At 70.6% G+C, this 41,922-nt stretch carries 50 protein-coding genes and 1 pseudogene; 24 read left to right on the top strand and 27 right to left on the bottom strand.

The genetic code is table 11. From position 1 onward, the window contains the following. Positions 1 to 244: 244 nt before the first annotated feature. The 4 genes from GVL05_RS13445 to GVL05_RS13430 form a co-directional block, all read right to left on the bottom strand. A complete protein-coding gene (locus tag GVL05_RS13445; protein ID WP_159573430.1) occupies positions 245 to 892 on the bottom strand; it encodes a hypothetical protein in 648 nt (215 codons plus the stop codon). 5 nt (positions 893 to 897) lie between these two features. Continuing rightward, complete coding sequence (locus GVL05_RS13440; RefSeq protein WP_159573429.1) at positions 898 to 2,256, bottom strand: glycosyltransferase family 2 protein; 1,359 nt, start codon at positions 2,254 to 2,256, stop codon at positions 898 to 900. A gap of 89 nt (positions 2,257 to 2,345) precedes the next feature. Continuing rightward, positions 2,346 to 2,522: a hypothetical protein gene (locus GVL05_RS13435; RefSeq protein WP_159573428.1), complete on the bottom strand. Its 177-nt coding sequence runs from the start codon at positions 2,520 to 2,522 to the stop codon at positions 2,346 to 2,348. 91 nt (positions 2,523 to 2,613) lie between these two features. After that, positions 2,614 to 3,252 (bottom strand): GntR family transcriptional regulator, encoded by a 639-nt coding sequence (locus GVL05_RS13430; RefSeq protein WP_159573427.1) that lies wholly within the window; start codon positions 3,250 to 3,252, stop codon positions 2,614 to 2,616. A 132-nt stretch (positions 3,253 to 3,384) separates the two neighbouring features. On the opposite strand from GVL05_RS13430, the gene wecB reads away from it, so the two are divergent. Continuing rightward, complete coding sequence (gene wecB, locus GVL05_RS13425) at positions 3,385 to 4,500, top strand: non-hydrolyzing UDP-N-acetylglucosamine 2-epimerase (RefSeq protein ID WP_159573426.1); 1,116 nt, start codon at positions 3,385 to 3,387, stop codon at positions 4,498 to 4,500. A 49-nt stretch (positions 4,501 to 4,549) separates the two neighbouring features. Here wecB and GVL05_RS13420 read toward each other — a convergent pair whose 3' ends face one another. From GVL05_RS13420 to GVL05_RS13410, 3 genes are all read right to left on the bottom strand, one after another. Further along, positions 4,550 to 5,239: a GntR family transcriptional regulator gene (locus GVL05_RS13420; protein WP_159573425.1), complete on the bottom strand. Its 690-nt coding sequence runs from the start codon at positions 5,237 to 5,239 to the stop codon at positions 4,550 to 4,552. Continuing rightward, positions 5,239 to 5,865, bottom strand: a complete 627-nt coding sequence (locus tag GVL05_RS13415; RefSeq protein ID WP_159573424.1) for a GntR family transcriptional regulator — start codon at positions 5,863 to 5,865, stop codon at positions 5,239 to 5,241. Before GVL05_RS13415 ends, GVL05_RS13420 begins: the two co-directional genes overlap by 1 nt. 139 nt (positions 5,866 to 6,004) lie before the next feature. After that, entirely contained in the window at positions 6,005 to 6,883 is an 879-nt protein-coding gene (locus tag GVL05_RS13410; protein ID WP_159573423.1) for an Ig-like domain-containing protein, read from the bottom strand. 133 nt (positions 6,884 to 7,016) lie between these two features. Here GVL05_RS13410 and GVL05_RS13405 point away from each other — a divergent pair, with 133 nt between their 5' ends. Further along, complete coding sequence (locus GVL05_RS13405) at positions 7,017 to 7,607, top strand: hypothetical protein (protein ID WP_159573422.1); 591 nt, start codon at positions 7,017 to 7,019, stop codon at positions 7,605 to 7,607. Positions 7,608 to 7,756: 149 nt separating this feature from the next. On the opposite strand, the gene GVL05_RS13400 is transcribed toward GVL05_RS13405, so the two are convergent. Beyond that, complete coding sequence (locus GVL05_RS13400) at positions 7,757 to 8,185, bottom strand: hypothetical protein (RefSeq protein ID WP_159573421.1); 429 nt, start codon at positions 8,183 to 8,185, stop codon at positions 7,757 to 7,759. Between the two features lie 17 nt (positions 8,186 to 8,202). Next, entirely contained in the window at positions 8,203 to 8,409 is a 207-nt protein-coding gene (locus GVL05_RS13395; RefSeq protein ID WP_235035980.1) for a glutaredoxin domain-containing protein, read from the bottom strand. 13 nt (positions 8,410 to 8,422) lie between these two features. Between GVL05_RS13395 and GVL05_RS13390 the strand changes: the two are divergent. Together GVL05_RS13390 and GVL05_RS13385 are read left to right on the top strand one after the other, a co-directional pair. Further along, positions 8,423 to 8,569 (top strand): annotated as a pseudogene (locus GVL05_RS13390) (helix-turn-helix domain-containing protein); the annotation flags it as partial. Between the two features lie 143 nt (positions 8,570 to 8,712). Continuing rightward, a complete protein-coding gene (locus GVL05_RS13385; RefSeq protein WP_159573418.1) occupies positions 8,713 to 9,219 on the top strand; it encodes a hypothetical protein in 507 nt (168 codons plus the stop codon). Positions 9,220 to 9,399: 180 nt separating this feature from the next. Here GVL05_RS13385 and GVL05_RS13380 read toward each other — a convergent pair whose 3' ends face one another. Then, positions 9,400 to 9,702 (bottom strand): hypothetical protein, encoded by a 303-nt coding sequence (locus tag GVL05_RS13380; RefSeq protein ID WP_159573417.1) that lies wholly within the window; start codon positions 9,700 to 9,702, stop codon positions 9,400 to 9,402. Further along, complete coding sequence (locus GVL05_RS13375; RefSeq protein WP_159573416.1) at positions 9,702 to 10,079, bottom strand: hypothetical protein; 378 nt, start codon at positions 10,077 to 10,079, stop codon at positions 9,702 to 9,704. The genes GVL05_RS13380 and GVL05_RS13375 overlap by 1 nt, the downstream gene beginning before the upstream one ends. Here GVL05_RS13375 and GVL05_RS13370 point away from each other — a divergent pair. Beyond that, a complete protein-coding gene (locus GVL05_RS13370; protein ID WP_159573415.1) occupies positions 10,053 to 10,631 on the top strand; it encodes a hypothetical protein in 579 nt (192 codons plus the stop codon). The genes GVL05_RS13375 and GVL05_RS13370 overlap by 27 nt on opposite strands. A gap of 59 nt (positions 10,632 to 10,690) precedes the next feature. Here GVL05_RS13370 and GVL05_RS13365 read toward each other — a convergent pair whose 3' ends face one another. The 5 genes from GVL05_RS13365 to GVL05_RS13345 form a co-directional block, all read right to left on the bottom strand. Continuing rightward, a complete protein-coding gene (locus GVL05_RS13365; RefSeq protein ID WP_159573414.1) occupies positions 10,691 to 11,653 on the bottom strand; it encodes an IS481 family transposase in 963 nt (320 codons plus the stop codon). Positions 11,654 to 11,755: 102 nt separating this feature from the next. Next, the gene (locus GVL05_RS13360; protein ID WP_159573413.1) at positions 11,756 to 13,213 is read right to left on the bottom strand and encodes a sugar porter family MFS transporter; all 1,458 of its coding nucleotides are present in this window, start codon (positions 13,211 to 13,213) and stop codon (positions 11,756 to 11,758) included. A 158-nt stretch (positions 13,214 to 13,371) separates the two neighbouring features. Further along, positions 13,372 to 13,905 (bottom strand): hypothetical protein, encoded by a 534-nt coding sequence (locus GVL05_RS13355; protein ID WP_159573412.1) that lies wholly within the window; start codon positions 13,903 to 13,905, stop codon positions 13,372 to 13,374. Positions 13,906 to 13,945: 40 nt separating this feature from the next. Beyond that, on the bottom strand, positions 13,946 to 14,749 hold the full coding sequence (locus tag GVL05_RS13350; protein WP_159573411.1) for a zeta toxin family protein: 804 nt from the start codon (positions 14,747 to 14,749) through the stop codon (positions 13,946 to 13,948). Further along, positions 14,746 to 15,231, bottom strand: coding sequence for a hypothetical protein (locus GVL05_RS13345; RefSeq protein WP_159573410.1), 486 nt, complete (start codon positions 15,229 to 15,231; stop codon positions 14,746 to 14,748). The genes GVL05_RS13350 and GVL05_RS13345 overlap by 4 nt, the downstream gene beginning before the upstream one ends. Positions 15,232 to 15,440: 209 nt before the next feature. Between GVL05_RS13345 and GVL05_RS13340 the strand changes: the two genes are divergently transcribed. After that, entirely contained in the window at positions 15,441 to 16,343 is a 903-nt protein-coding gene (locus GVL05_RS13340; RefSeq protein ID WP_159573409.1) for a LysM domain-containing protein, read from the top strand. A 188-nt stretch (positions 16,344 to 16,531) separates the two neighbouring features. Here the strand turns inward: GVL05_RS13340 and pgi are convergent, their stop codons facing one another. The 4 genes from pgi to GVL05_RS13320 all read right to left on the bottom strand — a co-directional run bounded on the left by pgi (position 16,532) and on the right by GVL05_RS13320 (position 21,208). After that, positions 16,532 to 18,253, bottom strand: a complete 1,722-nt coding sequence (pgi, locus tag GVL05_RS13335; protein ID WP_123938439.1) for a glucose-6-phosphate isomerase — start codon at positions 18,251 to 18,253, stop codon at positions 16,532 to 16,534. A 167-nt stretch (positions 18,254 to 18,420) separates the two neighbouring features. Beyond that, on the bottom strand, positions 18,421 to 20,667 hold the full coding sequence (locus tag GVL05_RS13330) for a cation-translocating P-type ATPase (protein WP_159573408.1): 2,247 nt from the start codon (positions 20,665 to 20,667) through the stop codon (positions 18,421 to 18,423). Beyond that, entirely contained in the window at positions 20,664 to 20,852 is a 189-nt protein-coding gene (locus tag GVL05_RS13325) for a heavy-metal-associated domain-containing protein (protein ID WP_123292282.1), read from the bottom strand. The genes GVL05_RS13330 and GVL05_RS13325 overlap by 4 nt, the downstream gene beginning before the upstream one ends. Before the next feature lie 65 nt (positions 20,853 to 20,917). Further along, on the bottom strand, positions 20,918 to 21,208 hold the full coding sequence (locus tag GVL05_RS13320) for a metal-sensitive transcriptional regulator (protein WP_111084793.1): 291 nt from the start codon (positions 21,206 to 21,208) through the stop codon (positions 20,918 to 20,920). Between the two features lie 114 nt (positions 21,209 to 21,322). On the opposite strand from GVL05_RS13320, the gene GVL05_RS13315 reads away from it, so the two are divergent. The 11 genes from GVL05_RS13315 (at position 21,323) to GVL05_RS20190 (ending at position 27,606) form a co-directional block, all read left to right on the top strand. Then, positions 21,323 to 22,531, top strand: a complete 1,209-nt coding sequence (locus GVL05_RS13315; protein WP_159573407.1) for a helix-turn-helix domain-containing protein — start codon at positions 21,323 to 21,325, stop codon at positions 22,529 to 22,531. 162 nt (positions 22,532 to 22,693) lie between these two features. Next, positions 22,694 to 23,161 carry an Asp23/Gls24 family envelope stress response protein gene (locus tag GVL05_RS13310; RefSeq protein WP_159573406.1) on the top strand — a complete coding sequence of 156 codons (468 nt, stop codon included), beginning with the start codon at positions 22,694 to 22,696 and terminating at the stop codon, positions 23,159 to 23,161. Next, positions 23,158 to 23,349, top strand: a complete 192-nt coding sequence (locus GVL05_RS13305) for a DUF2273 domain-containing protein (RefSeq protein WP_123291766.1) — start codon at positions 23,158 to 23,160, stop codon at positions 23,347 to 23,349. Before GVL05_RS13310 ends, GVL05_RS13305 begins: the two co-directional genes overlap by 4 nt. Next, positions 23,346 to 23,663 (top strand): hypothetical protein, encoded by a 318-nt coding sequence (locus GVL05_RS13300; RefSeq protein ID WP_123291765.1) that lies wholly within the window; start codon positions 23,346 to 23,348, stop codon positions 23,661 to 23,663. Before GVL05_RS13305 ends, GVL05_RS13300 begins: the two co-directional genes overlap by 4 nt. Before the next feature lie 9 nt (positions 23,664 to 23,672). Then, positions 23,673 to 24,248 carry a DUF6286 domain-containing protein gene (locus GVL05_RS13295; RefSeq protein ID WP_123673696.1) on the top strand — a complete coding sequence of 192 codons (576 nt, stop codon included), beginning with the start codon at positions 23,673 to 23,675 and terminating at the stop codon, positions 24,246 to 24,248. Continuing rightward, positions 24,245 to 24,808, top strand: coding sequence for a hypothetical protein (locus GVL05_RS13290; RefSeq protein ID WP_123291763.1), 564 nt, complete (start codon positions 24,245 to 24,247; stop codon positions 24,806 to 24,808). Before GVL05_RS13295 ends, GVL05_RS13290 begins: the two co-directional genes overlap by 4 nt. A 98-nt stretch (positions 24,809 to 24,906) precedes the next feature. Next, a complete protein-coding gene (locus GVL05_RS13285; RefSeq protein WP_123291762.1) occupies positions 24,907 to 25,080 on the top strand; it encodes a CsbD family protein in 174 nt (57 codons plus the stop codon). 76 nt (positions 25,081 to 25,156) lie between these two features. After that, complete coding sequence (locus GVL05_RS13280) at positions 25,157 to 26,239, top strand: Asp23/Gls24 family envelope stress response protein (protein WP_159573405.1); 1,083 nt, start codon at positions 25,157 to 25,159, stop codon at positions 26,237 to 26,239. After that, positions 26,236 to 26,652 carry an MFS transporter permease gene (locus GVL05_RS13275; protein ID WP_159573404.1) on the top strand — a complete coding sequence of 139 codons (417 nt, stop codon included), beginning with the start codon at positions 26,236 to 26,238 and terminating at the stop codon, positions 26,650 to 26,652. Before GVL05_RS13280 ends, GVL05_RS13275 begins: the two co-directional genes overlap by 4 nt. A gap of 38 nt (positions 26,653 to 26,690) precedes the next feature. Then, positions 26,691 to 26,882 (top strand): hypothetical protein, encoded by a 192-nt coding sequence (locus tag GVL05_RS13270; RefSeq protein ID WP_111084762.1) that lies wholly within the window; start codon positions 26,691 to 26,693, stop codon positions 26,880 to 26,882. Positions 26,883 to 26,955: 73 nt separating this feature from the next. After that, a complete protein-coding gene (locus tag GVL05_RS20190) occupies positions 26,956 to 27,606 on the top strand; it encodes a gamma-glutamylcyclotransferase family protein (RefSeq protein WP_235035979.1) in 651 nt (216 codons plus the stop codon). A gap of 82 nt (positions 27,607 to 27,688) precedes the next feature. On the opposite strand, the gene GVL05_RS13260 is transcribed toward GVL05_RS20190, so the two are convergent. Genes GVL05_RS13260 through rimK form a run of 4 tightly spaced genes read right to left on the bottom strand, consistent with a single transcriptional unit; the run spans position 27,689 to position 33,742 of the window. Further along, a complete protein-coding gene (locus GVL05_RS13260; protein WP_159573403.1) occupies positions 27,689 to 28,684 on the bottom strand; it encodes an NAD(P)-dependent oxidoreductase in 996 nt (331 codons plus the stop codon). Beyond that, the gene (locus GVL05_RS13255; RefSeq protein WP_235035978.1) at positions 28,681 to 31,407 is read right to left on the bottom strand and encodes an alpha/beta fold hydrolase; all 2,727 of its coding nucleotides are present in this window, start codon (positions 31,405 to 31,407) and stop codon (positions 28,681 to 28,683) included. The genes GVL05_RS13260 and GVL05_RS13255 overlap by 4 nt, the downstream gene beginning before the upstream one ends. Next, on the bottom strand, positions 31,404 to 32,510 hold the full coding sequence (locus tag GVL05_RS13250) for a 3-oxoacyl-ACP synthase III (RefSeq protein ID WP_111084764.1): 1,107 nt from the start codon (positions 32,508 to 32,510) through the stop codon (positions 31,404 to 31,406). The genes GVL05_RS13255 and GVL05_RS13250 overlap by 4 nt, the downstream gene beginning before the upstream one ends. Positions 32,511 to 32,563: 53 nt before the next feature. Beyond that, on the bottom strand, positions 32,564 to 33,742 hold the full coding sequence (gene rimK, locus GVL05_RS13245; protein WP_123291758.1) for a 30S ribosomal protein S6--L-glutamate ligase: 1,179 nt from the start codon (positions 33,740 to 33,742) through the stop codon (positions 32,564 to 32,566). A 347-nt stretch (positions 33,743 to 34,089) separates the two neighbouring features. On the opposite strand from rimK, the gene GVL05_RS13240 reads away from it, so the two are divergent. Genes GVL05_RS13240 through GVL05_RS13230 form a run of 3 tightly spaced genes read left to right on the top strand, consistent with a single transcriptional unit; the run spans position 34,090 to position 35,711 of the window. After that, positions 34,090 to 34,566, top strand: coding sequence for a hypothetical protein (locus tag GVL05_RS13240; RefSeq protein ID WP_159573402.1), 477 nt, complete (start codon positions 34,090 to 34,092; stop codon positions 34,564 to 34,566). After that, positions 34,563 to 35,195, top strand: coding sequence for an RES family NAD+ phosphorylase (locus tag GVL05_RS13235; protein WP_159573401.1), 633 nt, complete (start codon positions 34,563 to 34,565; stop codon positions 35,193 to 35,195). Before GVL05_RS13240 ends, GVL05_RS13235 begins: the two co-directional genes overlap by 4 nt. A gap of 33 nt (positions 35,196 to 35,228) precedes the next feature. Further along, positions 35,229 to 35,711: a RimK/LysX family protein gene (locus tag GVL05_RS13230; protein WP_159573400.1), complete on the top strand. Its 483-nt coding sequence runs from the start codon at positions 35,229 to 35,231 to the stop codon at positions 35,709 to 35,711. Positions 35,712 to 35,829: 118 nt separating this feature from the next. Here GVL05_RS13230 and GVL05_RS13225 read toward each other — a convergent pair whose 3' ends face one another. Next, positions 35,830 to 36,723, bottom strand: coding sequence for an alpha/beta hydrolase family protein (locus tag GVL05_RS13225; RefSeq protein ID WP_200849229.1), 894 nt, complete (start codon positions 36,721 to 36,723; stop codon positions 35,830 to 35,832). A 119-nt stretch (positions 36,724 to 36,842) separates the two neighbouring features. Continuing rightward, entirely contained in the window at positions 36,843 to 37,403 is a 561-nt protein-coding gene (locus GVL05_RS13220; protein WP_159573399.1) for a TetR/AcrR family transcriptional regulator, read from the bottom strand. 23 nt (positions 37,404 to 37,426) lie between these two features. Here GVL05_RS13220 and GVL05_RS13215 point away from each other — a divergent pair, with 23 nt between their 5' ends. After that, on the top strand, positions 37,427 to 38,683 hold the full coding sequence (locus GVL05_RS13215; protein WP_159573398.1) for an MFS transporter: 1,257 nt from the start codon (positions 37,427 to 37,429) through the stop codon (positions 38,681 to 38,683). On the opposite strand, the gene GVL05_RS13210 is transcribed toward GVL05_RS13215, so the two are convergent. Further along, positions 38,589 to 38,927, bottom strand: coding sequence for a YciI family protein (locus tag GVL05_RS13210; protein ID WP_159573397.1), 339 nt, complete (start codon positions 38,925 to 38,927; stop codon positions 38,589 to 38,591). The genes GVL05_RS13215 and GVL05_RS13210 overlap by 95 nt on opposite strands. Before the next feature lie 147 nt (positions 38,928 to 39,074). Between GVL05_RS13210 and GVL05_RS13205 the strand changes: the two genes are divergently transcribed. The 3 genes from GVL05_RS13205 to GVL05_RS13195 are packed head-to-tail and all read left to right on the top strand — an operon-like array spanning position 39,075 to position 41,720. After that, on the top strand, positions 39,075 to 39,749 hold the full coding sequence (locus GVL05_RS13205) for a peroxiredoxin-like family protein (RefSeq protein ID WP_159573396.1): 675 nt from the start codon (positions 39,075 to 39,077) through the stop codon (positions 39,747 to 39,749). A gap of 10 nt (positions 39,750 to 39,759) precedes the next feature. Beyond that, positions 39,760 to 41,034 (top strand): sensor histidine kinase, encoded by a 1,275-nt coding sequence (locus tag GVL05_RS13200; protein ID WP_235035977.1) that lies wholly within the window; start codon positions 39,760 to 39,762, stop codon positions 41,032 to 41,034. Next, entirely contained in the window at positions 41,016 to 41,720 is a 705-nt protein-coding gene (locus GVL05_RS13195) for a response regulator transcription factor (protein ID WP_123291748.1), read from the top strand. The genes GVL05_RS13200 and GVL05_RS13195 overlap by 19 nt, the downstream gene beginning before the upstream one ends. Positions 41,721 to 41,922: the final 202 nt, after the last annotated feature.

Here is a 41,922-nt window from a genome sequence, read left to right as displayed (position 1 = left end):
CACCTTGTCCGCTCGATGCAGCCGACGGATCTCTGCCCACGTGTCCACTGTGATCACCCTCCTAGCGTCAACCAGGGGGTCCATCCCAGTTCGGCGTCAGGGGGTCCGTTCTACTTCGGCATCAACAACATGAGCAGGACGATGCGATACCGCGCCGTCCCGACCGCTGTCACGGCCGCGAGTGCGGCCGCGCCGAGTGCGCCAGGCGCCGGTTAGACAGGCCGCATCGCTGGTCTGTCAGCCCTCATGGCGTGGAATCTTGCGCGCTGCGGGATGTGTTCTCTGTTTGTTTCCGCGCGGTGAGCAGGAGCCGCAGTGCGAGGGTGACTCCGATGACGGCGGCGTCGAACAGGATGAGGAAGTTCACCATGCCCGGGTCCCAACGGTGGATGGAGTGTGCGAGGGCCAAAGTGGCGACGGCTGCTGTCAGGGAAATCAGACGCCAGGTTTCGAGGGTGAAAAACCGCTCGAGGATCTGCTGCTCGGGTCGATCCGCCGGCGACCGGTTACGTCCAGTGGTCACGTCTGCGAGGAGTTGCAGGACGACTGTCACGACGAGGAAGATTGCTGCGAACGTGAGCTGCCACCCCCAGTAGTACTGGCCGGAGACACCCCACGAGATCGCTGCGCCGATGATGAGCACGATGTGCGCGATCGCCACCGGGAGCTCAATCGTGATGGCGCGTACATCGCGTTCGAGGACGGTGGTGCGCCCGACAAGCACATGGCGAAGTGTGAGCGCGGCGATCAGCGCGAGCGCCAGAACGAATTGGATCATGACGGAGCCGGTGGTCGCGGTAGTGCCGCCGCTGTGCCAGAGGGCACAGGCGCCCCCGACGGCTGCTGAGGTGTCGAGGATGATGATGCCGATGATGCGGGTGAGGGTGTTCATGCGGTTCAGCTCTCGACGGCGACGGAGCCATTGAGGACGACGTGTGCTTCGCCATTGCGGCGCGTTTTGGCCCAGCCGTTTCGCCGGCGTGCAATGCGGGAGAAGGCGCGCGCGATGCAGATGTACATGTAGTAGACGTACAGCCACATGCCGAGGCCGTAGAGCAGCGCGGCGCCCCAGCTGGTGCCGGGTTCGCAGCGGCGCTTGTACACGGGCCCCCACACGGCGAACGGCCCGATCGCGAAGACGACGTTGAGGGCGATCAGCCAGGGCAGGTTGTTCAGCTGTGCGGCGCGAGATGCCGGGTCGGTGACGAGCTGGTACCCGAGGAACGCGGAGATGATCAGGAAGGAGATCGCGCCGAGCATCTGCAGGAACGGCAGCACCAGGTAGTAGCAGGTCTCCAGCACGCCGGCGGCGTCGAAGTGCCGCGACTTGACGATCTCAGGGATGTACCGGACGCACTGGATGTTGCCCTGCGCCCAGCGGGTGCGCTGGGTGAGGAGGCGACGAACAGACGGGAGGGCTTCTTGGGACACGTGGGTGTCGTAGACGTGCTTGATCTTGGAGCCAGCGAGCAGCACGTGCACACCCAGCTCGTAGTCCTCGAGGAGGGCGCCGTGCCACGGATCTCCGTAGAGCGCCGCGATCGCGTCCAGCGTGGACAGGCGCGTGAACTGGCCGTTGCCGCCGAGACCGACCGTTCCCGTCCGGGCTCGGAGGGACTGCATGCCGGCGATGACGGTCCGGAACTCGAGGTCCTGCATGCGGAGCATCCAGCGGGCGGTGAGGTTGGCGAGGACGCCACGTTCGGGGAACGGTTTCTTGTCGTCCCGGTTCTTCATCCAGACCGCGATCTGTGCTGCCCCCACCTCGGGATCACCGAACACGTCGTCGGCGGCGCAGACGTCCAGAGCGTTCGGCGCCATCTCTCCGTCGGCGTCGACGACCGTGACGATGACCCGGGTCCGGTCGACATCGGCGGGCAACCACGCGTTCAACTGCGCGAAGGCGGCGTTCAGCGCATCACCCTTCCCGGTTCGCGCGTCGGGACGGCGACGCTGGACGACGTGCACGTGCTCGTCTCGGGCAGCGTAGGAGTTCGCGATCTCGGACGTTCGGTCTTCGCTGTCGTCGTCGATCACCCAGACGTGGGCGCCGGGGAAGTCGCCGCGGGCGCGTTCGATCGTGGTCGCGACGACCACTTCCTCGTCGCGGCAGGGGATGAAGAAGTGGTACTCGAAGTCGGCTGCGGTCCCGGGGTTCACCTTCGGGTACCGCAGGAACGGGACGAGGATGAAGAAGATGTACGCGATGAACATCACACCCATCACCGTGGTGAAGGCGTTCATGATCTGGAGCAAGACGGATCCTTCGGGAGATCGGAACTTCAGGGATGAGAGTGACGGTGGTGTCGGGCGCCGCCGCGGTCAGCGGCAGCGCCCGTGGTGCGTCAGGCGGGAACGTCTCGGCTGAGCCAGCGCTTGCGCGCCAGGAGCGCGATCCCGAGTGCCAGGGCCAGCCCGGTGACCACCAGCGGGAGCAGCATCGAGCCAGTCCCGGTGTAGGCCAGTGCGCTCACGCCGAGGCCACCCGCGGTGGGCCCGAGGCCGTTGCCTCCTCCGTACATGTCTTCCTTTCTGACAGTCCGACCATCGAACCATCTAAAATATTCTATGATCTATGGTTGCATGCTTGAAGCGAAGGGGCAACCCTGCCTGTCAGACGGGCGCTTCGGCCGCTCGGAGGGCAGCCGCGAGCAGTTCCGTGTAGGCGTTCACCGCGATGCCGACCGCCTGTCGATCACCGCTGGCACATCCCGCCCGCATCGCGCGGAGCGCCTCTTCGCGTTCGCCGGCGCTTGCCCGGCAGGTGATCCCGTGCGCGGACTCGAGGACGTCGAAGTACATGCGCAGCGGCACCACGTGGTCAGCGACCGCATGAGCAGCCACACGGTTCGACGCCCGGCCGACCAGGTACTCGATGGCACCGAGGTACGCATCGACGTCCTCGGCCCCCTCCACGGCCGCCCCGAGCTCGTCGAGCGGGAGCTCCGGATCCGCCGCCATCAGTGCGGCGAGACGGCCGACGACGATGAGCCGGTGCCGCATGTCCTCCGCCGTCCACTCGGCGACCATCGTGCGTGCGTTGCGCTCGACGGAGGCGAAGCGCATCCAGGAGAGCTTGGTGACCGCCTCCCGCACCGGCGTGCGGGAGATGCGGAGCTCCTCCGCGATCGCATCGACGTTGATCCGCTCACCGGGCGCCATCTCTCCGCGGACCACGCGGCGCAGGAGCACGTCGTAGGCCTGGTCGGACAGGAGTCGCCGATCCATCAGTTGCGCGCCGTACCGCGGCATGTCAATCTCCAACCTCCGCCAGAGCGGATCTGAAATTTTCTGTAGTCAGATATTCACACATCTTGCAACTGAACACAAGAGCATCTAATATTTGATCGTCCGATGGTCGGACTCAGCACAGGAGGAACACAGATGGCACAGCCGAAGTCGATCGCCGTCGTCATGGGGACGCGGCCGGAGATCATCAAGCTCGCCGGGATCGTGCGGGAACTCGGCGACGCCGCGCGGGTCATCCACACGGGCCAGCACTACGACGAGACCATGTCGGGCCAGTTCCTCGACCAGCTCGGTATCGGGACGCCCGACGTGGTCCTCACAGGGATCGGGGGGAAGGGACGCGGGACACAGATCGCATCCGCGATCGCTGCGCTCACCGCGGAGTTCGAGCAGAACCGCCCCGCCGCCGTGATCGTTCAGGGCGACACGAACGCAGTGTCGGCGGGTGCACAGGCTGCCAGCTACCTCGGGATCCCGCTCGTGCACGTCGAGGCCGGTCTTCGTTCGTACGACCGAGCGATGCCGGAAGAACTGAACCGTCTCGTGGTCGGCGCCCTCGCCGACGTGCACTGCGCTGCGACCGAGGTGAACCGGCGGAACCTCGAAGGAGAGGGCGTCGACCCCGCCCGCATCGTCGTCACCGGGAACACGGTCGTCGAGGCGACGTTGGACTCGCTCGCCCGCGCCGAGTCAGATCCAACCGCTGCGGTACCGGGCGTGCCGGACACGTTCGTCCTCGCGACCATCCACCGCCCCGAGAACACCGACTCGGAGCCTGCGCTCCGCCGGGTGCTCGAGGGGCTGCGCGGCACCGGGCTGCCGGTGGTACTCCCCCTGCACCCGCGCACCCGCAGCGCAATCACCCGCTTCGGCCTGTCGGACCTGCTGGAGGGCATGACCGTCACCGCGCCGGTCGGTCACGCATCGTTCTTGTGGCTAGCGTCCCGCTGCCGACTGATCGTCGCCGACTCCGGCGGAGTGCAGGAGGAGTGCACGGTCCTGAAGAAGCCACTCCTAGTCATCCGCCGATCGACCGAGCGCCCCGAAGCGGTCGACTCCGGCTTCGCCCGTCTCGTCACACCCGAGCAAGACATCGCCGCGGCAGCACGGGCGTTTCTCGACGAGTCCGACAACACGTCGCTCGATGGAACCCCGTCCCCGTACGGCGACGGGAGCGCCAGCTGGCGGATCGCACAGATCGCGCTCGAGCTCGGTACCGCGACACCGATGCCCGCGGTCCGCGCCGCTTGAGCTGAACCCCGATGGGCGCCCGGTCGACACGACCGGGCGCCCATCGTCGTCAGTCGGCCGGGAGGACGACCCGGCCGCGCTCCAAGAACACTGACCTGGTCGGTTCATACAACGCTGCAACCGCAGCACCTGCCGCGGCCGCATCGCGCTGCTGCACGGCAACGTTCACGGCGTCGATGCCAGCGTGCATAACCGCTGGGTCCACACGTGACGCTCCTGGCCGCATAAACCGTGCCAGCTGCTGAGAGAGCCGATCGACCTGCCAACGAAGGACCTCGTTCCCGGTCGCGTCGGTGAAGACGCGGAAGAAATCAGCCACCGCCCGCTCGATGGCGAACCAGTCCTCGGCCGCGATGTGGTCGCGGAGAGATCCGATCGCTTCGGCCGCGGCAAGTCGCTGCGCATCGGTAAGAGTTGCGGTCGTAGCACGCACCGCCCACTCGTTGATCATGCCGGACAGCAGCAGCGAACGATTGGTGCGATCCGGGTCGAGGGCGCTCACCCGCGTGGGTCGCCCGACTCCCATGTCGACGAGTCCAGCGTCTCGGAGACGCAGCAACGCGTGCCGCACCGGGTTCTTCGACATCCCCAGCCAGGCGAGCAGTGCCTCATCGGCAAGGACCTCACCTGGTTCGAGTGTGCCGTCCTGGATTGCTGCGTAGAGACGCTCGAACGCGATGTCCTTCAGCAGCGGCCTGCTGGGCGCGTCGGCGCCGCTTCCGAGAGGAGGCAACGGCATCAGCTGATCCCTTCTCTCGAGGCGACGCGTTGGAACCATGCTGACAGGACCGCGCTGGCACGGTCTGCGTCTGCATCTGCGATCGCCGTCCGCAACGCGTCGATGTCCTCCTGCTCGAAGGCCGGCGCATCGTCTGGCACGAGGTTCCAGTGCCGCCGCACGAATGGAGCGAGATCGTCCCACGTCCGAGTGACGCGGTCGTTCCCAACCAGTCTGACGAGCTCGGCGAGCATCCCATCTGCGACGAACAGTGCCCTGCCGTTGGGTATGAGCAAGCTCGCAAGTCTCGTCCGCTCTGGCTGGGACAGAACAGGCAGCACCAACGACACACAAGCGGGGAGAAACGCGTCGAGGGTTCGGAGGGTTGCCCGGACACGTTCCCGGTCGTCAACGCTGACGCGGGTGGTGCGCTGCGGCTGTACGTCGAGCAGCCCGATCGCTGCGAGGCGGTCGATCGCTTCGCGCACCGGAGTCCTTGATGCGCCCGTCCAGGCCTCAATGGCCTGCTCATCGATTGCTTCTCCGGGCTCAAGTTGCCCGTCTTCGATGACCTGCCGCAGTTGACGCATCACGACGTCCGCGAGGGCCGGCCGGACACTATGCTTCGCAGCTTGAGGAATCGGCACGCACTCAGCCTACCAGTAGCACGTATATCAGATGATGAGTTGGCGCCTTGCTGCCGCGTCCGATTTCAGCTTGGCGTGAAACAGCGGTGCTGGGGTCCGACTGTTGTCGGACCCCAGCACCGTGAGTGTTCGTTCTGTTCTACGCGGTGGCGCGCTTGCGGCGCACGAGCACGACCGCTCCGAGGGCAGCGGCGGCGGCGAGGCCGAGGCCGCCAGCGACCGCGGGGTTCGCGATCGGGAGGTTCGCGGCGCTGACCGTGGTCGGGTCGGAATCGAGGCCGTTAGCGGTCTGGGTGATGGTCAGGTCCGAGGCGGTGCCGGAGAGGTTCGAGCCGAGGTCGGCGGTCCACTTGCCGCTCGCACCGACGGTTGCGGTACCGACGGTGTTGCCCTGGTCGTCCTTGATGGTGACGGTCGCACCGGGCACGCCGTCGCCGGAGAGCACAGTGTTGCCCGACCCGTTGTCGATGTTCGACACGGTCGGTGCGGCGGGCTTCACGATGACGCGAACATTCAGGCTCGCAGTCTCCGTGCGGGGCCCACCGCCGTTTGCCACCTCGAAGCTGTAGGTGGAATTTGCCGAGTACGTGCCAGCCTGCGCACCCGCGTCGACTGTCACGACAGGGAGGAAGCGGAACTGTCCACCGGCGGGCCAGCTGGAGTTCGTCGTCTGCGTGCAGGTCAGCGTCTTACCGGCGCCACCCACGGTGCAGTTACCGATGACTGCCGCGTTGCCGACCCAGGTCGTGCCACGATCGCTGGAGTACTGCGTCGTGACACCCGCCTGAGCGCCGAAGGTGGTGTTCGCCGGGGCGTTGAACGTGATCGATCCGGCACCCACCATGCCGGGAATCGTGGCGCCGTCGTTCTGCATAGTGAAGGGGACGTTCGCGTGCTGGCCGGCGGCGATCGTGGTCGTCGACGGCATGTCCGTCGCGTTCGCGGGGCTGGCGAGCAGGGCAGTGCCGGCAACGGCGAGAGCGGCGACGCTGAGCGATGCCTTGAGGGTCTTACGCAAGTGATCAGTCCTTCGGTTGGTGGTGCAGCCGACTGCTGCGGTATTGCAACCACTGTAAGCACAAATATTTTTGTGTGCAACACTTGAACACAGAAAATTTTAGATCTACTGTGGTCGCAACAGAAGGAGCGTCATGTCCACGATCGCGGCACCACCCGTCCGGATGCACCCCCTCACCCGTACCGTCCGACACCTACTTGGGGCTCTCGCGGCCGGGGTGGGCATCGTGCTCATCGTGATGCTCGACCAGGTCCGTCACGTCGAAGCGGCTCTGGCGTCGTACTGGATCGGCCCGGTGACACAGAACCGCAGCATGCTGTGGGGAGACACCTTCCTGTTGCACCTCTCCGATACGCAAATCATCGCGTTCCGGATCACCGTGGAGTGCACGATCGTGATCCTTGCCGCACCGATCATGTTCTTGTCGGCCGCGCTCATCGGATTCACCCGAGTGTCGCCGCTGCGTTGGTTGCTGGCGACACTCGTCGGCGTCGTCACGGTCGTTGTCGTGAACCAGTTGCGCCTCGGACTCATCGCCTGGTCGACCCTGACATGGGGCCTCGACCCCGGGTACGAGATCTCGCACACGTTCGTCGGTTCAGCGCTGGCGGTCCTCGGCTTCGCCGGCGCGATCGCACTGATGCTTGTCATCATGAGCGGCGGCAGCACCGACGCACGGCCACGTGCGGCCGTCCGGTCCGGGCGTCGCCGCGCGAAGCGCTAACACCCGCCCGCGAATCCGCCTGCTACACCACTCTGCGGCGGTCCGCGTAGCGCGGACAGGGAAGCGTCCCGGTCGGGAGAGAGACGACCGAGGGCGCTAGCTGGTGGGGAGGCACTCACGCTTACGTGAGGAGGGCCTCCGAGCTCTGGTCATGCGTCCCCTCGGTTGGTGTCGAGCGGGAGCATTTCTTCCTCGTCGGGCCAGTAGTCCCACTGCAACAGGCGGGCACGCGCTCCCTGGTACGGACCCTTGTTGGCGTGGATGGTGCAGTCGTGGTTGTCGTGGTCGTATGCGGCCCGGTAGTACCGATCGGCGTCGTAGTCGGCGCCGTTGTAGGCGTTCCACGCGGCGTCCACCTCGGACCGCCGAGATTCCCAGCCCCACCGCTGTCCCTGTCGAAAGATTGCCCACTCCCGCTCGGTGAACTCCCCCATCGGGATCTCACGGCCCGCGGCCGCCGGCGGCGCTGCGAGCTCGTCGTAGGCCGCGGGCCCGGAGAACACGTCGACCGGCTCGGGCGACTCGTCGGCCGTCATCGCCCACTCCCATCGTGGTGGGTTCGGCGTGCTCTCGGTCATGGTCTTCATGTCCTCGGTCAGGCGGTCAGGGCAGCGATCTTGTCGGGCTGGAAGCCAGCCCACGTGTCGGTGACGGTGGCGGTGGCGGTGACGACGATGGGTGCCTGCATCAGGCCGCGGGCCTTGAAGCTCTCTACGACGTCGACGGGCTGCGTGGTGAGGTCGATGACCTCGTAGGTGACGCCCTTGTTGTCGAGGGCACGGTACGTGGCGGTGCACTGCACGCACAACGGCTTGCTCGTGGCGCTCCACCGTGCCGGGGATCACTCGGTCGCGGAGCTCGTCGAACTGTTCGGAATCGGACGCGCGACGGTGTACCGGGCGCTCGACCGGAACCCGGTCGACTCTGCGTCGGATCTCGCGCTCCCCCGCCTTGATGGCTAGCGCCCAATAGCACACGCTATCAGGTGCTATCACAGACGACGGCTCGCTCAGGCGTCCGAATCGTAGGCTTCGACCGTGCTCCTACGCCTGCTCGCGACGCCCCCGCTGACCCACCGCCATCTTGGACCGACAACCTCGACTGGGTGGCGATCGCCGCCCTCGCGCTGTCGCTCATTACGGCCATCGTCGGGATCGTCAACGCCATCCGTAACCGCGCGCGCCTCGTGGTCACTCTGCAGCACGACTGCTTCACTCCGTCGGCCCGGCCGCACGTGTTCAACGTGCCCTTCACGGTCACCGTCCAGAACCTCGGAAAGACGCCACTGACTGTCTGGGACGTCGGGCTTGGTCACGCTCACGATCCGCGAAGTGCGTCGAAGCGCCGCGCACAGATCGTCGTGCACAACCTCGAGCAGCGCAACCCAGCGGGCCTCGACCCGAAACAGTTCATCCTTTCGCACGGCCCCACGGTGCCCCACCAGATCCCCGTCGGCGGAGTTGTCGACTGGATTTTCGAGGACCACGCCACCGCTCCGCACGGCAAGGATGTCGTGTGGCACGCCTACGCTGTGCGCCTGCAGGGCAAGAGGCAGATCGAGCGGCGCTCCGCCGAATGCTTCACGCGGGAGGGCGTGGCCAGCGGGGAGTGACCGGTGGGAGTGGTGCCCCCGGATTGGGCCGGGGGCACCGTGCCGACGAGCACGAGGGGCGCCGGCTCATTCACGATACCGGGCGTGGCCACCAATGCCGATAGCCCCGGATATCAGACAATATCAGGGGCTATCCAGTGCTTGTGGGCGGTAGCAGCGACTAGCAGGAGCTAGTGCGCTCTACTCCATGCCGTGCTTCTCGATGTACTCCATGCCAATCTCCATTGCTCGGAGCATGATCGCGTGATTCGGGTACCGAGTCGCCTTGTTGTAGTCGGCAATCCGGTCGCGGAGCTCTTCGTGTCCGCGCCAGCGAACGAGCGCCGTCAGGGGAGCATCACCCGCAGCCGGAGAGGGCGCCTTCGCCTGCGACTTTGGCGTTGCGGCCTCACGCGCCTCGGAGGGCAGCGCGTCGGCCGCGGCCCCGAACGCGGCGATCGCGTCGGGATCCACCGTCGTCTTCTTGTTCCGTGCGATGGGCATCAGCCGTACACCTCCGCCGTGAGCTCCTGAATCTCAGCCCGCGCCTGCTTCGCCTTCGATACCGAGAGCTCCATCACTCCAAGACCAGGAGCGGCGGCGTCGCGGTAGGCCTTGCGCGAGTACAGAACGGTTTCGAGGGGCTTGACCTGGGGGTACTCCACGATGAACTCGGAGACGTCTTCTGTTTCCGTCTCGTTGTGATTGGTGGGTGCCTGGCTCAGCAGGCTACGGACCTCCAGGTCCGGGTTGAAGTCGCGGGCCGTCGAGATCACCTCGTCGAACTCCTCGAGCGTCTCGACGTCGAACCGCCGGAAGAGCAGGTCGAAAGTGCGGCTGCCCGGATCCGGCCGTTGCTGCTCAACGAGGAAGATGCGCACTGCCTCAAGACGATGAAAGCGCTGCTGTACTTCGCTCGCGAGACCGATGCCGACGCCGACGCGATGACGGCGTTGAAGAAGCTGCGCGAGGACTGGAAGGTCGTCGCGTCGCAGAAAGTCAGCCGCTCAGCGTACGAGGTGCGGGTCAAGCAGGGGGAGGCGCCGGAGGAAGCGCTGGCGGACCACGAGCTTGCGTACGCGTGGATCTACGGCGACGTTGTCCACGCCGACACCGACAAGCGTCAAGGCGCGCACTCGTTTGGTGTCGAGGAACGCTTCCATGCCGCTGTTCCGCTCGTGGCGCGCGTCATGGTCTTGGCGATCCGGACGCTGAACACGCTCGAATGGCTGCACGGCAGACGGATCCTGCCGTTCCTGCACGACGCCTTCGCGGAGGACGTCGTGGTCACCCGTCGGGTCGTCGTTAGCGAGGGGCAGGTGTTCGTCGCCCCCTTCGTGGACGGAGCGCTTCCGGTGCTGCCGGCACTGGGAGCAGAGGCTGGCAGCGGTTGGGTTGAGTTCGCGGACGAATTCCTCCCGGACCAGCAGTAGTCCGCCGATAGCGCAGTCGTCCGTGGATCTGGTCGGGCTGGCCTAGGTGTACTGAGTCATCACGTTGGTGACACTCGGGCTGCGGGCGTGAGCCCGTGGCTCGAGTGGATCCGGCCAGTGTTGTAGTGCTCGATCCAGGGTGCAAGTGCGTTGTTGCTGGTGAAGGGCTGCCGATAGGCCCACTCGGTCGCGAGGGTCCGGTTGAAGCGTTCGACCTTGCCGTTCTGCCATGGGCAGTGCGGCTTGATGAACTTCTGCTTCGCACCCAGCTCCGCGACCGCGTTCTTGAACGCGGCTGAGTGCCGGTAAGCAAAGGCGTTGTCCGAGATCACCCGCTCGATCTTCCGGATGCCATGGGCGGCAAAGTACGCTGCCGCGCGGGTGAGGAACCCAGCCGCGGTCACGCCGCGCTCGTCCGGGTGGACTTCGGCATAAGCGAGCCGGGTGTGGTCATCGACAGCGGCGTGAACGTAGTCGAACCCGATCGGCTTCTTATCGACGCGGGACTGGTGATTCGCGGCCGTCCAGCCCTGCACCCGCCAGCCGCCGCCGTCCGGGATCCGACCGAGCTTCTTCACATCCACGTGCACCAAGTCGCCGGGGTGCTCGTGTTCGTATCGGTTCGTGGTCGCTCTTGTGGCACGGATCAGGGCACCAGTGATCGGGTCCAACCACGCCAGCGGCGGAACGTGGTGCCGGGCGAGGACGCGAGAGATCGTGCGAGCCGGCACCCCGGTCTCCGCAGCGAGACGGGCGGGACCGAACCGGAGCCGGGTCCGTGCCTCCAGCACCGATTGCTCGCGCTCTGGAGTGGTCTTCGTCGGCGATCGATGCGGCCGGCTTGACCGGTCCGACAAGCCGATGTCGCCGTGGTCCCGGAAACGCCGCACCCACCGATGCGCACACTGGCGAGAGACGCCGAGTTCCTTCGCGACATGAGCGACTGGACGACGGTCCTCAACAACGCGAGCGACGAGTAACCGTCGCCCGTGCAGCGTCAACCGGGCGTTAGCGTGGACCACAGAGGCCTCCTGGTGATGGCAGAACTAGACAGCTCCATCAAGCCAGGAGGCCTCGCTACGTCACAAGACCCGAAGTGTCACCAACGTCATGGCCGAGTACACCTAGGCGCGCGACGCCTTCTGGGGGACCGTGAAGATGTTGCCGGTGGTGACGCCCTCTTCCACCTCTTCGAGGGTGCGACCGCGGCTCTCCGGCACGAACTTCCAGATGAAGAGCAGCGCGAGCAGACCGACGATGCCGAAGCCGAAGAACGTCCCGGTGATGCCGGTCGCGGCGACGATCGTCGGGAAGTAGAGCCCGAGGAACGCGTTCGCGATCCAGAGGCAGAACACCGAGATGCCCATGCCGAGCGCGCGGATCTGGGTCGGGAAGATCTCCGACAGCACCACCCACACGGCGATGTTGAGGAAGGTCTGCATCGAGCCGACGAACGCGACGACGAGGAACAGGATCACCCACGGGCGGGCCGGGTTGCCCTCGGGCAGTGCGACCGAGGCGATGCCGATCAGGAAGTGGCAGACCGTCGTCAACGAGAAGCCGATGATCAGGGTCGTCCGGCGGTTGATCTTCTCCATGTTGTACAGCGCGATGACGCCACCGACCACGGCGATCACGCCGGGGGCGATGTTCGCGATGAGGGCTGCCGACGCCTGGAACCCGGACTCGATGAGGACGGTCTGGCCGTAGTACATGATCGAGTTGATGCCGGTGAGCTGCTGGGCGACGCCGAGCCCGGCACCGATGAGCACGATGCGGATGAGCCACTTGTTGCCGCGCAGCGTCTGCCACCCGCTGACGCGATCGGCCTTCGCCTCGAGGTCGTTGCTCCGCTTGATGTCGTCGAGTTCGGCGGTCGCACGCTCCGTGGTGCGGACCTGCTGCAGGACGGACAGCGCTTCGTCGTAGCGCCCCTTGGACGCGAGCCAGCGCGGCGACTCCGGCACCCGGAGCATGCCGACGAAGAGTGCGATGGCAGGAAGCGCACAGACGGCCAGCATGACGCGCCAGACGCCGTTGCCCTCACCCCACAGGTTGCCGATGATGGCGTTGACCACGAACGCGGCGAGCTGCCCGATCACGATCATGAGCTCGTTGCGGCCGGACAGCGAACCCCGGATCTCGTACGGCGCGAGTTCAGCGAGGAACACCGGGACGACGGTCGATGCACCACCCACCGCGAGGCCGAGGAGGACACGGCCGACGACGATGACGCCGAACGTCGGTGCGAAGACGCAGATGAGGGTGCCGAGGAAGAACGTCACGGCGAGGGCGATGATCGTCTTGCGACGCCCCCAGCCGTCGGCGATGCGGCCGCCGAGCATGGCACCGATCGCGGCGCCGAACAACAGGGAGCTGGTGACGACGCCCTCGGTGAAGTTCGTGAGGCCGAGTTCGGCCTTCATCGGGTTCAGGGCACCGTTGATGACACCGGTGTCGTACCCGAAGAGCAGCCCGCCGAACGTGGCGACCAGGGCCAGGACGCCGAGGCGTCGGCGGTGCGGTCCGGTCCCGATCGGGGGCAGTGCGACAGTCGGGGCTGTCGGCTTGATGTCGACCATTCGGTGACTCCTTCGTCGGTGATCGCGCTTCAGTGCGTGCACCGATGGTAACCCGAATCCATGTCCTGTCAATTGGACATTCTGTCGTCAGGACGATTGGATCGGTCCACATAACGCCTGGTCAGAGCGGGAGCGCTCCAACGCACTCCGGGTGAGCATCAGGACCCGTCGGGCTCCGGGCTGTCCCCCAGCACGTCGCCGAGCGACGCCATGTCCGCGCCGTGGTCGGTGTAGCGCCGGACGGTCCGTCGAGCAGCTGCGCTCGCGGCACCGGACAGCGCCGGGTTGCGTCGCGCGGCGTCGGCCACCCGGCCCGCGTGCCCCGCCGTCGAGAGCAGCACGTTCGCCAGTGCTCGGGCGTCACCCCGCTCGGGCACCCCGGTGACCGTCCACGCCGTGCGCACCTGGGCGTCCGGCGTCACACCGCGGCGGGTGCCCATGCGGTGCCAGTCGGACAGCACGCCCTCGGTCCGGGAGGCCGCCCGGTCGGCCTCGCCCGCTCGACGGCGCGCGGCGTCACGCGCGTCGGATTCGCTCGCGCCCTCGACCGTGTCGTACCGGTCGGTGAGGCCGTCGGCCCGGCGCCGGACGCTCTCCGCCCGTTCACGAGCAGCGCCGTCGTCACCGCCTTCTTCTGCGATGCGGGCGGCGTGCGCGGCGGCAGCCGCGGCGAGGATCTCCGAACGCTCCATGGCCTCGACGGTAGCCGTTCCGACCGACACCGGCGACCGCTCAGACGATCGACACGTCCCAGCCGAGGTCGGCGGCCCGGTCACCGAGGACCCGGGCGTTCGCGCCGCACACCGACTCGGTCGATCCGGTCGGGTAGTAGCGACGGATGGCTGCTTCCGGGACGAACCGACCACCGAGCGGATCCGTGGCGGCATCACGCACGCTCCACCACCGATCGGTCGCCTGGGCGATCGCCGTCTCGAGCGGGACCTCCACGGTGACGATGCGCAGCTTCTCGTAGCCGGCGTCGTCGAGCTCGGCGAGGAGGTCGTCGAGGTAGTCCACGCTCGACAGGGTGCCGTGCACGACGACGTTCTCGCCGTTGCGGAGGGCGCGGCGGCGCAGCGTGTCGGCCACGGTGGTCGACTCGGCGTGCACGAACCCGGCGATCTCACGCAGCTGCACCGGCCGGTCGTCGGCCAGGCGGCGAGCCGTCCACCGGTCCACCAGACCGTCCGCCTGTGCGCGCAGGAGCAGCGGGTCCTTGAACCCGTCGGCGTCGATCGACCGGTACCCGCACAGCTCCGGCATCCGCTCCAGGGCGGTCGACTTCCCCGACCCCGGCGGACCGGCCGTCACGACCACGGCGAGCGAGCCGTCGGTGACCGGCGACGGGGTCAGCGCGCGGTGCTCCTCGAGCACGGACTCGTGGAACCGCAGGCGACTCGCCTCGTACAGGAAGCCGTCCGGCGCGTAGATCGTCCTGGTGCTCGCGCCCGCCGTGTCCGACCAGGGGTTGTCGAGCGAGTCGGCCCGGAGCGCTCGGCCCAGCTCGACGGCCACCCGGTTGCGGAGCTCCGTCACCGGGTGCGCTTGCGGGTCTGCCGTTCGGCGATCGCCCGGCGGACGGTCTCGTACTCGACCTCGGACAGGAGGCCGTCCTGGAACGCCGCCGCGAGTTCCTTGGTGGTGCCGGTGGCCGAGGCGGCACCGTCGAACGCCGCACCACGCTTCGGGGTGCGGTGCGTCAACGCCATCGACGACAGCTCGCGCAGCATCGTCTCCGAGTCGATCTGGCCGCCCTCGCGCCGGGAGATGACCTCACGCGGAGACGGCCTCTTCGTGGTCAGGGTTCGACGGGAGAGCCGCCGCGAGACCTCGGGCTGGGAGATCCCGGCGAGCTTCGCGATCTCGCGCTGCGGGACGCCGAGGTCGGCGAGCTTGAAGATCCCGCGCCGCAGTTCCATCTCGGCGTGGTGTTGCTGCTCACGACTGTGCAGGACGTGCTCGACCGCCGCACGGACGGTCGCGGGCGCACTGTCGATCCGACCGGCCAACGCTCGCACGACGGCTTCCGTGTCGGGCCGACGGGGGTCCGACCCACCGCGTCGCCCGGGGACCACCCTGACGCCCATGACCACCTGCTCTCGTTGATACCGATGGTATCACTCGTCGTGGACGACCGAGGATCCGCGGTACGTCCCCAGACACACGGCGGGAGCACGGCGTTCGCCCCGGGGGCACCGCGCGGTTAGCATCGAGCTGAGGGGGAATCATGAACCGGACGCTCGCGATCGGGGTCGTCGTCGCGGCCACCGTGGCACTGTCGGGGTGCTCGCTGCTGCGCGGGTCGGACCGAGCCCTTCCCGCCCCGTCCACCCCGGCGACGACGCCGAGCTCGTCGGCCACCCCGACGCCGACGCTCGGCGCCGACCCGGAGGGTGACCTCCTCGAGTCGTCGGCGCACCCCCGCACGCCGACCCCGGAACCGACCGAGTCGGCGGCTCCGGCTCCGACGCTGACGCCGATCCCCGCCGGGACCGTCCTCGCCCAGGGTGACGTCGCGTCGCCGAAGGGCAGCGTGCACTTCCGGTTCCGCGTGGTCGCGGTCGGCGACGACACGTTCACCGCGCAGTACTCCGGCTTCACCTCGACCCTGCCGGTGCCGGTCGGGGTCGGCCTGTTCGACCTGCCGCGCGCGGTCGGCGACGGCCTGACCTACCCCGGCGTCGGCGACCGGACGCTCGGTGGGCCGACCAGCACGGCGACCGCGGTGGACGTCCCACTGAGCGGCTCCGGCGTCGACCCGTCGCACCTCACCACGCTCGTGACCTACTCCGCGGCGGCTCCGGGTCAGGAGGTCCCGGTCGAGATCGGGGCCGGCAAGGTGCTCGCGGTGACCACCGTGCGGTGGTCCGTCCCGGCGCGGCAGACGAACGTGCACCCGAAGGACGCCGGTGCCCGGGCGAACGCGACCGGTCCGGTCACCGCGACGACGACCGGCGGGGCGCCGCGGTCGTACACGGTGGCGCCGGACGACCTCATCGGGGACGTCGCCGCGCGGTTCGGCATCAGCGTGCGGGCGCTCGTCTGGCTCAACGCGGGCGTGCAGGTGTTCGGGATGGACCAGCACCTCTACGAGGGAACGACGCTCAACCTCGACCCGCTCGCTCGCTGACCGCGAGTCTCGGAGCGCATGGCCCGAGACTCGCGCTCAGCGACAGTTCTCGGCGCGCGCGTCCCGAGAACTGTCGCTCACCCCGAGTCTCGGGCCGCGTCCGCCCCGCGGCCAGCGCGACCGGCAGACGGACGGGAGGCCCGTGGCGGATCCGCCACGGGCCTCCCGTCCGTCAGGTGGGTGCGTCGCTACTTGCGCAGCTCCAGGTACTTCGCGATGAGCGCCTTGGTCGAGGCGTCCTGCGCGTCGAGCGCGGCCTGGTCGCCCTCGACGGCGGGCGTGACCTGCAGCGCCAGCTGCTTGCCGAGCTCCACGCCCCACTGGTCGAACGAGTCGATGCCCCAGATCGTGCCCTCGGTGAACACGATGTGCTCGTAGAGCGCGATCAGCTGGCCGAGCACGCTCGGGGTGAGCTCCGGCGCCAGGATCGACGTCGTCGGCTTGTTGCCCGGGAAGGTGCGCGCCGCGACGATCCCCTCGTCGGTGGTGCCCTCGGCACGGACCTCGTCGGCGCTCTTGCCGAACGCCAGCGCCTTGGTCTGCGCGAAGAAGTTGGCCAGGAACAGCGTGTGCACGTCGGTGCCGGGAGCGACGCCCTTGCCGTCACCGGTCTCGTCCTTGAGCGGACGGGCCGGGTTCGCGACCGTGATGAAGTCGGCCGGGATCAGGCGGGTGCCCTGGTGGATGAGCTGGTAGAACGCGTGCTGGCCGTTCGTGCCGGGCTCGCCCCAGAAGACCTCGCCGGTCTCGGTGGTGACGGGCGAGCCGTCCCAGCGGACGCGCTTGCCGTTCGACTCCATGGTGAGCTGCTGCAGGTACGCGGCGAAGCGGTGCAGGTACTGCGTGTACGGCAGGACCGCGTGGCTCTGCGCACCGAGGAAGTTCGTGTACCAGACGTTGAGCAGGCCCATCAGGACGGGGACGTTCTGCTCGAGCGGCGTGGTGCGGACGTGCTCGTCGATCGCGTGGAAGCCGGCGAGGAACTGCTCCCAGTTCTCCTGGCCGATCGCGACGATGACGCTCGTGCCGATCGCGGAGTCGACGGAGTAGCGGCCGCCCACCCAGTCCCAGAACCCGAAGGCGTTCTCGGGGTCGATGCCGAAGGCCTCGACCTTGTCGAGCGCGGTGGACACGGCGACGAAGTGCTTCGCGACGGCGTTCTTCTTCTCGTCGTCGGCGGCGTCGGTCAGGCCGAGCCGCTCCCACAGCCACTGGCGTGCGAGTCGCGCGTTCGTCAGCGTCTCGAGGGTGCCGAAGGTCTTCGACGCGACGATGAACAGCGTGGTCTCGGGGTCGAGGTCCACGGTCTTCTCGTAGATGTCCGCCGGGTCGATGTTCGACACGAAGCGGGCTTCGAGGCCGGGCTGGACGTAGGGCTTGAGTGCTTCGTAGACCATGACGGGGCCGAGGTCGGACCCGCCGATGCCGATGTTGACGACGGTCTCGATGCGCTTGCCGGTGACACCGGTCCACGAGCCGTCACGCACCTGCGACGCGAACGCGTAGACCTTGTCGAGCGTGGCGTGCACGTCGGCGTCGACGTCCTGGCCGTCGACGGTCAGCGGCGCCGCCGGGACGAGCCCCTCGGTCGCCTTCGGACGGCGGAGCGCGGTGTGCAAGACGGCGCGGTCCTCGGTGACGTTGATGTGCTCGCCGGAGAGCATCGCCTGGAAGCGCTCGGCGACGCCGGTGTCCTTCGCGACCTGCAGCAGGGCGGCGAGGACGTCCTCGGTGACGAGGCCCTTCGACAGGTCCACGGTCAGGTCTGCGGCCTGGAACGTGTACTGCTCGGCACGGCCGGGGTCGCTGTCGAACCACCCGCGCAGGTCAGGGGTGAAGTCGGCAGCGATGCTGTCGAGCTTCTTCCAGCCTTCGGTCGATGTGGGGTCGACGGGAGCGGATTCGGTCACTTCGGTCCTCCTGGGATCACGTTCGAGACGTACAGCCCGCAGGTCACCGCACCAGTGCGTCGCGGACCGTCTTCGAGCGTAGTGCCGTCGGCACCGTCGCGCGCACCGCCGGACGGGAGGCACGGGGCACGTTCGCTGCGCGCGTCACGTCCGGCGGGTGGTCGGCCTCAGGGCCGGGGTGCGAAACGCCGCAGCCGCAGGCTGTTCGTCACGACGAACACCGACGAGAACGCCATGGCGGCGCCGGCGAGCACCGGGTTGAGCAGCCCCGCCATCGCGAGCGGGATCGCCGCCACGTTGTACGCGAAGGCCCAGAACAGGTTGCCCTTGATGATGCCGAGCGTGGCGCGCGACAGCCGGACGGCGTCGGCGACGACGGTGAGCCGACCGCTCACGACCGTGATGTCGCTGGCCGCGATCGCCGCGTCGGTGCCGGCGCCCATCGCGATGCCGAGGTCGGCCGCGGCGAGCGCCGCAGCGTCGTTGACGCCGTCACCGACCATGGCCACGCTCCGTCCCTGGGCCTGCATGCCCCGGACGGCGTCGAGCTTGCCGGCAGGGGTGGCGCGGGCGTGCACGTCGTCGATGCCGACCTGTGCGGCGACGGCCCGTGCGGCGCCGTCGTTGTCGCCGGTGAGCAGGACGGGGTGCAGACCGAGGGCCACGAAGCGCGCGACCGCGTCGGCGGCCTCGGGCTTCACGGTGTCGCCGACGACCACGACGCCCAGCACGCGGCCGTTCCGCGCGACGACCACCGCGGTGCCCCCGTCGGCCTCGGCGGCGGTGACCGCGGCCGAGGCCTCGTCGGGCACGACGACGGCCCAGGACGCCGCGAGCCAGCGGGTCCCGCCGACGAGCACGACGTCGCCGTCCACGACGGCCTGCACGCCGGCGCCGGGCGTGGAGTCGAACTGCTCGGCGGTCGGGACGTCGAGCTGCCGGGCCGTCGCGGCCCGCACGACCGCACGCGCCACGGGGTGTTCCGAACCGTGCTCGACGGCGGCGGCGAGCCGGAGCACGGCGTCCGCGTCGAGGGTCGCGTCCGTCGAGGTCACGGCGCGCAGGGTCATCTCGCCGGTGGTGACGGTGCCGGTCTTGTCGAGCACGATGGTGTCGACGCCACGGGTCCGTTCGAGCACCTGCGGGCCGCCGATCAGGATGCCGAGCTGGGACCCGCGGCCGGTGCCGACGAGCAGTGCGGTCGGCGTCGCGAGCCCGAGGGCGCACGGGCAGGCGATGATGAGCGTGGCGACGGCGGCGGTGAACGCCGCCGTGACCGAGCCGCCGAGCACGAGCCAGCCGACGAACGCCAGCACGGCGAGCCCGATGACGATCGGCACGAAGACGCCGGAGACCCGGTCGGCCAGGCGTTGGACGTCGGCCTTGCCGGTCTGCGCGTCCTCGACGAGCCGTCCCATCCGAGCGAGCTCGGTGTCGGCGCCGACGCGGGCGACGGCGACCACGAGCCGGCCGCCGACGTTGATCGTCGCGCCGGTCACCCGGTCGCCCGGTCCGACCTCGACGGGGACGGATTCGCCGGTGACCATGCTGTGGTCCACGGCCGAGGACCCGTCCTGCACGATGCCGTCGCTGGGGATCCGCTCCCCCGGCCGCACGACGACGACGTCCCCGACGACGAGCGCCGACGCGGCGACACGCTGCTCGACGCCGTCGCGCAGCACCGTGGCCTCCTTCGCGCCGAGTTCGAGCAGGGCGCGGAGTGCCGCCCCGGACTGCTTCTTGGCGCGGGCCTCCATGTACCGGCCGGCCAGGATGAACACCGTCACGGCCGCGGCGACCTCGAGGTACAGGTCGGTCGCCTCGGGGTCGGTCGCGATCCACGAGAACGTCATGTGCATGCCGGTGGTGCCGGCGTCGCCGAAGAAGAGGGCGTAGAGGGACCAGCCGAAGGCCGCCAGCACACCCACGCTGACCAGGGTGTCCATGGTCGCGGCACCGTGTCGGGCGTTCACCCACGCGGCGCGGTGGAACGGGAGCGCGCCCCACACCGCGACGGGCGCGGCGAGTGTCAGGGCGAGCCACTGCCAGTTCGGGAACTGCAGGACCGGCACCATCGAGAGCAGGACGACCGGCACGGCCAGGACCGTCGACACGACGAGTCGTCGGCGCAGCGCTCCGGCCGGGTCGTCGGCGTCGTCGTCCGGCGCCGTCGTGTCGGCCGGCGGCGCGGGGACGGTCGCACCGTAGCCCGCGGACTCGACGGCGGCGATGAGGGCAGCGGGGTCGGCGGGGTCGGCGGGGCCGTCAGCCGCGACCTGCACCTGCGCCTTCTCGGTGGCGTAGTTGACGGTGGCGGTGACCCCGGGGAGCTTGCCGAGCTTCCGTTCGATGCGGTTCGCGCACGAGGCGCAGGTCATGCCCGTGATGTCGAGCTCGACGATGCCGTCCGTCACGACGGCACGACCTCGTACCCCGCCTCGGCGACCGCGCCGCGGAGCGCATCGGCGTCGACGGGTGCGTCCGAGGTGACCGTCACCGACGAGGCACCGCCGGGGACGAGCGCGACGGCGACGTCGGACACCCCCTCGAGTTCGGTGAGTTCCTCGGTCACGCTCAGCACGCAGTGCTCGCAGGTCATGCCCTCGACGAGCAGCAGTTCGGTGGTCACGGTGTCTCCTCCTGTGGTTCGGGTGCGGGCGGCGGTCACGAGCGCACGAGCCGGGCGATGGCCTGGCTGGCTTCGCGGACCTTCTCGTCCGCGGCGTCGCCGCCCTCGGCGACCGCCTCGGCGACGCAGTGCTTGAGGTGGTCCTCGAGCAGCGACAGCGCCACGCGTTCGAGCGCCCGGTTCGCCGCCGAGATCTGGGTGAGGACGTCGATGCAGTACGTCTCGTCCTCGACCATGCGGGCGATGCCGCGCACCTGGCCCTCGGCGCGACGGAGCCGCTTGAGCAGGTCGTCCTTGTCGCCGATGTACCCGACGTGTTCGTGCATGCTGGCCTCCACGGTCCTCAATACGGTACCCCCCTAGGGTATTCCCTCCGATGGACGCGCGGACACGAACGAGGGTATTCACGTCGCCCTGCCGTCGATGTCATGCTTTCGACCATGACCGATCCGGCGACGAACGGCTTCCGCAGACTGCGGTTCGCCGACGGCGACGGCTCCGCCTACTCCGACATCTTCGAGGCGGAGTACCACGGGTCCGACTTCGCCTCGGACACCTACGCGACCGACGACACCCGCTACGAGTACACGGTGGTGGGCGACGACGACCTGACGCTGCGGACCATGCGCGCCGAGGGCGGTCGACGCGGCGGGGTGATCGGGGCGCGGGAGGACCACGTCGTCTTCTGGCTCACCAGGGGCCGGCTCGAGATGCACTTCCCCGACCGCACGCGCGTGGTCGAGCCCGGCAGCCCGTACATCGCGAGCGCCTCCGAGGAGTACCGCTTCGAGTCCGACGGCACCGTCTACAACGGCGTGCACATCGCGGACTCGTTCCTGCGGACCGTCGGGCGCGACCTCGGCTACCGGCTGCCGGACGGCCCGCTGCTCTTCGACCAGCAGGACGAGGTCATCGCCCGCCGCGAACCGCTGCGCCACCTCATCGGGGAGCTCGGCCCGGCGCTCGTGGACGACCGCGTGGTCGGTCCGATGCGGACGGCGCTGAACCGTCGGCTGGCGATCGTCGTGCTCGACACCTTCCCGATCCGCAACCGCGGCGACGACGTCCCCGTCGCGAACCGCCTGCGCGACGCGATCCGCTACGTCGAACAGCACGCGGCAGAACGTCCGGCGGTGTCGGACATCGCCGCGGCGTGCGGGCTCAGTCAGCGGGGGCTGCAGGACGTGTTCGCCCGTACCCTCGACTCCACGCCGCACCGCTTCCTGCGCGAGCACCGGCTCGACCGTGCCCGGAGCGAACTCCTGCGCGCGGGCGACGACCGGGGCCCCGGCGCCGACGGGGTCGCCGTGGTCGCACGTCGCTGGGGGTTCACCAACCCGGGCCGGTTCGCCACCGCCTACCGCGAGCGGTTCGGCGAGGACCCCGCCGCCACGCTCCGCACGTCGCTGTCCGCACGACCCGACAGTGGTCGGTCCTCGTGGCGCGTCCGCCGCGCGGTGGCGTTCATCGAGCAGCACGCCGACGAGGACCTCTCCCTGCAGGACATCGCCGACGCCGCCGGGGTCCTGCCACGACGCCTGCAGCAGCTCTTCCGAGCCGAGCGGGGCGAGTCCCCGATGGCGTGCGCCCGGGCGATCCGCGCCGCTGCAGGACGCAACGCGGCGGACGGAACACGCGAAACCGCCTGAGTGAACGGCCAGGGGGTACAGCCACATCCCCGTGTTCCCGCGGATTCCTGGATTTCTGCCGAATCCGGAAAGTCATGTGTGACGAATCTCTGGTGCAGCCCGTCTCATCCGTGAACAGCAACCGCTGGGAACGCCCGGCGGGTCAATCGGAAGGAACGAACCATGGCTGACTCCATCACCACCACCCCGGCCACCACCGCCGCGGCCCGGACCACCTCGCACGCCGGCTCGAACAGCGGCGTCACCGGCAAGACCGTCATCGACGACACCGTCGTGTCGAAGGTCGCTGGCATCGCCGCCCGCGAGGTCAACGGCGTGCACTCGCTCGGTGGCGGCGCAGCCCGTGCGATCGGCGCGCTCCGCGACGCGATCGGCCAGCGCGACCACGGTCAGGGCGTCAAGGTCGAGGTCGGCGAGAAGCAGGTCGCCGCGGACATCGTCATCGTCGCCGAGTACCCGGTGTCGCTCCAGCAGGTCGCCGACGGCGTCCGCAGCAGCGTCGCCCGTGCCCTCGAGCAGATCGTCGGCATGGAGGTCGCCGAGGTCAACGTGACCGTCCAGGACGTCTTCATCCCGGGCGACGACGACGACAACGACAACGACGAGAAGAAGGAAGCGCGAGTCGCATGAGCAACACACTGATCGGTGCCCTCATCGGTGCCGTCCTCGCAGTCGTCGCACTGCAGTTCGGGTTCTGGGGCTTCGTCCTGGTCATCGTCTTCGGTGCGATCGGGGCCCTCGTGGCCGCCCTCGCCACCGGCAAGATCGACCGTGGCGCCCTGACCGACGTGCTCACCGGGCGCCGGAGCTCCCGGTGAACGCCGGCCCGGACGTCGTCCCGGGCCGCGTCGAGATCACCGCTCGTGCACTGACCTCGCTGGCGCGGGCCGTCGCAGCCGAACGGCTCGGCGCCCCCGCCAAGCGGGTCAGGGTCGGTCTCGGAGACGCGGCCGGAGCAATGGCCCTCGACGTCACCGGCCCCATCGCCGCGGGCGACGACCTCGTCGCCCGTTCGGCCCAGGTCGCCGACGAGGTCAAGCGCCGCGTGAGCGAACTCACCGGCCGCCGCGTCGGCAGTGCCCACATCGAACTCACCGGGATCGTGCGCGAGCGCGAGTCCCGAACCCGGTAGGAGACCATCATGAGCAACGGTTCCGTCGAACGACGCATCCGTCGTCGGAGCGTGCACCGCTCCCGCTCGACCGCAGTGGCGGTGGCGCTGGTGGTCCTCGCACTGGTCGCCGCGTGGATCGGCACGGAGTCGGTCCTGCGGGCGATCGGGCGGCCTCCGCTCCTCGCCGACCCACAGACCGCCGTCGACGCCGCACTGCAGCCCGATGCCGCGTTCGTCACGATCGCCGAGGTCATCGCCGTCGTGCTCGTGGTCCTGGGCATCGTGCTGATCGTCCTGGCCCTGAAGCCGGGTCGCCAGCACCGTTCCGTCGTCCAGCACGACCGTGGCGCCGTCGTCATCGACACCCGCATCGTCGCCTCGACCGCGGCCAACGCCGCCGGCACGGCCGCGGGGGTCCCCGAGGGCAACGCCTCGGCCACCGCCCGCGGCCGCCGCACCGACGTCCGGATCGTGCCCGTCACCGGCATCCCGGTCGACGAGCAGGCCGTGCAGGCAGCCGTCCGCGACCGCCTCAGTGGTCTCGACGAACGATTCGGCCGGAACATCCGCGTCCGCGTCGACGAGAAGGGGACCCTCGCATGACCAAGAGCAACCGGACCATGAACCGGATCATCCTCTTCGTCCTCGGCCTCGTCGCCGTCGTCGTCGGTCTCACGATCGGTGCGGGCGTCGTGCCCGCCGTGCAGGACGCGATCAAGCCCACCGTCGACCTGCCGAGCAGCCTGGACGTCCCCGCGTCCTCGCTCTGGATCGTCGCCGCCGCCTGCGCCGTCGTCATCGTGCTCGCCCTGGTCTGGGTGTTCACCCGCGGCGGGGGCGGCACGTCCGTCGCCGTCCGCGAGCGTTCCGGTGAGGACGCCGTCACGGTGAACGTCGCACTCGTCCGCGACGTCGTCGAGCACGAGCTCGCCGGGGTCCGCGACGTCGTCGGCTCCCGCGTCGACACCTACCTGGTGCGGAAGCAGCGTGCCGCTCGCATCCGCGTCGCGGTCCGCCGCGGCGGGGACGCCGTCTCGGTGCTCGACGCCGTCGACCGCGCCGTCGCGGTCCTCGACCGCACGCTCGGCCGCCAGGTGCCCGTCCTGGTCCACCTCACCGGTGGGACCCGTTCGGCGCTCGCGAAGTCGACCCGCGTCCACTGACACCCGTCAGCCGGACGCGACCCCGGGCCTCCCGGCCCACCGAAGACCCACGCAACACCCACCACCGGGCGCACGCCCGACCGATGAAAGGACCCGTCATGGGACTCGACGACAAGATCAAGAACGCTGCTCAGGACCTCGCCGGCAAGGCGAAGGAAGCCGTGGGCAAGGCCCAGAACGACGACTCCAAGGTCGCCGAGGGCCAGAAGGACCAGGCCTCCGCGAGCGTCAAGAAGACCGGCGAGGACGTCAAGGACGTCTTCAAGAACTAGGACGCTCGATGCGTGTCGGGGCACTCGCGACGTCGAGTGCCCCGATGCGTTCCGCGGACCCGAACGAGGAGGAACCATGCAGCACGACCCCCATGCGCACACGCAGGTCACCGAGGTGGCCCTGCCCGCAGAACTGACGGAGCCGCTGCCCGACGACGCGACCCCCGCGATGCTCATCGCGCGAACCGCGGCGGAGACGGCGCTCGGCGTGCCCGGCGTGCACCACCTCGGCGGGACCGTGTCCCGAGCCGCCGACGAAGTGCGGAAGCGGCTCGGCCGCTCCGCCGGGACCGCCGGTGTGCAGGTCGACGACGAGGACGGCACCTTCGCGGTGCAGGTCTCCGTCATCGTGACCTATCCGCAGAACGTCCGCGAGGTCGCCGACGAGGTGAAACGACAGGTCGCTGCAGCAGCCGGCCAGGTCGCATCCGCGCCGACGACCGTGGACGTCCGCGTCCTCGACGTGCACGGGCCGTTCGACGACGAGCCCTCGCCCGTCGAGCGTGCGGCCACCGCCGTCGGCGATGCCGTGCAGGATGCCGCCAAGGCGACGAGCGAGACCACGAAGCGCGTGGCGACGGCGACCGTCGACGCCACGAAGCAGGCGGCCGACGCGACGGCCGAGGCGACCAAGCGTGCCGCCGACGCCACCGCCGACGTCACGAAGCAGGCGGCCGAGGTCACCGCAGACGCCACCAAGCGTGCCGCCGACGCGACGGTCGACACCGCCAAGCGTGCTGCCTCGGCCACCGCTGAGGTCACCAAGCAGGCCGCTGACCAGGCCGCGGATGCCACGAAGCGTGCGGCCGACGTCACCGCGGACGCCGCCGAACAGGCCGTGGACGCGACGACCGCCACCGCCGGCCGCGTGCACGAAGCCGCGTCCGACGCGCTCGACCGTGCATCCGAGGGTGCCCGAGACGCCGCTGACACCGCGCGCGACGCGGCCAGCAGCGCACGTGCGGCCGTCGTCGACGAGGACGCTGCCACCCCCGTCGTCGCCTCCGAGACGGCTGCCGACGCAGCGGTGCGTGCCGCCGACTCCGCCGAGGACGCCGCGCAGGACGCCGCCGACGCCGCAGCCGACGCCAGCGAGGCAGCGCGGGCAGCCGCCCGCGACGGCGACCAGCCGACCGACCCGACCACGGACCGACCGTGACCACCGCCTGGTCCGGCGGTCGTCGGCCCCGCACCCGTGGGCCCCGGCCGCGCGGTGTGTGGATCGCCGGTGGCATCGGCGTGGTCCTGGTCGCCGGGGTCCTGCTCGGGGCGTTCCTGCCCCTGGTCGGGTTCCTCGGCGGCGTCACCGCCACCACCGCCGGCCTCGTACCGTTCCCGTTCGTGCGGGTCACGGTCGTCGCGGTCCTCGGGCTGGTCGTCGTGCTGGCGCTCCTCGCCATGGCCCTCACTCGTCGGCACACCACGACGGCGACGATCTCGGTCGTGCTCGCCGTCCTGGTGAGCATCGCCGTCACGATCGTCCCCGTGGTGCTGGTGGCCGTCGGGTCCGCCGACCGTGCTGGCGACGTGTGGCCGATCGTCACCGAGCTCTGGCAACGCTTCACCGGCTGATCCGCCGGCACCTGCACCACCGACCAAGGAGTCCCACCATGCGCAACCGCATCATCGTCATCGGCCTGATCGTCCTGATCGGGTTCTGGTTCGGCTCCCGCGCGAACCGCCCGGTCATCAAGACGTCCAAGGGCGAGACCGTCCGCAAGGCCTGGAACGACCCGCACGCCCGCAAGGCCCGCAAGAAGCTGGGCAAGAAGATCGCCAAGGCCGCCAAGCGGCACAGCTGACGACCTGGAGGCCCGGATCACCTACGCCGATCGGCGCGCGTGATCCGGGCCCCGCGTCCGCTACCCTCGCGACGTGAAGCGTCTCTCCCCCGGCCATCGCTGGGTCATCGGTCTCGGCGCGTTCGCGCTCGTCTGTCTCGTCGTCGGGATCATCGGTCTGGTCGTCGGCGTCACGAACCGGTACGGGTGCCTCTCGGACGGAGACGTCTGGCCGCAGGAGCGCTGCCTCGGCAACGACTCTGGCATTTTCTGGGGCAGCGCCCTCGGCATCATCGGCCTGCTGCACCTCGGCTTGACCGGCCTGGCCGGTGCGCTCGTCTGGACCTCGACCCCGGCCATCGCTCCTGGCCCCGCTGAGCGCCCCACACCGGGCGCCGGTGCGACTCACCGGGTGTTCTCGTACGGCACGCTGCGGCAGCCGCTCGTGCAGGAGTCGCTGTTCGGCGGCCACGTCCCGACCACCCCGGACACGCTGCCCGGGTGGCGGCTCGACTGGGTGGCGATCACCGACCCCGAGGTGGTCCGGACGAGCGGCTCGGACCTGCACCCGATCCTCCGCCGGGGTGCACCGGACGACGTCGTCGAAGGTGTCGCTCTGACCCTCGGCTACGAGTGGCAGCTCCGCGCGGTCGACGACTACGAGGTCGCTGACTACCAGCGCATCCGGGTCGAGCTCACCTCGGGTCTGTCCGCCTGGGTCTACGTGGCGGCCGACGAGGCCTGAGCCGCGTCCGAGCCGCGTTCACGTGTGCGCGAGACTCGGGCTGAGCGACACTCCTCGGGGCGCAGTGTCCGAGAACTGTCGCTCAGCGCGAGACTCGGGGGCCGTCCACCGCCGCGGCCGCCGCCAAGCGCGCGAGACCCTCGTCGATCGACACCGACGGGGACCACTGCAGGTCGGCTCGGGTGCGGCGTTGGTCGAACCAGTGCGCCGTCGACAGCTGCTCGGCGAGGAACCGCGTCATCGGCGGCTCGTCCTGCCCCGGACGCACCCGCCACACGGCCTCGACGAGCGACCCCGCGGCCCGGGCCACGACAGCCGGCACGTGCCACCGCGGTGCAGGCACACCCGAGGCCGCGCAGATCCCGGCGAGCAGGTCCGCGACGGGCCGGGGTTCGCCGTTCGTGACGACGTAGGCGTTGCCGTGCACGTCGTCGTCGGCCGCGTGCTCGAGCGCCGCGACCATGGCCGACGCGGCGTTGTCGACGTACAGGGTGTCGATCAGGGCGGCACCGGAGTCGAGCAGCGGCAGGCGCCCGGCCCGTGCCCGCTCGACGATCCGGCCGATCAGCTGCGTGTCCCCCGGCCCCCACACCAGGTGCGGCCGGACGGCGACGACGGCGAACCCCGGAGCGTCGGCGTCGAGCGCGAGGAGTTCGGCCGCGGCCTTCGTGCGGGCGTAGTCGCCACGAGCACGATCGGGTTCGGCGACACCGGCTCCGGCGCCGACGAGCGACGATCCGGTGTGCGCGACCGACGGCGACGAGACGAACACGAACCGCCGGGCGCCGGCACGGCGTGCGGCGTCGACGAGTGCTCGGGTGCCGTCGACGTTCACACGGACGAAGTCGGCCGGGTCACCCGCCAGGGAGACCTTCGCGGCGAGGTGCACGACGGCGTCGACCCCGTCGACCGCGCGTGCCACCGCGGCGGCATCGGTCATCGAACCGGCGACGTCCTGCACGCCCGCGACCCCGGACGGCCGTCGCTGGAACGTGCGGACCTCGTGTCCGGCGTCCCGCACGGCTGCGGCGGTCGCCTGTCCGAGGAACCCGCTGGCGCCGGTGACCAGGACCGTCACGGGCGGGCCATCCGTCCACCCGACAGCACCGAGGTCGCCCAGCGGGACAGCCGGGCGCGGTCGACCTTCGAGTTGTGCCGGATGTCGGTCGGCAGCACGGGCACGGTCAGCACCGCTGCGAGCGGGACCCCGGCCGCGGCACGGACCGAAGCTGCCAACGCCGGCGGAGCCAGGGCAGGCCGTCGGGCACGTCGCCCGCCGGTGGTCTCGACGACGGCCACGACCTGCTGCGTCCCGCGCGGGCCGATCCCTGCGACGCCGGCACGGCCGACTCCGGGTACGCCCTCGATGCGCTGCTCCGGTCCGACCGGGGTGACGACACCGTCCGGGGTGGTGAGCACGTGCTGCATCCGCCCCTCGACCCAGAGGCGCCCGGACGCGTCCAGGTGTCCGACGTCACCGGTGCGGTGTCCGCGCGGGTCCTCGACGCCGAGCCGCGCGACGCGGTTCGTCCGCCAGAGCCGGTCGTAGTGGTCGCGCACGTGTGGTGCCACGACGACGATCTCGCCGGTGACGCCCGCCGCGTCGGTCAGCCCACCGGTCGCTGCACCCGCGGCGTCGAGCGGCGCGATCCGCACCCGCACGTTCGCCGCCGGGAGCCCGACGCAGATGCCCTCGTCGTCCGAGGCCGCCGCCGAACGGACGCCGTCCAGGTCGACGTCGGTCATGAGCAGCCCCTCGGTCATGCCGTAGGGGGTGTGCGCACTCGCGTTCGGCATCAGCTCGGTCGCCGCGGTCAGCAGCGCGGCCGACACCGGGGCGCCCGCCGACAGGAACAACCGGACGCGCGCGAGTGCCGCACGGTCGGCGTCGGTCAGCACCGATGCCGTCGCCACGACGTTCGCCAGCGCCGCCGGCGACAGGAACACGACGGTCGCGTCGGCAGCGGCCACCGAGGCCGCGACGGCGCGCGCGGTCAGGGTCCGGGGCGCGGTGACGTCCATGTCCGGCGCCACCGACCGGGCACCGAGGGCCGGTCCGAGCAGCGCGAAGGGTGCGAAGCCCGCGACGAGGCCGGTGCCGACACCGATGTCGTACTGGGCCGCCAGGACGTCGCGGACGGCACCGAGCTGTCCGTGCGTGTAGACGACGCCCTTCGCCGGGCCGGTCGAACCGGACGTGAACAGGATCGCGGCCGGAGCATCGGACGCCGGCACCGTGGGCAGCACGGAACCGTGCGCGAGCCGACGGGCACCCCGACGGGCACCCCGCCGGGCGACGTCGACGAGCGTGTGCTCGACGCGCAGCGCACGCCGCGCGGGTGCGGGCAGCGGGACGGTCGCGATGCGCCGACCCGGCCAGCCGAGTGCACGAGCGGCTCCGAGTCCGGGCAGCGCGCCGATGATCCAGTCGGGCCGGGCTCCGCGGACCGCACGGGTCAGACCGCGCAGCCCCAGTCCGGCATCCGCCACCACGACGACCGCGCCGATCCGCACGCAGGCGTACAGGACGGCCGTCAGGTCGGCTCCCGGGGTGACGAGGAGCGAGACACGGTCACCGCTCCGGACACCGAGGTCGTCCAGCCCGGCGGCGATCTCGTCCACCCGACGGGCGAGCAGACGCCACGTGATCGTCCGGGGGCCGCCGGCCGCGGCCATCTCCACCAGGGCGGGTTCGTCGCTGTCGCGCAGGTCCTCGAGCGCGGCGCCGAGCGGGCGGCTCACGTCGGTCGACTGGTCGGCGTCGACCGGGAGGCCCTTCTCGGCTGGAGCAGGCACGTGTCCGTCCGGCAGACGGTCGCCGATCCAGTCGAACACCGCGCCCGCCACGTCGGCGTCGTCGGGCAACAGGTGGCCGGCACCCTCGAAGCGGTGCACGTCGGCCTGCGGCAGCCGCTCGGACAGATCGTCGAGGTAGCGCTCCAGGAACACCGGATCGCGGGGACCCCAGAGCAGCAGCGCCGGGACGTCGAGCGCAGCGACCCCGGCGGCGATCCGGTCGAGCTCGGGCGCACTCCGGTGCCGGGCGTCGACGGGGATGTCCGCCACGAAGCCGCCGATGCCGCCACGACGCGCGGCACCGCGGTAGGGGGCACGGTAGCCGTCGGCCACGGCACGGTCGAGCTTCGGGTGCGCGATGCCGAGCGTCGTCTCGAGGAACGCAGGCGTCACGACGGTCGCACGGCCGAGCAGCCCCGGCCCCAGGGCGAGCCGCAGCGGCGCCGGGATCGGGGCGTCGTCGGGCTGGTGCACGGCGGTGTTGCACGTCATCACGGCAGCCAGGACGTCGGGGTGGTCGACCGCCCATCCGAGCGACACGACTCCGCCCCAGTCGTGGCCGAGGGTGACGACCGGGCCGGTCAGCCCGAGTTCGTCGGTCAGGGCGCCGAGGTCCGCGACGCGCTGCGGCAGCCCCCGTTCCACCCCGGTGCGCTCCGAGAAGCCCATGTCGAGTTGGTCGACGGCGACCACGCGCCAGGCCGGGCCACCGGCCTGGGCGACCTCGAGCGAGGTGCGGAGCACCGACCGCCACAGGTACGACCACGTGGGGTTGCCGTGCACGCACAGGATGGTGCCGACCGGTTCCACGCCGAGCGCCGCCAGGGACCCGGCCGTGTCGAGGAGGTGCCAGGTGCGCGCGGCGCGATCCGTGCCTCCCGAACGGTTCTCGGACCATTCCGGCACCGTGACCAGGCGTGACCAGGCCGGGTCGAGTCCGGGCAGGGAGGGCGGCTGCGTCGCCGGAGCCGTGCTCGCGGCGACGCGGGGCAGCCGGGACCTCACCAGTGGAGTTCCATCATCGCCGTGTTGATGCCGGAACCGACGCCACCCAGGAACACGCGGTCACCGCGGCGGATGCCGCCGGACTCGACCTCGTCGGCCAGGGTGATCGGGATCGACGCCGGGCCGACGTTGCCGAAGCGCTGGTAGGTGGTGGGGACCTTGTCGCGCGGGATGCCGATTGCCTCGACGAACGCGTTGGTGTGCACGTCGGAGACCTGGTGCAGGACGTAGCGGTCCATGTCGGCCCAGTCGAAGTGGGCACGGGCCTCGGTCCAGGCCGCGACGACGAGCTCCATGCCGCCCTTGAGTAGCATCTTGGCGTCCGTGAACATGCCGTCCACGCTGCCGACGCACAGGTCGTACCACTGGGTCGCCGCGCGGGTGACGCCGCCGACGATCCGGTGTCCCTCGGGGTGCAGGTCCGCCGGGCCCAGCACGGCGGCCGCGGCACCGGACCCGAGGGTCAGGCTCGCGAACTCGCTCATGAAGTCCTTGCGGTTCCGACCGCCCTGGTTCAGGCGGTCGATGGTGTTGAGCTGCACCTGGTCGGCGTCCTCGCCGTCGACGACGAGCGCGTACTTGATCTGACCGGAGTCGATCATGCCCGCGGCGACGCTCATGGCGTTGACGAACCCCAGGCAGGCGTTCGCGATGTCGAAGTTGATCGCGGACGACGGCAGACCGAGCCCGTGGTGCAGGCGCACGGCGACCGACGGCTCGAGGTGCGGACGGGTCACCGAGGTGTTGATCAGCAGCCCGATCTCGTCCGGACGCACCCCCGCCTCGGCCATGGCGCGACGGCCGGCGTCGATGGCGGCGTCCTGGAAGGTCTGGCCCTCGCCCCAGTTGCGGCGCTCGATCACACCGGCGACCCGCTCGAGCAGTCCCATCGGCAGACGGAGGCGGCGGAGCACGCCGCGCAGCCGCGCTTCGATGTCCGCAGAGGTCGTCACGCGTTCGGCGGTCGTCGTCGCCACGGACAGCAGCGAGACGTTGTGGTGCTTCGCCGTGGCGTTGCCGGGCTGCTCGGGTTCACTGCTCGGCGCCCGGTCACTGCTCGCTGCCCGGTCGACCGGCCGTTCCGTCATGATCGTCACCGACACATACTTCCTCATTTCACCTGTGTGTGCAGTCCGGCTCGGCTGGACGCGCGGTGTCAGGCGTCCTTCGGGAGCTTCCGGATCTTGCTGCGACGGCGTCGACGGTCCGGCACCATCGAGCGCATCTCCTCGAGCTTGCCGAAGCAGAGCAGCCGGTCACTGGCCTGCAGCTCGACGCCACTGCGCGGGTTCGGGATGACGGTCGCGCCCCGGTGCAGGGTCAGCACGGTGATGTCCCGGTCCCACAGTCCCGACTCCTTGATCGTCTTCCCGACCAGGTCGGCGTTGGTGTGCACGAGCAGCTCGGCGACGCCGTAGCCCGTCGACACACTGAGCCGCTGGCGCACGTCGATCTCGGGGAAGGCCACCTGGTTGCCGATGAAGTCGATGATCGCGCCGGCGACGTCCAAGCCCGTCGCACGCTCGATGCCCTCGAGCCCCGGTGACGAGTTGACCTCCATCACGAGCGGACCGTCGTTGCCCTCGAGCATGTCGACACCGGCGACCTTGAGCCCCATGATCTGCGCCGACCGGACCGCGACCGCCTCGTACTCCGGCGACAGCGTGACCTTCTCGACGGTGCCGCCACGGTGCACGTTGGACCGGAACTCGTCCCCCGACGCCGTCCTGCGCATCGCGGCCACCACCCGGTCGCCGACGACGAGCGCGCGGATGTCACGACCGCGGCTCTCCGAGATGAACGACTGGATCAGGACGTTCTGCTTCGTCGAGTGCAGCGTCTCGACGATCGACTCGGCGACCTTCTCCTCCGGCGCCAGGATCACGCCGATCCCCTGCGTGCCCTCGAGCAGCTTGATCACGACCGGAGCCCCGCCGACCCGTTCGATCGCGCCGCGGACGTCGGCCCGGCTGTTCACGAACGTCGTCGCGGGCATGCCGATGTGGTGGCGGGACAGGATCTGGTTCGCCCGGAGCTTGTCGCGGGAGTTCGTGATGCCCGTCGCGGTGTTCGGCGTGTACACGTCCATCTGTTCGAACTGCCGCACCACCGCGGTGCCGTAGTAGGTGATCGAGTTGCCGATCCGGGGCAGCACCGCGTCGTAGTCGGACAGGAGCTTGCCGCGGTACAGCAGGTCCGGGTCCTCGCCGGACAGGTCGATCGCGAAGCGCAGCGTGTTCAGCACCTTGACGTCGTGGCCGCGGTCGAGCGCCGCAGCACGGAGGCGCTGGGTCGAGTACGCCTGCGGGGCGCGGGACAGGATGGCGAGTTTCATCGAGGGGTTCTCCGCGGGGTGGGATCGACGGCGACGGTCCATCCAAGCACGCCCGCGCCGCGATGCCGCCGACCGCCTTGGAGAGCGAGCGCGTTGTACTCTTTTGACGCATGTGCGGTACGCTGGATTGACTGATCGGACGGTGTGCGATGACGAAGAACCAGCACGGTCTCCGGGCGACCCGGAGCAACCGGACCCCTCGACTCGCAGGGTCCGGACGGTCGACGTCGCGGCGACCCGCGTCGTCCGAGTGGCGTGTCCGATCGCGCAGACCGTCCCCGACCGAGGCGGTCGCGCCACCGACCACGACCTCCACCGGTCCGGCCGACGACCTCAGGGATCGCCTCGTGGCCGCACTCCTGCGGCACGTCGACCTGATCGACCTCGCCGAGGTCGAGCGGGTGAACGGATCGATGGACGCCGTAGCGGAGCGGATGCTCGCCAGCATCCCCGGCGCCGATGTGCTCGACGACCGCGTCGGACCGTTCTACGACACTGCCGGCCTGCGGAAGTGGTTCCAGATGAGCCGCCAGACCCTCGACGCGCAGGCCAAGGTCGGCGACGTGCTCTGCGTGCTGTCGGCCGACGGCTTCCGGCTCTACCCGTCGTTCCAGTTCGATGCACGGGGCATCCTGCTGCCACGGTTGCGCGGTGTCCTGGCCGGCCTGGACCCCGACCGGGTCGACCCCTGGGGCGATGCCGTGTGGTTGAACGCGCCGGCGGACGAACTCGACGGACTCACGCCGGCCCAGGCGCTCCGGACGGACCGCGCGGACGAAGCGGTCCGTCTCGCCGCACTCGCCGGAGCGTTCCGACTCGGATGACCGCCGTCGCACGCACCGACGTCGTCCAGACCGCGCCACAGGCCGGTCTCGACCTGACCGGCTTCCCCGACGGGGGCAGACTCCCCGCCGAGGTGTTCCGCGCGCACCTCGCCGAGTTCGCGCCCTGGTACTTCGCCAGCCACCCCCACGGCCGCTTCAACCTCCGGGAACCGAACGGCACGTGCTGCTTCGCAGCCGCGGCCTCGACCGCTGTCCGGGAGTTCTTCGGCCCGAAGGTCCGCCGCAACGAAGTGAGCGCTGCCGACGCTGCCGTCCTCCGCGTCTCGACGATCACCCCGCCGTCCGATGCGAGCTCCGCCCACGTCAGCGGCGCGGGCGCTGCACGCTTCGGGGTCACGAGCGAACTCACGACAATGGGCGACTACGCCGCGACGCAGGCATGGGCCGAGCTGTTCAAGGACCGGGTCGATGCACTCCGCTACGACTCGAGGTTCGACCCGGGGGGCGAGGCGTGGGCACTGTTCGGGACCGCGGGGCCGGCACCGTCGCTCGGCGGCGCGACCGCGGTCATCGACGGAGCACGTGCGGCCGAGGCAGCCGGCGTTTCGGTGCTGCCCGGGCCGCCGCGGAAGAGCGCCGTCCGGATGGTGCCGAACCCGCCCGCCTGACCGGCACAGTCGCGCATGGGACAGGATGGGCACATGGCCCGTGCTCCGAAGTCCCCCGACGGCGGGCTCGTCGTCGCCGGCTGGCGCGAGTGGGCCGGCCTGCCGGACCTCGGGCTGCCGTGGATCAAGGTCAAGCTCGACACCGGTGCGCGCAGCTCGGCACTGCACGCGTTCGACCTCGAAGAACTCCCGGGCGACCGGGTGCGGTTCTCGGTGCACCCGTGGCAGGACACCGATGCCGACGCCGTCACGATCGAGTGCGCCGTGCACGACCGGCGCATCATCCGCAGCTCGACCGGGCACACCCAGGAGCGCATCGTCGTGCTCACCACGATCACCCTGGCCGGGCGCGCCGTCGTGTCCGAGGTCACCCTGAGCAACCGCGACCAGATGGGGTTCCGGATGCTCGTCGGGCGCGAGGCCCTGCGACAGGGCTTCCTCGTCGACCCTGCGAGGTCCTTCATGGCTGGTCGGGCGCCGAAGGAGATCCGGCGCCGCAACCGCGGGCGAGCCTGAGCGCTGCTCGCCACGCGGCACGGGCCGTGGGCGCGACCGGTCGACCGCCTGGAGGCGCGGTGCGGGGCCGCCACGGGCCTCCCGTCCGCCTCGGCGACCGCCCAGGGCGCGGGCTGGGTCAGCGACCGAGGTGACGGCCGAGGAAGGCGAGTTGCTGCGGTGCCAGGCGGCGCCAGTAGCCGTGCGTGTGGGCGCCGGGCTCGAAGCCCCCGGCGGGCGGCGTCGCGAAACCGTCGACGTAGGCGTGCGCCGCCGGAGCGAACCCGTCACCGTTGCCGCAGTCGACACGGACGGCGACCCCGTCGAGCGCGCGCTGCCGACCGAGGACCGTGTTCGCACGGAAGTCGGCCGCGTCGTCGAAGGCTCCGCGGGCGGTGTCCGCTGCTGACGTCCAGAGCGCCGGACTGATCGCCGACACGGCGCGGACGCGGGACGCACCGAGCACCCCGCCGAGCCGGAGGGCGCCGAACCCGCCCATCGAGTACCCGGTCAGCGCGAGCCGGTCGGTGTCGAACCCGCGCCGCGCGATCCGGGGCAGGAACTCGTCGACGACCATCGCCGCGGGGTCGTCCCCGTCGGAACGGTGGTGCCAGTAGCGGTTGCCGCCGTCGATCGAGGCGATCGCGAACGGAGCGCCGCCACCCGTGATGTGCGCCGCGAGGAACCGGTCCCAGCCGAGCTCCCGCCCGAAGAACGCCGCGTGGTCGTCGCCGTAGCCGTGCAACGCGACGGCCACCGGCAGCGGGGTGTCCGACGCCGGAGCGGCGATGGTCCACCCGACGGTCCGCCCCTTCCGCGCGGTCGACATGAAGGTGCCGGAGACCGAGGGGACCGGGTCGACGTCGGGGATCGTACCGTCGGCACCGTTGAGCCCGAGCACGCGGTACATCGTCGACCGACCCGGCAGCAGGTCGAGGTTCACCGCCTCGGCGGCTGCACCCGCGGCGACGATGCCGGCTCCCCCGATCAGCAGCGACCGACGGGTGATCGTCGACGCACGCGAACGGGTCATCCGAGGGGCACCGTTCCGTCAGGGGTCACGCGCTGCATCACGAGGGTCGAGGAGAGTCGCTGCACACCGAGCAAGGTACCCAGCGCAGCGTCGGAGAACCCCGGGGCGCTGACGAGCGGTCAGGATGCCGCGACGAGCGCCGCGGCGACCGCACGCGCCGTCGCCGTGCCGACCGACGGATCGCGCAGGCGCATCGCGAGGTACCCGGAGACGACGAGCAGCAGCTGGTCGGCCAGGGCCCCGGCGCGCTCGCCGACGACGGGCGCGGCACGTTCGGTCAGCCGGGTCCGGAGCGCCCCGGTCTCGCGGTCGAGCACCTCGTGCACCTCGGCTGGGGCGTCCGCGTACTCGGCAGCGGTCCCGAGGAACGCGCACCAGCGCGAGCCGGCGGCGGTCGACCGGTACTCGTCGAGCGCGTCGAACACCGCGAGCAGGCGGCCGCGGTCGTCCGGAGCAGCCTCGACCGCGCGGTCCCACGTGGCGAGCCAGTCGTCGTGCCGGCGATCGAGGGCCGCGGCGACCAGGGCTTCCTTGCTCGCGTACCCGCGGTAGAGCGTGGCGCTCGAGATCCCGGCGCGATCGAGCACGGCGTCGATCGGGGTGGCGGCGATGCCCCGCGTGAAGAAGAGCTCCTCGGCCGCGTCGAGCAGCCGCTGCTCGGTTCCTGGACGCATCGCCATGCAAGCACCCTAGGCTCTCAAAAGTGAAACGATCGTTTTCGTTACGACAGTGGGTGTTCCTCGGCAGCGGTCTGGCCCTGATCGCCGCGACGTACGGGCTGGTGCGCCTGGCGTTCGGCCTCTTCCTGCCCGACGTCCAACGCGACCTCGGCCTGCGCCCGGACGCCGCCGGGTGGGTCTCCTCGGGGGCCTCGGCGATGTACTGCGTCGGCGCGGTGGTCGGGTTCCTGGTCGCCGCACGCGTCCCCCGGGTGCTCGTCGCCGCAGCCGCCGGGGTCGCCGGGGTCGGTGCGCTCGCGATGGCAGCGGCGGCGGGGCCGTGGTCCTTCGGGATCGCCGCGGTGGTCGCCTCGACCGGGGCCGGGCTCGCCTCACCGGCCCTCGTGCAGCTCGTGTCGCGCGCGGTGCCGGGGTCCGTGCAGGGGACGGCGCAGGCGGTCGTCAACTCGGGGACCGGTCCGGGACTGATCGCCGCCGGGGCGCTCGCACTCGTGCTCCTGCCGGACTGGCGGACGGCCTGGGCGTGGTCCGGGGTCTTCGCAGTCGTCGTCGGCGTCGTGCTGCTGGTGGTGTCCCGTCGGAGCGGGTCCGGCGGTGGCCGACCAGCCGCACCGGGGACGGCGTGGTTCGCGGCGCACCGACGGGTCATCGCGCTCGCGCTGCTCTTCGGTGCCGGATCGGCGGTCGTGTGGACCTACGGCCGCTCCGCGCTGGTCGACGCGGGCGCGCCCGTCGTGGTGTCGGTGTCGGCGTGGATCGCGCTCGGGGTCGGCGGTGCTGCGGTCGCCGTGACAGCTCGGTGGACGAGCGGACTCCGCGCGCGGACGCTCTGGGCGGTGACCGCGGGCGCCGTGGCGGTGGCCGTCGTCACACTCGGTGTCGCGCCGCAGTCCACGGCGGTGGCGATGCTGGCGTGTGCGGTGTTCGGTTGGGGCTACACGGCGGCGACCGGGGCGCTGATCGCCTGGACGACCGAACTCGACGCTGCGCGGTCGTCGGCGGGGACGTCGATGCTCTTCGTCGCATTGGTGCTCGGGCAGGCCGTGGGAGCGGCGTCGTCGGGCGCACTCGTCGGCACGGCGGGCTACGCGGTGGCGTTCATGGTCGGGGCGCTCGTCACGGCGGCGAGCGCCGTGCTCGCCGTGGTCGGCAGGCGCGGAGGCCCTCCGCACGGTGACGCCGCCGTCACAGCAGCGGACGCAGCTCGATCTTCCGGTTGCACGCCTGCGACGCCTCGTGCGCCACACGGAGCGCCGTCGCGGCATCCGGCAGCTCCATGACCCAGAAGCCCGCGACGAACTCGGAGCTGTCGGCCACCAGTCCGGGCGTGGTGTCCGAACCGCCGCCACGGGCGTCGACGACCGTGCCGTCGGCGGGGGCGGACACCCCGGCGGCGAACACGACGGCGTCGCCCAGGCGTTCGTTGAGGGCATCGACCGCAGTGGCCTCGGCCTGGGTGGCGGACTCCGTGCGACCGGCGGCGTCGGCCTGCCCGTCGTCGATGACGTTGACGAGGAACTGCATGGTGACTCCCCTGCTCGTTGGCCGGAGGCTACTCCCCGACCACCCGGTTCCGTGACGCTCCGTGACGAGCGACGGGACCGCGAGCCCCGGGACGTGCCTACGCTCCCTCCGACGGCGACCCGGCCGCCCACGACCACGGAGTACCCGATGCCCCACGAGACCATCGCTCGTCGAGTCGACGAGTTCAACGACGGCTTCACCGCGCAGATCGGCCCCGAGCTCAGCGCCGTGTTCGATCGGGAACAGGCCGACCTGCGTGCCGACGGCGTCCCCGACGGCGTCCTCACCGTCGGGGACGCCGCCCCGGACGCTCCGCTGCTGGACGCGACGGGCGCCGCCACGTCACTGGGCGCCGCGCGTGGTGACACGCCGACCGTGATCGTGTTCTACCGCGGCGCCTGGTGCCCGTACTGCAACCTCACGCTCCGCACCTACCAGCAGGAGTTGCTCCCCGCGCTGCAGGGACGCGGGGCACGCCTCGTCGCCGTCTCGCCGCAGACCCCCGAGGGCACCGAGCAGTCGATCGCGAACGGCGAGCTGGCATTCCCGGTCCTGTCCGACCCGGAGAACGTGCTCGCCGGTCGGTTCGGCGTCGTCACGGCGCCCAGCCCCGAGGCACGAGCAGCCCACACGGAGCTCGGGTTCGACGTCGCCGACAGCAACGCCGACGGAACCGCCGCGATCCCGTTCCCGTCGGTCTTCGTCATCGACGAGCACGGTGTCGTCCGGTTCGTGGACGTGCACGTCGACTACACGACGCGCGCCGAGGTCACGACGGTCCTCGCGGCCCTCGACGGCCTGGACGGGGGCGGCACCCGCTAGCGTTTGCTGCATGGGGACGACGGCGGAGTGGTCGCGGCTGCCCGTGGGGCGCCGCGAGCACCGGCAGGATGCCGTGCTCGCGCTCGTACTCGCCGCCGGCCTGACGATCACCACCGTCTTGTACGGGGCGTCCGGCATCTACGGCGACGACCAGGCGGTCTGGTGGGTCTCGGCCCTGATGATCGTCGCGAACGCGGTCCCGATCGCGTTCCGCCGCCGGTTCCCGATGTCGGCCGCCGTGGTGTCCGCGCTGGCGTTCGCAGCCACCCAGCTGTTGCACGTCCCCGAACTGTTCGTCGTGAACTTCACCCTGTTCATCTCGCTGTACTCGGTCGGCGCGTGGTGCTCCGACCGGGTCCGTGCCGAGGCGGTCCGGTGGGTCGTCATCGGCGGGATGTTCGCGTGGCTGTTCCTCGCGATCTCGTTCGGGTGGGCGGTGCCGAACGCACTGCCCAACGACGAGGGTGCCCTCATCCCGCCGTACATCGCCTACTCGCTGCTGAACATCGTGATCAACGTCGTCTACTTCGGCGCCGCCTGGTACGCGGGCAACCGGGCGTGGGCCTCGGCCGTCGCCCGGCACCAGCTCGACGAGCGCACCGCGGAGCTGGCAGCCGAACGAGAGCGCAGTGCTGCCCAGGCCGTGACGATCGAGCGGGTCCGGATCGCCCGCGAACTGCACGACGTCGTCGCGCACCACGTGTCCCTGATGGGCGTGCAGGCCGGCGCTGCCCGACGGGTCATCGACCGGGATCCCGCGCAGGCGACGGCATCGCTCGGTGTGGTGGAGGAGAGCGCGCGCACGGCTGTCGAGGAACTCCGGCGGATGCTCGGCACCCTGCGGTCGGCGGACGAACCGGGCATCGGTGACCGCGGTGTCGGGGACGCTCCGAGCACCGAGGGCATCGCACGCATCGTCGAGCTCGCCGAGTCCGCTCGGGCCGCCGGTCACCCGACCGAGTACGTGGTCGTGGGCAACGAGCGTCCCGTACCGCCGACGGTCGCCGCCGTCGCGTACCGGATCGTGCAGGAGGCCGTGACGAACGTCCTCAAGCACGCCGGCCCCACCGCCCGCGCGGACGTCCGGCTCAGGTACCTCGACGACGGCGTCGAGGTCGAGGTCACCGACGACGGGCACGGCGACCGTGCTGCGCGGAACCCGTCGGGCAGCGGCCTCGGGCACATCGGCATGCGGGAGCGGGTCGCAGCCGTGGACGGACGGATCGAGATCGGGCCACGCGCCCGGGGAGGCTACCTGGTGCGGGCATGGCTGCCGACGACGTGAACGAGACGAACGACCCGAACGGCGCGACCGACCTGACGATCGTGCTCGCAGACGATCAGGAGCTGGTGCGGGCCGGGTTCCGCGTGATCCTGGAGTCCGAGCCGGGGTTCCGGGTGATCGGCGAGGCCCCCGACGGCGCCCGTGCGGTCGAGGCCGTCCGGGCCCTGCGCCCCGACGTGGTCTGCCTCGACGTGCAGATGCCCGGCGTCGACGGACTCGAGGCCGCTCGGCGGATCGCAGCGTTGCCGGACCCGCCGGCGGTGCTCATCCTGACGACGTTCGACAGCGACGACGCACTGTTCCAGGCACTCGAGGCGGGTGCCAGCGGCTTCCTGCTGAAGAACGCCTCCCCCGAACGGCTGATCGACGCCGTCCGGACCGTCGCCGCCGGGGACGCCCTGCTCGCGCCCGACGTCACGCGCCGGGTGATCAGCCGTGCGACCGCCGCACCGGTGGCGAGCGCGCGGACCGCGGACGGCGCGCTGGCAGCCGCCGGACTCACCGAGCGCGAGACCGAGGTGCTCCGGCTGCTCGCCCGGGGCCTCAGCAACGCCGAGATCGCCGCCGAGCTGTACGTCGGTGACGCCACCGTGAAGACCCACGTGTCGAACGTGCTGCAGAAGCTCGCGCTGCGCGACCGCATCCAGGCGGTCGTCTGGGCGTTCGAGCACGGCGTCGCCGGCTGACCGAGGCCGACCGATCCGGCACCGGCAGGACAAGTCCGCACGGTGCCGCGCTCGCACCACGCCCGCACCGTGCGCCCTCGCTCACCCCGTGCGGCGTTGACCGCACCGTGCCCCGCCACGACGACGCACCGAGCAACCAGAGCCCCACCGGCCGAACAACCCAGCACCGTGCCCGCCGCCCGCCGGCCGAACAACCCAGCAC

The sequence above is a fragment of the Curtobacterium sp. 18060 genome (genome assembly GCF_902706105.1).
GTDB lineage: Bacteria > Actinomycetota > Actinomycetes > Actinomycetales > Microbacteriaceae > Curtobacterium.
The sequence above is the reverse complement of the archived record's forward strand: the minus strand, read 5'-3'. Positions and strand labels throughout refer to the sequence as shown.

Bases quoted from the DNA above. Each gene is read 5' to 3' on its own strand.
- GVL05_RS13445 (WP_159573430.1), bottom strand. From the start codon at position 892: ATGAACACCCTCACCCGCATCATCGGCATCATCATCCTCGACACCTCA.
- GVL05_RS13435 (WP_159573428.1), bottom strand. From the start codon at position 2,522: ATGTACGGAGGAGGCAACGGCCTCGGGCCCACCGCGGGTGGCCTCGGC.
- GVL05_RS13430 (WP_159573427.1), bottom strand. From the start codon at position 3,252: ATGCCGCGGTACGGCGCGCAACTGATGGATCGGCGACTCCTGTCCGAC.
- wecB (WP_159573426.1), top strand. From the start codon at position 3,385: ATGGCACAGCCGAAGTCGATCGCCGTCGTCATGGGGACGCGGCCGGAG.
- GVL05_RS13420 (WP_159573425.1), bottom strand. From the start codon at position 5,239: ATGCCGTTGCCTCCTCTCGGAAGCGGCGCCGACGCGCCCAGCAGGCCG.
- GVL05_RS13405 (WP_159573422.1), top strand. From the start codon at position 7,017: ATGTCCACGATCGCGGCACCACCCGTCCGGATGCACCCCCTCACCCGT.
- GVL05_RS13400 (WP_159573421.1), bottom strand. From the start codon at position 8,185: ATGACCGAGAGCACGCCGAACCCACCACGATGGGAGTGGGCGATGACG.
- GVL05_RS13380 (WP_159573417.1), bottom strand. From the start codon at position 9,702: ATGCCCATCGCACGGAACAAGAAGACGACGGTGGATCCCGACGCGATC.
- GVL05_RS13360 (WP_159573413.1), bottom strand. From the start codon at position 13,213: ATGGTCGACATCAAGCCGACAGCCCCGACTGTCGCACTGCCCCCGATC.
- GVL05_RS13355 (WP_159573412.1), bottom strand. From the start codon at position 13,905: ATGGAGCGTTCGGAGATCCTCGCCGCGGCTGCCGCCGCGCACGCCGCC.
- GVL05_RS13340 (WP_159573409.1), top strand. From the start codon at position 15,441: ATGAACCGGACGCTCGCGATCGGGGTCGTCGTCGCGGCCACCGTGGCA.
- GVL05_RS13325 (WP_123292282.1), bottom strand. From the start codon at position 20,852: ATGACCTGCGAGCACTGCGTGCTGAGCGTGACCGAGGAACTCACCGAA.
- GVL05_RS13320 (WP_111084793.1), bottom strand. From the start codon at position 21,208: ATGCACGAACACGTCGGGTACATCGGCGACAAGGACGACCTGCTCAAG.
- GVL05_RS13315 (WP_159573407.1), top strand. From the start codon at position 21,323: ATGACCGATCCGGCGACGAACGGCTTCCGCAGACTGCGGTTCGCCGAC.
- GVL05_RS13310 (WP_159573406.1), top strand. From the start codon at position 22,694: ATGGCTGACTCCATCACCACCACCCCGGCCACCACCGCCGCGGCCCGG.
- GVL05_RS13305 (WP_123291766.1), top strand. From the start codon at position 23,158: ATGAGCAACACACTGATCGGTGCCCTCATCGGTGCCGTCCTCGCAGTC.
- GVL05_RS13295 (WP_123673696.1), top strand. From the start codon at position 23,673: ATGAGCAACGGTTCCGTCGAACGACGCATCCGTCGTCGGAGCGTGCAC.
- GVL05_RS13290 (WP_123291763.1), top strand. From the start codon at position 24,245: ATGACCAAGAGCAACCGGACCATGAACCGGATCATCCTCTTCGTCCTC.
- GVL05_RS13285 (WP_123291762.1), top strand. From the start codon at position 24,907: ATGGGACTCGACGACAAGATCAAGAACGCTGCTCAGGACCTCGCCGGC.
- GVL05_RS13280 (WP_159573405.1), top strand. From the start codon at position 25,157: ATGCAGCACGACCCCCATGCGCACACGCAGGTCACCGAGGTGGCCCTG.
- GVL05_RS13270 (WP_111084762.1), top strand. From the start codon at position 26,691: ATGCGCAACCGCATCATCGTCATCGGCCTGATCGTCCTGATCGGGTTC.
- rimK (WP_123291758.1), bottom strand. From the start codon at position 33,742: ATGAAACTCGCCATCCTGTCCCGCGCCCCGCAGGCGTACTCGACCCAG.
- GVL05_RS13235 (WP_159573401.1), top strand. From the start codon at position 34,563: ATGACCGCCGTCGCACGCACCGACGTCGTCCAGACCGCGCCACAGGCC.
- GVL05_RS13230 (WP_159573400.1), top strand. From the start codon at position 35,229: ATGGCCCGTGCTCCGAAGTCCCCCGACGGCGGGCTCGTCGTCGCCGGC.
- GVL05_RS13225 (WP_200849229.1), bottom strand. From the start codon at position 36,723: ATGACCCGTTCGCGTGCGTCGACGATCACCCGTCGGTCGCTGCTGATC.
- GVL05_RS13220 (WP_159573399.1), bottom strand. From the start codon at position 37,403: ATGGCGATGCGTCCAGGAACCGAGCAGCGGCTGCTCGACGCGGCCGAG.
- GVL05_RS13210 (WP_159573397.1), bottom strand. From the start codon at position 38,927: ATGCAGTTCCTCGTCAACGTCATCGACGACGGGCAGGCCGACGCCGCC.
- GVL05_RS13205 (WP_159573396.1), top strand. From the start codon at position 39,075: ATGCCCCACGAGACCATCGCTCGTCGAGTCGACGAGTTCAACGACGGC.
- GVL05_RS13200 (WP_235035977.1), top strand. From the start codon at position 39,760: ATGGGGACGACGGCGGAGTGGTCGCGGCTGCCCGTGGGGCGCCGCGAG.
- GVL05_RS13195 (WP_123291748.1), top strand. From the start codon at position 41,016: ATGGCTGCCGACGACGTGAACGAGACGAACGACCCGAACGGCGCGACC.